Annotated in this window: 38 protein-coding genes and 1 riboswitch (1 of these 39 running past the window's edge); of the genes, 14 read left to right on the top strand and 24 right to left on the bottom strand. The window is 72.5% G+C overall.

Annotation, left to right across the window (positions count from 1 at the left end; all coding sequences use genetic code 11):
* Positions 1–123: 123 nt before the first annotated feature.
* The 7 genes from KU893_RS11570 to KU893_RS11540 all read right to left on the bottom strand — a co-directional run bounded on the left by KU893_RS11570 (position 124) and on the right by KU893_RS11540 (position 6,648).
* Positions 124–357 carry an SCO4848 family membrane protein gene (locus KU893_RS11570; RefSeq protein ID WP_218234516.1) on the bottom strand — a complete coding sequence of 78 codons (234 nt, stop codon included), beginning with the start codon at positions 355–357 and terminating at the stop codon, positions 124–126.
* The gene (locus tag KU893_RS11565; RefSeq protein ID WP_218234515.1) at positions 354–1,418 is read right to left on the bottom strand and encodes a YihY/virulence factor BrkB family protein; all 1,065 of its coding nucleotides are present in this window, start codon (positions 1,416–1,418) and stop codon (positions 354–356) included. Before KU893_RS11565 ends, KU893_RS11570 begins: the two co-directional genes overlap by 4 nt.
* Positions 1,419–1,450: 32 nt before the next feature.
* Positions 1,451–1,957, bottom strand: a complete 507-nt coding sequence (locus tag KU893_RS11560) for a 2'-5' RNA ligase family protein (protein WP_218234514.1) — start codon at positions 1,955–1,957, stop codon at positions 1,451–1,453.
* The gene (gene trpS, locus KU893_RS11555) at positions 1,957–3,045 is read right to left on the bottom strand and encodes a tryptophan--tRNA ligase (protein ID WP_218234513.1); all 1,089 of its coding nucleotides are present in this window, start codon (positions 3,043–3,045) and stop codon (positions 1,957–1,959) included. Before trpS ends, KU893_RS11560 begins: the two co-directional genes overlap by 1 nt.
* 139 nt (positions 3,046–3,184) lie before the next feature.
* On the bottom strand, positions 3,185–4,411 hold the full coding sequence (locus KU893_RS11550) for an MFS transporter (RefSeq protein WP_257441597.1): 1,227 nt from the start codon (positions 4,409–4,411) through the stop codon (positions 3,185–3,187).
* A 29-nt stretch (positions 4,412–4,440) separates the two neighbouring features.
* Positions 4,441–5,289 carry an SDR family oxidoreductase gene (locus KU893_RS11545; protein WP_218234512.1) on the bottom strand — a complete coding sequence of 283 codons (849 nt, stop codon included), beginning with the start codon at positions 5,287–5,289 and terminating at the stop codon, positions 4,441–4,443.
* Between the two features lie 18 nt (positions 5,290–5,307).
* Positions 5,308–6,648, bottom strand: coding sequence for a cytochrome P450 (locus KU893_RS11540; RefSeq protein WP_257441596.1), 1,341 nt, complete (start codon positions 6,646–6,648; stop codon positions 5,308–5,310).
* Positions 6,649–6,723: 75 nt separating this feature from the next.
* On the opposite strand from KU893_RS11540, the gene KU893_RS11535 reads away from it, so the two are divergent.
* Positions 6,724–7,332, top strand: a complete 609-nt coding sequence (locus KU893_RS11535; protein WP_218234510.1) for a TetR/AcrR family transcriptional regulator — start codon at positions 6,724–6,726, stop codon at positions 7,330–7,332.
* Positions 7,333–7,347: 15 nt separating this feature from the next.
* Here the strand turns inward: KU893_RS11535 and KU893_RS11530 are convergent, their stop codons facing one another.
* The 3 genes from KU893_RS11530 to KU893_RS11520 form a co-directional block, all read right to left on the bottom strand.
* Entirely contained in the window at positions 7,348–10,851 is a 3,504-nt protein-coding gene (locus tag KU893_RS11530) for an ATP-binding cassette domain-containing protein (protein WP_218234509.1), read from the bottom strand.
* 94 nt (positions 10,852–10,945) lie between these two features.
* Positions 10,946–11,611, bottom strand: coding sequence for a DNA alkylation repair protein (locus KU893_RS11525; protein ID WP_218234508.1), 666 nt, complete (start codon positions 11,609–11,611; stop codon positions 10,946–10,948).
* An 8-nt stretch (positions 11,612–11,619) separates the two neighbouring features.
* Positions 11,620–13,809 carry an NADP-dependent isocitrate dehydrogenase gene (locus KU893_RS11520; protein ID WP_218234507.1) on the bottom strand — a complete coding sequence of 730 codons (2,190 nt, stop codon included), beginning with the start codon at positions 13,807–13,809 and terminating at the stop codon, positions 11,620–11,622.
* A gap of 193 nt (positions 13,810–14,002) precedes the next feature.
* Between KU893_RS11520 and KU893_RS11515 the strand changes: the two genes are divergently transcribed.
* The gene (locus KU893_RS11515; protein WP_257441595.1) at positions 14,003–14,983 is read left to right on the top strand and encodes an MIP/aquaporin family protein; all 981 of its coding nucleotides are present in this window, start codon (positions 14,003–14,005) and stop codon (positions 14,981–14,983) included.
* A gap of 204 nt (positions 14,984–15,187) precedes the next feature.
* Here the strand turns inward: KU893_RS11515 and KU893_RS11510 are convergent, their stop codons facing one another.
* Positions 15,188–15,847: a hypothetical protein gene (locus KU893_RS11510; RefSeq protein WP_218234505.1), complete on the bottom strand. Its 660-nt coding sequence runs from the start codon at positions 15,845–15,847 to the stop codon at positions 15,188–15,190.
* 96 nt (positions 15,848–15,943) lie between these two features.
* Here KU893_RS11510 and KU893_RS11505 point away from each other — a divergent pair, with 96 nt between their 5' ends.
* A complete protein-coding gene (locus KU893_RS11505) occupies positions 15,944–16,930 on the top strand; it encodes a malate dehydrogenase (RefSeq protein ID WP_218234504.1) in 987 nt (328 codons plus the stop codon).
* A 76-nt stretch (positions 16,931–17,006) separates the two neighbouring features.
* On the opposite strand, the gene KU893_RS11500 is transcribed toward KU893_RS11505, so the two are convergent.
* From KU893_RS11500 to KU893_RS11480, 5 genes are all read right to left on the bottom strand, one after another.
* Positions 17,007–17,423 carry a DUF3017 domain-containing protein gene (locus KU893_RS11500; protein WP_218234503.1) on the bottom strand — a complete coding sequence of 139 codons (417 nt, stop codon included), beginning with the start codon at positions 17,421–17,423 and terminating at the stop codon, positions 17,007–17,009.
* Positions 17,312–18,181, bottom strand: coding sequence for a bifunctional methylenetetrahydrofolate dehydrogenase/methenyltetrahydrofolate cyclohydrolase (locus tag KU893_RS11495; RefSeq protein WP_218234502.1), 870 nt, complete (start codon positions 18,179–18,181; stop codon positions 17,312–17,314). Before KU893_RS11495 ends, KU893_RS11500 begins: the two co-directional genes overlap by 112 nt.
* 284 nt (positions 18,182–18,465) lie before the next feature.
* The gene (gene purH / locus KU893_RS11490) at positions 18,466–20,058 is read right to left on the bottom strand and encodes a bifunctional phosphoribosylaminoimidazolecarboxamide formyltransferase/IMP cyclohydrolase (protein ID WP_218234501.1); all 1,593 of its coding nucleotides are present in this window, start codon (positions 20,056–20,058) and stop codon (positions 18,466–18,468) included.
* Positions 20,059–20,095: 37 nt separating this feature from the next.
* Positions 20,096–20,172, bottom strand: a riboswitch (ZMP/ZTP riboswitch).
* A gap of 12 nt (positions 20,173–20,184) precedes the next feature.
* Positions 20,185–20,799 (bottom strand): phosphoribosylglycinamide formyltransferase, encoded by a 615-nt coding sequence (purN, locus tag KU893_RS11485; RefSeq protein ID WP_218234500.1) that lies wholly within the window; start codon positions 20,797–20,799, stop codon positions 20,185–20,187.
* Positions 20,800–20,825: 26 nt separating this feature from the next.
* Complete coding sequence (locus KU893_RS11480) at positions 20,826–22,145, bottom strand: cell division protein PerM (protein ID WP_218234499.1); 1,320 nt, start codon at positions 22,143–22,145, stop codon at positions 20,826–20,828.
* A gap of 137 nt (positions 22,146–22,282) precedes the next feature.
* Here KU893_RS11480 and KU893_RS11475 point away from each other — a divergent pair, with 137 nt between their 5' ends.
* The 5 genes from KU893_RS11475 to KU893_RS11455 all read left to right on the top strand — a co-directional run bounded on the left by KU893_RS11475 (position 22,283) and on the right by KU893_RS11455 (position 27,284).
* Complete coding sequence (locus tag KU893_RS11475) at positions 22,283–24,238, top strand: RNA polymerase sigma factor (RefSeq protein ID WP_218234498.1); 1,956 nt, start codon at positions 22,283–22,285, stop codon at positions 24,236–24,238.
* Between the two features lie 93 nt (positions 24,239–24,331).
* The gene (locus KU893_RS11470) at positions 24,332–24,841 is read left to right on the top strand and encodes an RNA polymerase sigma factor (protein WP_218234497.1); all 510 of its coding nucleotides are present in this window, start codon (positions 24,332–24,334) and stop codon (positions 24,839–24,841) included.
* On the top strand, positions 24,834–26,327 hold the full coding sequence (locus KU893_RS11465; protein ID WP_218234496.1) for a hypothetical protein: 1,494 nt from the start codon (positions 24,834–24,836) through the stop codon (positions 26,325–26,327). Before KU893_RS11470 ends, KU893_RS11465 begins: the two co-directional genes overlap by 8 nt.
* Positions 26,328–26,360: 33 nt before the next feature.
* Entirely contained in the window at positions 26,361–27,098 is a 738-nt protein-coding gene (locus tag KU893_RS11460; protein ID WP_218234495.1) for a hypothetical protein, read from the top strand.
* Positions 27,099–27,119: 21 nt separating this feature from the next.
* Entirely contained in the window at positions 27,120–27,284 is a 165-nt protein-coding gene (locus KU893_RS11455; RefSeq protein WP_218234494.1) for a hypothetical protein, read from the top strand.
* 104 nt (positions 27,285–27,388) lie between these two features.
* On the opposite strand, the gene sucD is transcribed toward KU893_RS11455, so the two are convergent.
* Positions 27,389–28,285, bottom strand: coding sequence for a succinate--CoA ligase subunit alpha (gene sucD / locus KU893_RS11450; RefSeq protein ID WP_218234493.1), 897 nt, complete (start codon positions 28,283–28,285; stop codon positions 27,389–27,391).
* Between the two features lie 28 nt (positions 28,286–28,313).
* Positions 28,314–29,480: an ADP-forming succinate--CoA ligase subunit beta gene (gene sucC / locus KU893_RS11445; protein WP_218234492.1), complete on the bottom strand. Its 1,167-nt coding sequence runs from the start codon at positions 29,478–29,480 to the stop codon at positions 28,314–28,316.
* A 341-nt stretch (positions 29,481–29,821) separates the two neighbouring features.
* Between sucC and KU893_RS11440 the strand changes: the two genes are divergently transcribed.
* Positions 29,822–30,949 carry a M23 family metallopeptidase gene (locus tag KU893_RS11440; RefSeq protein ID WP_218234491.1) on the top strand — a complete coding sequence of 376 codons (1,128 nt, stop codon included), beginning with the start codon at positions 29,822–29,824 and terminating at the stop codon, positions 30,947–30,949.
* 382 nt (positions 30,950–31,331) lie between these two features.
* Here the strand turns inward: KU893_RS11440 and pcrA are convergent, their stop codons facing one another.
* The 5 genes from pcrA to KU893_RS11415 all read right to left on the bottom strand — a co-directional run bounded on the left by pcrA (position 31,332) and on the right by KU893_RS11415 (position 37,155).
* Positions 31,332–33,773: a DNA helicase PcrA gene (pcrA, locus tag KU893_RS11435; RefSeq protein ID WP_218234490.1), complete on the bottom strand. Its 2,442-nt coding sequence runs from the start codon at positions 33,771–33,773 to the stop codon at positions 31,332–31,334.
* Positions 33,774–33,889: 116 nt separating this feature from the next.
* On the bottom strand, positions 33,890–34,249 hold the full coding sequence (locus KU893_RS11430) for a hypothetical protein (protein WP_218234489.1): 360 nt from the start codon (positions 34,247–34,249) through the stop codon (positions 33,890–33,892).
* Positions 34,250–34,281: 32 nt separating this feature from the next.
* Positions 34,282–35,163: a M15 family metallopeptidase gene (locus KU893_RS23595; RefSeq protein WP_218234488.1), complete on the bottom strand. Its 882-nt coding sequence runs from the start codon at positions 35,161–35,163 to the stop codon at positions 34,282–34,284.
* Complete coding sequence (locus tag KU893_RS11420) at positions 35,160–35,819, bottom strand: LuxR C-terminal-related transcriptional regulator (RefSeq protein WP_218234487.1); 660 nt, start codon at positions 35,817–35,819, stop codon at positions 35,160–35,162. Before KU893_RS11420 ends, KU893_RS23595 begins: the two co-directional genes overlap by 4 nt.
* A complete protein-coding gene (locus tag KU893_RS11415) occupies positions 35,812–37,155 on the bottom strand; it encodes an ATP-binding protein (protein WP_218234486.1) in 1,344 nt (447 codons plus the stop codon). Before KU893_RS11415 ends, KU893_RS11420 begins: the two co-directional genes overlap by 8 nt.
* A 145-nt stretch (positions 37,156–37,300) precedes the next feature.
* Between KU893_RS11415 and KU893_RS11410 the strand changes: the two genes are divergently transcribed.
* Together KU893_RS11410 and KU893_RS11405 are read left to right on the top strand one after the other, a co-directional pair.
* A complete protein-coding gene (locus KU893_RS11410; protein ID WP_218234485.1) occupies positions 37,301–38,485 on the top strand; it encodes a PspC domain-containing protein in 1,185 nt (394 codons plus the stop codon).
* Entirely contained in the window at positions 38,482–38,790 is a 309-nt protein-coding gene (locus KU893_RS11405; protein ID WP_218234484.1) for a hypothetical protein, read from the top strand. The genes KU893_RS11410 and KU893_RS11405 overlap by 4 nt, the downstream gene beginning before the upstream one ends.
* A gap of 244 nt (positions 38,791–39,034) precedes the next feature.
* On the opposite strand, the gene npdG is transcribed toward KU893_RS11405, so the two are convergent.
* Complete coding sequence (npdG, locus tag KU893_RS11400) at positions 39,035–39,739, bottom strand: NADPH-dependent F420 reductase (protein WP_218234483.1); 705 nt, start codon at positions 39,737–39,739, stop codon at positions 39,035–39,037.
* Between the two features lie 152 nt (positions 39,740–39,891).
* Here npdG and KU893_RS11395 point away from each other — a divergent pair, with 152 nt between their 5' ends.
* The 3 genes from KU893_RS11395 to KU893_RS11385 form a co-directional block, all read left to right on the top strand.
* On the top strand, positions 39,892–40,929 hold the full coding sequence (locus tag KU893_RS11395) for an LLM class F420-dependent oxidoreductase (RefSeq protein WP_218234482.1): 1,038 nt from the start codon (positions 39,892–39,894) through the stop codon (positions 40,927–40,929).
* Positions 40,929–42,077, top strand: coding sequence for an acyl-CoA dehydrogenase family protein (locus tag KU893_RS11390; RefSeq protein ID WP_218234481.1), 1,149 nt, complete (start codon positions 40,929–40,931; stop codon positions 42,075–42,077). Before KU893_RS11395 ends, KU893_RS11390 begins: the two co-directional genes overlap by 1 nt.
* A 199-nt stretch (positions 42,078–42,276) precedes the next feature.
* Positions 42,277–42,665, top strand: the beginning of a protein-coding gene (locus tag KU893_RS11385; protein ID WP_218234480.1) for an MMPL family transporter. 1,747 nt of this gene lie beyond the right edge of the window; only the first 389 of its 2,136 coding nucleotides appear in the window; its start codon is at positions 42,277–42,279; its stop codon lies beyond the right edge, outside the window.

Here is a 42,665-nt window from a genome sequence, read left to right as displayed (position 1 = left end):
CCCCGGCCCCCGGCGCTCACCCCCGGCCCCTCCCCGCCCCCCGCCCCCCCCCGGCCCGGCTCGACACGTTCGAGCCGGGCCGGTCGCGATTTTCCAGACGCGCTCGGCGCGACCGCCTGACGATCAGCCGTCGGCGGAACGAGAAGCCCGCAGCGCCTTCCACCCCAGCGAGCCGAGCAGGCCGGCGATCACGAAGTTCACGACGATCAACAGGGTGTGGGCGACCCAGTAGCCGGTCGCGCGGTCCTCACCGGCGTCGTAGGCGCTGTAGAGGTTCTTGGCGAAGTTGCCGAAGGAGAAGACGTTCCAGGCGGCGACGGCCAGGAGCAGGATCGCGTGCTTGCGCTCGAACTTCACCTCTCCAGTCTCCCAGAGCGTTGCGAACGCCGGCCGACCCGGGTCACCAGCGCCCCGGCCACGCTCCCGGCCACGAAGGAGAGCACGCTCGCTGCGGGAGCCGAGGACGGGGCGTGCTGCCCGTCGGCCGGCCGCGCCGCGACGGCGGCGGCGATCGCGTCGGCCGCCGGGACCGGAGCCGGCGGGCGCGCGGCCAGGGGGCTGGTCTGCGCCCACGCGGCGGCGTACAGGATCACGCGGGAGAAGTAGTTGATCCACACCAGCAGGATCAGGGCGATGCCGAACGCCTGGAACGCCGGCTGCCCGCGGGTGCTGGTCAGCAGCAGCCCCGAGAGCTGCTTGAGGATCTCGAAGCCGATCGCGCCGAGCGCCGCTCCCGACCACAGGGCGCGCTGCGGGAGCGCCGGGCGCACCAGCAACCGGAACATGAGGAAGAACAGCAGCGCCGAGGCGGCGAGGCCCACCAGCACGGCGAGGATCGCGACCAGCCAGCCGAGCTGGGCGCCGATGCCCACCAGGTCGAGGAACCCGCGGGAGGTGCGGGTGAGCACCGCGGAGGCGATCACGCTCGCGAACAGCACGGCGCCGAGGACCGTCAGGGTGACCAGATCGCGGAGCTTGCCCACGACGAAGCCCGGGCGCAGCCGGGCCGGCATCTCGAACAGCACGACGAGCGCGGACTGGACCGACGAGAGCCAGCCGAGGCCGGCGTAGAGCACACCGACCAGGCCGATGATCCCGACCGTCCGGGCGGCGTCCTGGATCTCGGTGAGGTCGACCTGTCCGTCATCGTGGCCGACCAGACCGGGCAGCACCTCGTTGATCGCCTTCACGAGCGTGTCCTGGGCGTCGGGGAAGACCTGGGAGACCCAGCCGACGACGAAGAACGCCAGCGCCAGGATCGGGAAGACCGAGAGGAACCCGAAGTAGGTCACCCCACCGGCCTGCTGGCTGCCCTCCACCGCGGCGTAGTGCTCCTGGGTCCGCACCGCGTGGTCGACCAGCGGCCACCGCTCACGCAGGTCGGCGAGCTTCGCCTTCGCGCGTTCGACCAGCTTCACGTCTACCTCCGATCCGGCTCACGGCGGGGAGATCAGCCCAGGGGGAAGGTGCGGGTGGACCGCCATCCCTCCTGATCGTGGTGGACGTAGAGGTGGAAGTCGACGACGTCGAAGGCGCACTCGAAGCCCGCCAGGTCGTCGAACGCGCGGTCCAGCGTCGGGTCGTCGAGGTGGTGGGCGACGGTGACGTGCGGGTGGTACGGGTAGTCGAGGGCGACGGCGAGCGGCCCCCGGCGTACGACGGCGGCGAGCTGCTCGCACTGCGAGATCCCCTCGGCGAGGCTGACGAAGACCACCGGCGACACGGGCCGGAAGGTACCCGTTCCGCGCAGGTGCACCCGGAACGGCGCGACCTCGGTCGCGGCCGCGGCGAGGTGCGCCTCGATCTCGGTGAGCCCGTCGGCCACCTCCGTGGGTGGGATCAGGGTGATGTGGCTCGGGACCCCCTCGGCGGTGGGGTCGCCGATCCCGAGCCGGTAGTCGACCAGATCGGTGGCCCACGGCTCCGGGATGGCGACGGCGACGCCGATCACCGGCATCAGCCGGCCTCCGTACGACGCTCCACCGGTGCCACGAACCCGATCCGCTGGTAGACGTCGCGCAGGGTGCCCTCCGCGACCGCCCCGGCGGTCTCGGCGCCCTGCGCGAGCACCTGCATCAGGTGGTCCTGGTTGTCGAGGAGCTCGAGGGTGCGGTCCCGGAACGGGGTGACGAAGTCGACCACCACCTCGGCGAGCTCCTTCTTCAGGTCGCCGTACATCCGCCCGGCGAACTGCTCCTCGAGGGACTGGATGCTCTCCCCCGTCAGCGCGGAGTAGATGGTCAGCAGGTTGCTGACACCCGGCTTCGCCTCGACGTCGAAGCGGACCTCGCTGCCGGAGTCGGTGACCGCCGAGCGGATCTTCTTCGCCGTCACCCGCGGGTCGTCGAGCATCTCGATGATGCCACCGGGCGCGGAGCTCGACTTCGACATCTTCCGGGTCGGCTCCTGCAGGTCGTAGAGCTTCGCGGTCGCCTTGAGGATGTAGGGCTCGGGCAGCCGGAAGGTCTTCTTGAAGCGGCCGTTGAAGCGCTGCGCGAGGTCGCGGGTCAGCTCCAGGTGCTGGCGCTGGTCCTCGCCCACCGGGACGTAGTGGGGCCGGTAGAGCAGGATGTCGGCGGCCATCAGCACCGGGTAGGCGAACAGGCCGACGCTGGCCGCGCCCTCGCCGCCCTTGGCCGACTTGTCCTTGAACTGGGTCATCCGCCGGGCCTCGCCGAAGCCGGTCAGGCCGTTGAGCACCCAGGCCAGCTGCGCGTGCTCCGGCACGTGGCTCTGCACGAAGATCGCCGACTTCGCGGGGTCGACCCCGGCCGCGATGAGCTGGGCGGCGCTGCGCAGGGTGCGCTCACGCAGCAGCTTGGGGTCCCAGTCCACCGTGAGCGCGTGCATGTCGGCGATGAAGAAGAACGGCTGGTGGTCGTGCTGCAGGTCCACCCACTGCCGCACCGCGCCGACGTAGTTGCCGAGGTGGAAGGAGTCCGAGGTCGGCTGGATCCCGGACAGCACGCGCGGGCGCGCGGCTGCCTGGGGCGCAGCCGGCTGCGCGGTCTCCGGCACGGGCGGGTGCTCGGTGGTGGCGGACATGGCAGCGATTCTCTCAGGCGCGCGGACCCGGGGCGAAAGGCCCCCGCGTCCGGCGGACGGTGTCGACCGCGCCCCATGCGGTCTGGTTGCGGATCGGCGCGATCACCAGCCCATTCGCATGGGGTGCGGTACGTCGACCTCAGGCGGCGGCGAGCACGAGCTGGCGGCGGTGCGCGAGGGCGGAGACCAGCAGGATCGCCGTACCGACGGCGGCGAGACCGGCGCCGACCAGTGCGGGCGCGCGGTAGCCGTGCCCCCCGGCGATGACGAGGCCGCCGAGCCAGGCGCCGAGCGCGTTGGCGATGTTGAGGGCGGCGTGGTTCATGGCGGCGCCGAGGGTGACGGCGTCGCCCGCGACGTCCATCAGCCGCAGCTGGAGGTTCACGACCAGCACCGAGCCGGTGGCGGTGACGAGGAAGGCGACGGGCAGCAGCAGCCAGCCGTGGGGCGCGGCTGCGTAGTAGACGAGCATCAGCACGATGCCGGTGATGCCGGAGAGCAGCAGGCTGCGGAACACCGACCAGGCGGCGAGCTCGCCGGCCAGCCAGGTGCCGACGACCATGCCGAGGCCGAGGGCGAGCACGAAGAACGGGACCGTGCCGCGTTCGAGGCCGCCGACGACGGTGACGGTCTTGGCGATGTAGGAGTAGACGGCGAACATGCCGCCGAAGCCGACGGCGCCGACCGCCATGGTCAGCCACACCTGCAGGCTGCCGAAGAACTCGCGGGCCTCCTTGCGCCCGCTCGCCTCGGGGTCGCCCGGCATCGACGGCACCGCGAGGAGCACCATCGCGACGGTGGCGAGGGCGAGCAGGCCGCCGAGGAGGTACGTCGAGCGCCAGCCGACCTGCTGGCCGAGGAAGGTCGCCAGAGGCACGCCCACGACGTTGGCCACGGACAGCCCGAGCATCACGCTGGCGACCGCCCGCCCGCGCCGCTCGCGCACGACCAGGCTGGCGGCGACCAGGCTGGCGACGCCGAAGTACGCACCGTGCGGCAGGCCGTCGAGGAAGCGGGCCACCGCCAGCACGCGGTAGCCGGGAGCGGCGGCGCTGAGCAGGTTGAAGACGGCGTACGCGGCCATCAGGCCGACGAGCATCGCGCGCCGCGGCACGGCCGCACCGAAGAACGCGAGGATCGGTACGCCGACCACGACCCCCAGCGCGTAGGCCGAGATGACATGCCCCGCGTCCGGCACCGAGACGCCGACGCCGTGGGCGATCTCGGGCAGCACGCCCATCGTCATGAACTCGGTGGTGCCGATGGTGAACCCGCCGACCGCGAGCGCCAGGATCGCCAGCGCGGGTCGGTGGTGGGACACCTCCGGGCGCCCCTCGGTCGAGGTCGTCGTCGGCGAGGAGGTCACGAGGGAGGCTAACCGCCGGGGGTGCGGTCCTATTCCACGACGTCGGACGTCTGCGCCCCCCGCCGCGCGCGCTCCTCGTAGGCCGCTCGCGCCCGGGGGTCCGCCGAGCTCAGCACGTCACCGGCGCGGATCATCCTGGTCATCGCGTCCTGGACGACGCGCGGCAGGGCCAGGGTGGTCTTGCTCAGGCCCTGGCTCCAGCGGGGCACCCACAGCTCGGGCTGCGGCTTGCGCACCGCCGACTCGATGACCGCGGCGACGTCCTCGGGCAGGACGGCCTTCACGCCGCGCGCCGCCGGGACGCCGGCGGCGAGCTCGGTGCGGACCACGGTCGGCAGCACCATGCTCACCTCGATCCCCTGGGGGGCGAGCTCCTGGCGCAGCGCCTCACTGAACCCGACGACGGCGAACTTCGACGCCGAGTAGGTCGCGCCGTGGGCCAGCGCGACCCGGCCGACGGCGGAGGCCACGTTGATGATGTGGCCGTGGCCGCGCGCGGCCATCGACGGCGCGACGGCCTTGGTGCCGAAGATGACGCCGTGCAGGTTGACGTCGACGATCGCCTTCGCGGTCGCGTGCGACTCCTCCAGCACCGACCCGAGGGGCATGATGCCGGCGTTGTTGACCAGCACGTCGAACGGGCCGAGGTGGGCGACCTCGCCGAGGAAGGCCGACCACGACTCGGGGTCGGTGACGTCGAGCCGCGCGCCGGCGACGCGCTCGCCGTACTCGTCGGCGACCTGGGCGACGAGGTCGGCGTCGAGGTCGCCGAGCGCCACCCGGGCGCCCTGCCGGGCGAAGCGGTCGACGGTGGCCCGGCCGATGCCGCGGGCACCTCCGGTGACGATGACGGACAGATGGGCGAGGGAGCTGGTCATGACGATGGGTCCTTCGGTTCAGATTCGGGCGAGGTCGATGGGCTGGCCGTCGGTCGGGAACGGCAGCGAGTGGTTGTCGAGCGGAGCGACGTACGACGGGTCGACGCTCCAGCGGCGCGAGCGCAGCAGGTGGTGCAGGATCGCCTTGACCTCGGCGCCGCCGAAGTAGAGGCCGATGCACTTGTGCACGCCGCCGCCGAAAGGCGCCCAGGCGTAGCGGTGGCGACGGTCCTCGGCACGCTCCGGGGCGAAGCGCTCGGGGTCGAAGCGCTCGGGGTCGGTCCACAGCTCGTCCATGAGGTGGGAGAACTGCACCCCCACGGCGACCCGGGTACCGGCCGGGATCCGGACGCCCTCGACCACGGTGTCCTTGACCGTGCGCCGGGCGAGGACGGGCACCGGGGCGCGCAGCCGCAGGGCCTCGCGCATCACCAGGTCGAGGGAGACCAGGCCGTCGAGCTCCGCGAGGGACGGCCGCGGGCCCAGGGCCAGCGACTCGGCCCGGCAGCGCTCCTGCCACTCGGGATGCTGGCCGAGGAGCTGCAGGATCGTGGAGGTGGTGATGGTGGAGGTGTCGTGTGCCGCCATCATCAAGAAGACCATGTGGTTGACCACGTCGTCGTCGCTGAACCGCTCGCCGTCGGAGGTCTCGATGTGGCACAGCACCGAGAAGAGGTCGTCGGTGCGGGTGCGCCGCTTGGCCGGGAGGTAGCTGCGCAGGAAGTCCTCGAGCACCGCCCGGCTGCGGTAGGCCCGTCCCCAGCGGGTGAAGGGGACGTTGGCCCGCACCACGCCGGAGGCGGCCTGCACGCAGTCGATGAACGCGGCGTTGACGCGGGCCATCTCCTGCGCGGAGGTCTGCTCGGCGCCGCCCATGAAGATGTCGGCGGCGATGTCGAGGGTGAGCTCCTTGAGCGCCGGATAGCAGCGGAAGTCGGCCCGGTCGGCCCACTCGGCGATCCCGCGCTCGATGGCGGGGTGCATCAGCTCGACGTAGCCAGAGAGCCGGTCGCGGGTGAACGCCTCCTGCATGATCCGGCGGTGGAGGTGGTGCTCGGTGCCGTCGAGCAGCATCAGTCCCCGCTGGAAGAAGGGGCCGACGAGCTCGCCCCAGGCGGGTCCGTTGACGAAGGCCTTGTCGGCGTTGCGCAGCGCGGTCTCGACCGCGCTGGGGCCGAGCAGGAACACCCAGGTGCTGCCGAGGAACGGGAAGGGCGCGACGGGGCCGTAGTGCTCCCACTGGTGTCGCATCAGGGCCGCGGGATCCCGGGCGTACTCGAAGGCGCGCCCCAGGAGCGGCCAGCCGCGGTCGCCGCGGCGCACTGCCGGCAGCTGCCGGACCTGTCGTTGGGTGCTCACGGGGGCAAGCCTCATTCAGGAAGGACGCCCTGTCAACCTTTGCGGGAGCCATTGCCCCCGTGCCAGAGTGAGACCATGGCGGTGCAGTCGGGGACCTACAAGGGGGTCAGCGCCGAGGAGCGCACCGCCGAGCGCCGACGCCGGCTGCTCGACGCCACGCTGTCGGTGTGGGCCGACCCGGCGTCGCGGACGACGATGACCGCCGTGTGCGCGGCCGCCGGGCTGACCGAGCGCTACTTCTACGAGAGCTTCGCGAACCTCGACGCCGCGCAGAGCGCCGTGCTGGAGATGGTCGCGGTCCAGATCGAGAACGTCAGTCTGGCCGCCGCCGAGCAGGCCGGGCCCGACCCCGCCGCCCGGATCCGCAGCGCCGTGCGGGCCTTGATGGACCTGCTCGTCGAGGACCCCCGCAAGGGCCGGGTCGCCATCATCGAGGCCGGCACGATGCCCTCGCTGCGCGGGCGGCGCACCGAGCTGCTGCGCCACTTCGCCCACCTCGCCGCCGCCGAGGCGCACGAGCTGGAGGGCCTGCGCCGCCGCGACCGCGAGGACGACCTGGCCGGCCTGCTGTTCATCGGCGGCATGGCCGAGGTGGTCACCGCATGGCTCGACGGGGCGCTCGACGTGACGGTCGAGGAGCTCGTCGAGACGGCCACCCGCAGCTTCCTGGGCCTCTACGGCTGAGCGGCCGCTCCCGGCTCAGCCGGCGAGGTGCCCCCACTCCCCCTGCAACGACGACCACGGCCCGACCGCGGCGATCTCACCGTCGACGAGGACGACGACCCGGTCAGCCTGCGCCAGGGCCGCGCGCTTCGAGGTCGCCCCGATCACCGTGGTGTGCCGCTCGCGCAGGGCCGCCCACAGCTCGATCTCGGTGGCGGCGTCGAGCGCGCTGGACACGTCGTCGGCGAGCAGCAGCTCGGCGTCGGCAGCCAGGGCCCGGGCCAGGGCGAGACGCTGGACCTGCCCGCCCGACAGCCGGACACCACGGTGTCCGATCACGGCGTCCGGGCCACCCGCGTCGGCGAGGTCCTCGGCCATCCGGGCAGTCTCGACCGGCTGGGCGATGGCGCGGTCGTGGCCGAGCAGGATGTTGTCGGCGAAGGTCCCCGACAGCACCCGCGGCACCTGGGCGACGTGAGCGACCTGGCTGGGCCGCAGGAAGGTCTCCGGGTCGGCGACGTCCTGCCCGTTCCAGCGCAGGGCACCGCGGTGGTCGATCAGGCCGGCCACCGAGGACAGCAGGCTGGACTTGCCCGAGCCGACCTGCCCGACCAGCAGCACCAGCTCGCCGCGCTCGACGGCCAGGTCGACGCCGGTGGCGCCGATCGTGCCGTCGTCGTGGACGGCGGCGTAGCCGGCCAGCTCGAGGCGCTGCAGCGGGACCCTGGTCGGCGCGGGCGGATCGGGGGCCGTGCCGGCGACGAGGTCGATCCCCTCGGCCATCGCCATCAGGTCGCGTCCGCCCGCGAACCGCGCGGTCGCCCGCTGCCAGGCCCGCACGCCGGGTGCCTCGGTGACGACGGCGCCGGCGACCCGGCCGAACCAGTCGAAGCCGTTGACGGCCGTCGCGACGAGCAGCGCCGTGGCCAGGCCCCAGACGTCCCCCAGGTAGAGCGCCCAGGCGGCGACCACCCCGACCTGCACCATCACGATCGGCACGCCGTCGAGGAAGGCCTGCACCCGGTGCTCGAACACCGCCGCCTCGACCCGGCCGTCGTCGACCTTGCGGAGGTGGGCGTGGACCTGCGGGGTGCGGCCGGCGAGCTTGACGGTGCGAGCCGACTCGACGGCGGAGACGACGGCGCGGCCGAAGCGGGCCCGAGCGGCCGAGGAGCGTGCGGCCGAGCGTCCGGCGATCGGGCGGCCGATCGAGGAGGCCAGGGCGCTGGTGGTCATCACCACCAGCAGCACGCCGCCCGCCAGCCAGGTGCCGGCGGCGAGCATCGTGATCGCGGCGATGAGGAGACCGTTGGTGAAGTCGACCCAGCGGTCGGCGTACCGGGCGTAGCGGTCGGCGTCCATGGACCGGGCGACCACCTCGCCGGGGGGCGTGCGCGGCAGCCGGTGGGTGCGGATCTGCCCGAGCAGCACCGACATCCGCACCCGGAGCATGACCTCGATCCACCAGCGCGGGTAGCGGCGGAAGGCGTCGGCGAGCAGGATCGGCGCGACCAGCAGGCTGACCACGAGGACGGCGACCAGCGCGACCGCCGACTCCCCCGCCTCCAGCCGCTCGACCACCCGGCCCCAGAGGAAGCCGGTGATCGCGCCGAGCGGGGCGAAGACCGTGCCGCCGAGGAAGAGCACCACCGACCAGGCCCCCCACCACGGACGCACCCAGAAGGCGTTCCAGGTGCCCCGCGCCAGGGAGGAGCCGGTGCCGACCTCGGGCCGCTGCGGCGGTTCTCCGGTACGCCGCCGGCCGCCGACCGCGCCCTCGACCTCGATCGCCTCGGCGTCGTCGAAGCCCTCGGTGTCACTGGCCGCGAGCAGCCGGCGAAACGGCCCGTCGACGACGGCGAGCTCGTCGCGCGGTCCGTGCTGGATGACCCGGCCGTGGTCGAGCACGGCGACGGCCTCGGCCCGCTCGATCGTGCTGAGCCGGTGGGCGACCAGGATGCCGGTGCGACCGCTGATCAGCCGGTCGGCGGCCGCGACGACCCGGGCCTCGGTGACCGGGTCCATCCGCGCCGTGGCCTCGTCGAGGACGACGACCTGGACGTGGCGCACCAGCAGCCGCGCGAAGGCGACCAGCTGCTCCTCCCCCGCCGACAGCGTGGTGCCGCCGGGGCCGAGCAACGTGTCGAGGCCGTCGGGCAGGCCGGCCACCCAGTCGGTGAGGCCGAGCTCGTCGACGGCCGCCTCGACCTCCTCGCGGGGCACCGCGGCGAACAGGGTGATGTTGTCGGCGAGCGTGCCGGCGAGGATCTCGGTGCGCTGGGTGACGACGCCGACCCGGCGGCGCAGCTCGTGGAGGTCGAGGGTCGTGATGTCGGCCCCGCCGAGGAAGATCGTCCCGGGCGGGGGCTCCGCGGCGCGCGAGAGCAGCGAGGCGAGGGTCGACTTGCCCGAGCCGGTGCGCCCGACGAGCGCGAGGGTGTGGCCCTCCTCGACGTACAAGGTCACGTCCTGCAGCGCGAACGAGCCCTCGGTGTAGGCGAAGTCGAGGTGCCGGATGCGCAGGTCGAGCGCGCCCGACGGCACCGCTGCGCCCCCCTCAGGCTCGGCCTCGACCGCGAGCAGCTGGCGCAGCCGCAGCACCGCCCCCAGCCCGGCCTGGATGTCGGGCAGCTGGTGGGCGAGGTTGTTGATCTGGCCGACGAAGATCGTCGTCACCAAGAACAGCGTGACCAGCTGCGCCACACCGAGGTGGTCGCCGCTGACCAGCACGACGCCACAGATCGCGATCGCGGCGAGCAGGCCGTGGAGCAGCAGGCCGACCTTGATCGCCAGCCGCGCCTCGATCATGAGGACGCGGCGGAACTTCTCGTGGACGTCGGCCGAGAGCTGCGCGAGACGGCGTACGGCGAACGCCTGGCCCAGGCTGGTGCGCAGGTCGTCGCGCCCGGCGACGCCCTCCTCCAGGGCCGCAGCGTGGTCGGTCCAGGCGGCCTCCTCGATCACCTTGCGGCGGGCGATCTCGACCAGCGCGGGACGCATCACCCAGACCGTCACGGTGCCGACGAGCGGGAACAGCAGGAAGGCGGGCCACCAGGTGAAGCCGGCGACCAGCCACATCGGCACCGAGGCGAACCCGGTGCGCATCGCCAGCCAGATCTGCTGGCGCAGCAGGGTGCCGACCTCGTGGGTGTCGTCGTCGACCCGGTCGAGGACCTCGCCGACGGCCTGCTCGGTCAGGTGGGCCAGCGGCTGCTGGAGCGCGGCGCTGAGCAGGTCACCGCGCAGTCGGCCCTCGGCGCGGTCGACGACCCCGGCCCAGACCACGCGACCGGCGGTGTCGATGGTGGCGGCACCGACGACGAAGAAGGCGAGCCAGGCGACCAGGTTCCCCGTGGGGTGGTCGGCGATCCGCCCGGCCACGACGGTGCCGAGCGCCTGCCCGAGGGCGGCGACCGCGACCGCGGCCACGGCGAAGCCCGCGGCAGGCGTGCGCAGGCGGCGCCAGTCGACGCTGCGCGCCGGGTCGCCACCGACAGCGGGCCGCTCAGGAGCATCGGGGCGGGTCAGCGTCGTGGTCATCGCGACCAGCGTAGGTTCCGGCGCCGACACTTCGCCTCCGAATAAATTCCGGCGAAGGCGGCGTCCGGCAGGCGATTGCGGACTCGTCTGCGGCCTACAGGTGCTTGCTGGCCTCACGGCGGCTCAGCGGGCTGAGGTCGTGGGTGGCGGCGTAGTCGCGGACCCAGTCCGGGTACTGCCGTGCCACCTCGCGCAACGACCACCCGACCGCCTTGCGGATGAAGAACTCGCGGTCGGCGAGGTTGGGCTCGAGCACCGCAGCCAGCAGCTCGAGGTCGACCCGCTCCTTGCGCCCCAGCTGGGAGATGATCGCGAGACGGCGTACCCACAAGGACGTCGGGTCGGTGGACCAGCGCACGACGACGGTCGCGGTCTCGGACGGGTGGGCGTCGTGCAGGTCGGCGATCCGGTGGGCGGCCTCGTCGACGTGGTCCCACCAGGCGCCGGTGCGCGCGACGTGCTCGTGGAAGGGCACCAGCGACAGGTCGCCCTTGAGCGGCCGCAGGCCGAGCAGCGCGGCCGCGGCGTACCTCTCCTCGCGGTGGGTGGCGTCGTCCCACAGCTCGCGGGCGGAGAGCGCCAGGACGCCCGGGTCGTCGATCCCGAGCTCGCGCACCAGCGCGCGGACCAGGCGGCGCACCTCGGGGACGCGCACCCCGAGGAAGGGCATCGCGGACTTCATGTAGGCCTGCTGGCCCGGCGCCAGGGACGCGTCGGCCGCGGCCCGCAACGAGGTGCGGACCGCGGCCGGCAGCGACACGGTCGTGCTCAGAACGACGCGAGGGCCTCGTTGAGGGTCGCGCTCGGGCGCATCACGGCCGCGGCCTTCGCCGCGTCCGGCCGGTAGTAGCCGCCGATGTCGGCGGGCTTGCCCTGGACGGCGATCAGCTCCGCGGCGATCTTGTCCTCGTTGGCGCGCAGCGTCTCGGCCAGCGGCTTGAACGCGGCCGCGAGGGCGGCGTCCTCGGACTGGTTGGCCAGCTCCTCGGCCCAGTAGAGCGCGAGGTAGAAGTGCGAGCCGCGGTTGTCGGTGGTGCCGAGCTTGCGGCCGGGCGAGCGGTCCTCGTTGAGGAAGGTGCCGGTGGCCCGGTCGAGCGTGTCGGCGAGGACCTGCGCCGCGGGGGCGCCGGCCTGCTCGGCGTACTTCTCCAGCGACGGGACGAGCGCGAAGAACTCTCCCAGGCTGTCCCAGCGCAGGTAGTTCTCCTCGACCAGCTGCTGCACGTGCTTCGGCGCCGAGCCGCCCGCGCCGGTCTCGAACAGGCCGCCACCGGCGATCAGCGGGACGACGGAGAGCATCTTGGCCGACGTGCCGAGCTCGAGGATCGGGAACAGGTCGGTGTTGTAGTCGCGCAGCACGTTGCCGGTCACCGAGATGGTGTCCTCGCCCTTGCGCATCCGCTCGAGGGTGTACGCCGTCGCGAGGGCCGGCGCCAGGATCTTGATCTCGAGGCCGGCGATGTCGTGCTCGGGCAGGTAGGCGTTGACCTTCTTGATCAGCTCGGCGTCGTGCGCGCGCGTCTCGTCGAGCCAGAAGATGGCCGGGGTCTGCGAGGCGCGGGCGCGGGTCACGGCGAGCTTGACCCAGTCCCGGACGGGGATGTCCTTGGCCTGGCAGGCACGCCAGATGTCGCCGGCCTCGACGTCGTGCTCGATCAGCACGTCGCCGTTGGCGGACAGGACGCGGACCGTGCCGGCGGCCGGGATCTCGAAGGTCTTGTCGTGCGAGCCGTACTCCTCGGCCGCCTGCGCCATCAGACCGACGTTGGGGACCGTGCCGATGGTCGCGGGGTCGAGCGGGCCGTTCTTCTTCACGTCGTCGATGACGGCCTGGTAGACGCCGGCGTAGGAGGAGTCCGGGATCACCGCGAGGGTGTCGTCCTCGCCGCCGTCGACGCCCCACAGCCGGCCGCCGTTGCGGACCAGGGCGGGCATCGACGCGTCGACGATGACGTCGGAGGGGACGTGCAGGTTGGTGATGCCCTTGTCGGAGTTGACGTAGGACAGGCGCGGGCCGGCAGCGAGGGCGGCCTCGAAGGCGGCCTTGATCTCGGCCCCGTCGGCAAGGGCGTCGAGGCCGGACAGGATGGCGCCGAGACCGTCGTTGGCCGAGAGGCCCGCGGCGGCCAGCTGGTCGCCGTACTGGGCGAAGACGTCGGCGAAGTAGGCCTTCACCACGTGGCCGAAGATGATCGGGTCGGAGACCTTCATCATCGTCGCCTTGAGGTGGACCGAGAACAGCACGTCCTGGGCCTTGGCCTCGGCCAGCGCGTTGCGCAGGAACGCGTGGAGGTGCGCGACCTCGAGCTTGGTCCCGTCGACGATCTCTCCGGCGAGGACCTCGAGCCCGTCCTTGAGGACGACCGTCTCGCCGGCTGCCGTCTCCAGCACGATCGAGAGGGTGTCGTCCTGGGCGAGGGTCACGGACCGCTCGTTGCTGAAGAAGTCGTGGGCGCCCATGGTCGCCACGTTGGTCTTCGAGCCCTCGGCGAAGGGCTTGTTGGTGTGCGGGTGGGCCTTCGCGTAGTTCTTGACCGACGCCGGCGCGCGGCGGTCGGAGTTGCCCTCGCGCAGGACCGGGTTGACGGCGGAGCCCTTGACCTTGTCGTACTTGGCGCGGATCTCCTTCTCCTCGGGCGTCGCGGGCGCCTCGGGGTAGTCGGGGACGGCGAAGCCCTGCTCCTGCAGCTCCTTGATCGCGGCCTTGAGCTGCGGGATGGAGGCGGAGACGTTGGGCAGCTTGACGATGTTCGCCTCGGGCGTCTTGGCGAGCGCGCCGAGCTCGCTGAGCGCGTCGTCGGCGAGGCCGAACTGGGCGAGGATGCGCGCCGCGACGGAGATGTCACGGGTCTCGATCTCGACGCCGGCCTTGGCGGCGAAGGCCTCGACGATCGGCAGGAAGGAGTACGTCGCGAGCAGCGGCGCCTCGTCGGTGTGGGTGTAGATGATGCTCGACATGTCCGGGCGTCACTCCTGGGCCGTGGGTGGGATTCTTGACGTCAAGATACCTGATGCCGGGGCGCACGTCCCCTTCGGTGGCCACAGTAATGACTAGGCTGACCTGTGTAACCCGGCGGTTTTCGGGAGCCCCACGGAGGAGAAGGTCCAGCCCATGTCAGAAGAAGCAGTGGACACGTCCACGCCCCCATCCGTGCCCCAGAAGCTCCTCGCTGAGCTCCTCGGCACCTTCGTGCTCGTCTTCGTCGGCTGCGGCGCGGCCGTCACCACCGGCGCCGACGTCGTGGCCACCGGCCTCGCCTTCGGCATCGCGATCGTGATCATGGCCTACTCCTTCGGACGGGTCTCCGGCGGTCACTTCAACCCGGCCGTGTCGCTCGGCGCGGCACTCGCGGGACGACTCTCCTGGAGGGAGACCGGCCTGTACGCCGCGGCCCAGACCGTGGGCGCGCTGATCGGCGGCCTGGTCCTCGCGCTCACCGTCCTCGCCAGCGACGTCGGCTGGGAGTTCGGCGACCCGCTCGGCAGCAACGGCTTCGGCGAGGGCGGTCAGGTCGAGGTCGGCGGCGCGCTGCTGATCGAGATCGTGCTGACCTTCATCTTCTTGCTGGTCATCCTCGCCGTCACCGACGAGCGCAACCGCGCCGTCGCGGCCCAGGCGCCGCTCGCCATCGGCCTCGCGCTCGCCGCGATCCACTTCGTCGGCATCAACGCGACGGGCACGTCGGTCAACCCGGCCCGCTCGATCGGCGTCGCCTTCTTCTCCGGCAGCGACGCGATCCAGGACCTGTGGCTGTTCATCGTCGCGCCGCTCGTCGGTGCCGCGATCGCGGGCGCCGTGTACCCGCTCACCTTCGGTCGCGACAAGGACCCGGTCCCCGGCTCGGGCCTGAACTTCGGCGCGGGCGGCTCCTCCGACCCGGCGTTCACGCAGCAGTGGAACCAGCAGGCCTACGGCCAGCAGGCGTACGGCCAGCAGGTCCAGCAGGTCCAGCAGGTCCAGCAGCAGTCGGTGCCGCAGGCCCAGCCGATCATCCAGGACGGCTGGCAGTGGGACCCCGCCTCCCAGCAGTGGATCCCCGCGCAGCAGCAGCCCGCGGCCCCGGCCACGCCCGACCAGGGTGGCTGGGCTCCGCCGGCCAGCGACCAGACCCAGGTGCGTCCGCCGCAGTGACGCGGTGAGCAGACACGTTCCCGAGGGCGTGGAGTCGCGGCAACGCGGCCCATGCCCTCGGGCGTTCTCCGGCCCGTCGGGCGCGCTGGCCGGCGTTGCAGTAACACGCCGTCCACCCGACCACCCGCCCCTTGTCAGCAGCGGGGACGGCGTGTCGGCGGCGTTTCGTGCTGAGAGCAGCCGACCAGTGCGGTGGACGGCGTGTTACTGCTGTCCCGGCTCGTACGCGACCAGTCCCGCTTCTCCTGTCCGGACCAGTCCGGTGCCGCGGGCATAGACCTCGGTGCGTCCCCCGGCCGCGTCCTCGACCTCCAGCCGCACCGTCGTGTCGTACGACGCCAGCGGGACCGTGACCTTCTCGCCCATCGCCCGCACCGTGGCGACCTCGGCCAGACCGGGTGCGGACGCGGTGCGGAAGCCGTCCCCGACGCGGGGCGTCGCGGGCATCGCGAGGCCCGCCTCGGCGCCGTTCTCGCCGGCCTGCCACTCCCCCACGCGGCCGAACCACCACACGTTGCCGGCACGGTCCTGCGCGTACAGGTCCCGCACGACGCCGCCGTCCGCGCCGGTGCGGACCAGGGTCGTGGTCGCGATGCCGGCGACGTCGGGGCCGGTCTCCACCGTCAGGGTCAACGCGGGCTGCCCTGTCCCCAGGTCGGCGTACTCCCACCGGGAGCCGGGCTCCAGCGGGAACCACGGGTTGTCCACGGCAGCGACGAAGTCGGCCGGGCCCGGGTCGGGGGTCGGGATCACCAGGCCGTCGACACCGGTCGGCGCACTCGGCGCGGAGGCCGACCCGCAACCGGCCAGCACGGTCCCGGCGAGGGCGAGCGCCGCGAGAGCCGCGGGGACACGTGTCCGCATGGCGTCATCGTCGCAGCACCCGGACCGGCTCCCCGCGCGGGGCCGGGCGCTGCTAGCGTCGCAGGAGTCCATCGAGTTCCTTGAAGGAGTTTCCTCGTGAGCAGCACCCCGCTCAAGGTCGCCGTCACCGGCGCTGCCGGTCAGATCGGCTACAGCCTTCTCTTCCGCATCGCCAGCGGCGCCATCGCCGGTGACCGTCCCGTCGAGCTGCGCCTGCTCGAGATCGAGCCCGCGCTCAAGGCGCTCGAGGGCGTCGTCATGGAGCTGGACGACTGCGCGTTCCCGAACCTGGCCGGCGTCGAGATCGGCTCCGACCCGGAGAAGATCTTCGACGGCGTCAACCTCGCCCTCCTCGTCGGCGCGCGCCCGCGCGGCCCCGGCATGGAGCGCGGCGACCTGCTGTCCGCCAACGGCGCGATCTTCACTGCCCAGGGCAAGGCGCTCAACGCCGTCGCCGCCGACGACGTCCGCATCGGCGTCACCGGCAACCCGGCCAACACCAACGCGCTGATCGCCGCGAGCAACGCCCCCGACATCCCCAAGGAGCGGTTCTCGGCGCTGACCCGCCTCGACCACAACCGGGCGATCTCCCAGCTGGCCGCCAAGACCGGCTCGGCCGTCACCGACATCAAGAAGATCACGATCTGGGGCAACCACTCGGCCACCCAGTACCCCGACATCTTCCACGCCGAGATCGCCGGCAAGAACGCCGCCGAGGTCGTGGGCGACCAGGCCTGGATCGCCGACACCTTCATCCCGACCGTCGCCAAGCGCGGCGCCGCGATCATCGACGCCCGGGGCGCCTCCTCGGCCGCGTCGGCCGCGTCCGCGACCTGCGACGCCGCCCGCGACTGGCTCAACGGCACCCCCGCCGACGACTGGGTCTCGATGGCGGTCGTCTCCGACGGCTCCTACGGCGTGCCCGAGGGCCTGGTGTCCTCGTTCCCCGTCACCACCGCGAACGGCGACTGGACGATCGTCCAGGGCCTCGAGATCGACGACTTCTCGCGCGGCAAGATCGACGCCTCCGTCGCCGAGCTGGCCGACGAGAAGGCCGCGGTCACCGAGCTGGGCCTGATCTGACCACCCGCTGATCACAGCCGTACGACGAAGGGCCGGTGCCACGCGGCACCGGCCCTTCGTCGTACCTGCGAGGCTCTCAACCCTGCTCGGGGATGCTCCCGGCGAGCAGGACCAACCCGACCGCGACGGCGACCAGGATGCCGACGTCGAGGAACCGGTTGCGGACGGCGAGCATGCCGGCCTCCCTCTCCGGCAGCCCCAGGCGCAGCACGGCAGCGGTCACCAGGCCCGCGGACATGATCCGCAGGCCCAGGCGCCAGTCCGAGACGGCCGCGAGGACCAGGCCGGTGCCGACGACGACCAGGACGGCGATGTAGCAGGCGCCGCCGATCGTCGAGGGGTACCGGCGCGGCTCCTCGGCCGGCTCGGGGTGCTCGTCGTTCAGTGCGCTGCCTTCCCGTTCGCGGCCTGCTTCTCCGCCATCGAGACCACGTTGGCCAGCAGCATGGCGCGGGTCATCGGGCCGACGCCCCCCGGGTTGGGCGAGACCCATCCGGCGACGTCCCAGACATCGTCGGCGACGTCGCCGGCGATCTTGCCGTCGACCCGGCTCACGCCCACGTCGAGGACAGCGGCCCCCGGCTTGACCATGTCGCCGGTGACGATGCCGGGCACGCCGGCCGCGGCGACCACGATGTCGGCCTTGCGCACGTGGGCGGCGAGGTCGACCGTGCCGGTGTGGCACAGGGTCACGGTGGCGTTCTCCGAGCGCCGGGTGAGCAGCAGCCCGAGCGGACGGCCGACGGTGATGCCGCGACCGACCACGACCACCTCGGCGCCCGCGATCGGGACGTCGTGGCGGCGGAGCAGCTCGACGATGCCGTACGGCGTGCACGGCAGCGGGGCCTCGTTGCCGAGGACCAGCCAGCCGAGGTTGGTCGGGTGCAGGCCGTCGGCGTCCTTGGCCGGGTCGATCAGGCCGAGCACCCGGTTCTCGTCGCGCCCGCGCGGGAGCGGGAGCTGGACGATGTAGCCGGTGCAGGCGGGGTCGGCGTTGAGGCCGGCGACGGCCTCCTCTATCTCCTCCTGGGTGGCGACCTCGGGCAGGTCGACGCGGATCGAGGCGATCCCGACCTCCGCACAGTCCTTGTGCTTGCCGTTGACGTACCACCGCGAGCCGGGGTCGTCGCCGACCAGCACCGTGCCGAGCCCGGGAGTGATCCCCTGCTCGCGCAGCTTCTCGATGCGGACCCGCAGCTCGTCCTTGATGGCGGCCGCGGTCGCGTTGCCGTCGAGCTTGTGTGCACTCACGGGTCGATCCTTCCAGATAGGGGTTCAGCGGTCATGGCGGGAAGCCGGCCCGACAGAGCGGGCCGGCTGTCGTGGGGAACGCCGTGCGACGGAGCGGGCCGGCTGTCGTGGGGAACGCCGTGCGACGGAGCGGAGAGAGCGAGGAACGAGCGACCGGAGCGAAGGAGACGGCGTTCCCCACGTGCCGGGGTCGTGCCGCCAGACCAACGCCACCACGCTGCCGAGCCGACCGCGCGGCCGGCAGCGTGGCGCGAGGAACGAGCGACAGGCTCGGCCCATCGGGCTCAGTGGAAGAAGTGGCGGGTGCCGGTGAAGTACATCGTCACGCCCGCCGCCTGGCAGGCCGCGATGGTCTCCTCGTCGCGCACCGAGCCACCCGGCTGCACGATCGCCTTCACCCCGGCGTCGAGCAGGATCTGCGGGCCGTCGGCGAACGGGAAGAACGCGTCGGACGCCGCGACCGAGCCGCGGGCCCGCTCCTCGCCCTCGACGAGCGTGTTGGCGCGCTCGACGGCGAGCTTGCAGGAGTCGACGCGGTTGACCTGACCCATGCCGATGCCGACCGCGCCGCCGTCCTTGGCCAGCAGGATCGCGTTGGACTTCGCCGCCCGCACCGCGCGCCAGGCGAAGGCCAGGTCGGCGAGGGTCTGCTCGTCGGCGGCCTCGCCGGTGGCCAGCGTCCAGCGCGCCGGGTCGTCGCCCTTGGCCTGGAACCGGTCGGCGTGCTGCACGAGCAGGCCACCGCTGATCGGACGGGTCTCGACGCCGCCCTGCGCGAGCGGCTCGGCGAGGAGGATCCGGATGTTCTTCTTGCCCTGGAGCACCTCGACCGCGCCCTCGTCGTACCCGGGGGCGACGATGACCTCGGTGAAGATCTCGGCGACCTGCCGGGCCATCTCGACCGAGACGGGGACGTTGGTGGCGATCACGCCACCGAACGCGGAGACCGGGTCGCACCCGTGGGCGCGGCGGTGGGCCTCGGCCACGTCGGCGCCGACGGCGATGCCGCACGGGTTGGCGTGCTTGATGATCGCGACGGTCGGCGCTGCGCCGTGGTCGTACGCCGCGCGGCGGGCCGCGTCGGTGTCGACGTAGTTGTTGTAGGACATCTCCTTGCCGTGCAGCTGCTCGGCCGCGGCGAGGCCACCGGGGCCGAGGCCGGAGCGGTAGAGCGCGGCGGGCTGGTGCGGGTTCTCGCCGTACCGCAGGACGGCCTGCTTGTCCCAGGTGCCGCCGATCCAGGCCGGGAAGCCGGTGCTCACGCCGTCCTCGACGCTGGAGTCGGTGAGCACCGAGCCCATCCACGAGGCGACCTGCACGTCGTAGGTCGCCGTGTGGACGAACGCCTTCGCGGCCAGCGCCTTGCGCTCCTCGTAGGTGAAGCCCTCGCCCCGCGCGGCCTCGAGGGCCGACGCGTAGTCGGCGCCGTCGGTGACGATCGCGACGGAGGGGTGGTTCTTCGCGGCGGCGCGCACCATGGACGGCCCGCCGATGTCGATCTTCTCGATGCAGTCGTCGACGCCCGCGCCGGAGGCGACGGTCGCGGCGAACGGGTAGAGGTTGACCACGACCAGGTCGAACGGCGCGACCTCGAGCTCCTCGAGCTGCCGGACGTGGTCGGGCAGGCGGCGGTCGGCCAGGATGCCGGCGTGCACGCGCGGGTGCAGCGTCTTCACGCGGCCGTCGAGGCACTCGGGGAACCCGGTCAGGTCCTCGACCTTGGTGACCGGCAGACCGAGGCCCTCGATGAGGGCGGCCGAGCCGCCGGTCGAGACCAGCTCGACGCCGGCCTCGTGGAGCCCGCGGACCAGGTCCTCGAGGCCGGTCTTGTCGAAGACGGAGACCAGCGCACGCTTGATCTGGATCCGGTCGGTCATGGTTCTCTCCTCATGGGATCGGTCGGTCGATCTCGATGAGGGGCACCCAGGCGGTCGATGCCGGCTCGTTCACTCCCCGGTGGTTGCCCACCCGCGCCAGTCGTGTGACGCGATTCTACGGCGGCCTCAGCCTCCGAGGCGAACTCGCCGGCCCTCGACGGTGAACCCCTCACGGGCCATGCGGCCGACCGACTCGACGAGCATCGCACGCTCGGCGACCTTGATCCGCTCGTGGAGGCTCTCGACGGTGTCGTCGTCCTCGACGGGCACCACGGTCTGGGCCACGATCGCACCGGTGTCGACACCGGCGTCGACGACGAACAAGGTGGCGCCGGTGACCTTCACGCCGTAGGCGAGGGCGTCCGCCGGCCCGTGCATGCCGGGGAACGACGGCGACAGGGCGGGGTGCGTGTTGACCGTCATCCCGCCGAACCGGTCGAGGAACTTCTCCCCCACCAGCTTCATGAACCCGGCGAGCACGACCAGGTCGGGCTCGAACGCGGCCACCTTGTCGGCGAGCGCCCGGTCCCAGTAGCCGCGGCTGCTGTGGTCGCTCACCCTCGCCACGAAGGTGGGGATGCCGGCCCGCTCCGCCCGGGCCAGGCCCTCGATGCCGTCGCGGTCGGCGCCGACGGCGACGACGCGGGCGCCGTACGCCGGGTCGGCGCAGGCGTCGAGCAGTGCTTGGAGGTTGGTGCCGGAGCCCGACACGAGGACGACGAGGCGAGGACGAGCGGGCACGCCCGGAGTCTAGGGCGTGGCCCGGGTCAGGACCGACGCGGCAGCCGCACGCGGACCGCGCGCAGGGCGGAGCGGACCCGGCCGTCGGCGTCGCGCTGCCACCAGCACACCACCAGCGCGCCGACGACGCCCCCGATGCCGAAGGAGGTGATCGCGTGGAGGAGGACGTCGAAGGTGTAGGGCCCGACGTCCTGCATCCGGCCCGGACCGACCGCGCCGCCGGCGAAGACCGAGAGCAGCGCGAGGACGACCCCGGCGCCGATCCCGCCGGCACAGCCACGGATCGCCGCACGGTCCCAGGCGAGGACCGGGCGGTCGCGCTGGAGCCGGCCGGCGACCAGCGCGGCGAGCAGGACGGGGGTGAGCATCAGCCAGTCGGTCCACCACGGCTGGCTGCCCTGGTCGGGCAGCGCGGCCAGCAACGGGAACATCGGCAACGGGCCGAGCACGACGGCGGTCGTGGAGACCGTGGTGCCGGTGCCGACGGTGAAGCCCGGGCCGAGCAGGTAGGCGCTGGAGAAGAGCAGCGCGTTCGGCAGCAGGAGCAGGGTGAGCGCCGTCATCAGGAGCACCGCACCGGCGTCGGCGTGCAGCTGCGAGACCACGTTGGCGGCGGTCGCGAAGTCGAGCACGAGGGCCGCGACCAGCGCGACCAGGCTGACCAGGGCCCAGCAGGCGAGGATCCGGCGGGCGACGAGGGCGGCATCGCGCACCGCCGTGGGTACGGCGGGCAGCCAGATCGCCGCGCGCCCGGAGCCGAAGGCGATGGCCGGGCCCCCGACGCCCAGGCCCAGCAGCACCGACCAGAGCACGACCCGGGCCGGGGCGGGCGAGGAGGCCGCGGTGGCGGCGATCGAGGTGGTGAGGACGCCGACGACGGCGTACCCGACGGCGAAGAGCCCGGCGGCGTAGGGGACGGTGAGGTCGCGGGCGCCGTCGGCGATCCGGTCGGCGTCGGGGCCGTGGCCCGAGATCGACTCGCCGACGCGGTGACCGATCCGCCAGACCACCCACGCGCAGAGCAGGGTGAGGCCGAGCGGCATCGCGGTGATCCGGACGCCCTCGACCGCGACGGTCGAGCCGTGGGCCAGCAGCCAGCCGTGGGCGCCGACGCGCAACGCACCGCTGGGCGCGCCCTCGCCGCCGGCGTCGGTGAGGAACCAGCCCACGACGGCGGCGGCCATGCAGACCAGCAACGGCGCCCCCGCGGCGATGATGCCGCCGAGGGTGGCGGTGGGCACCAGCGGGCGGTTGGTGGCCAGCCGGCGGCGCAGGTCGGCGTCGGAGGCTGCCCCGGAGCGCCCGGGTCCACTGCGGCGTGCCGGCGGCGACTGGAGGGACGTCATGGTCCGTCCATCTTCACGCGCCGCACGGGCCGCTTCGGCCCGCCACGCCGGGGAGCCCCGAGACACACCGGCGAGACGACGGACACGCAGGGACGGGTTGGGGGCGGTGACCGCCTTCGGCGTAGGTTGGTGCGGCCATGACCGCGGACGACCAGGTGACCCCGAGCACCGAGCAGCCCCGGTCCGCCTACGTGAGCAGCGCGGACCTGACGGAGAGCTTCGACACCTTCTACAAGGACGCCCGCGACCGGCTCCTGCTGCAGACCTTCGCGCTCACCGGTGACCTCGCGCTCGCGCGTGCCGCCGTCCGTGAGGCCTTCGTGGTGTCGTGGCACCACTGGCGCAAGACGGCGCGCCTGTCCGACCCGGAGTCCGTCGTGCGGCCCGACGCCTGGCGCAAGGCGCTACGTCGCGCCAGCACCCGGCCGTGGCACCGCAAGAAGGACCTCGGCGACGAGACCCGCCGCATCCTCGAGGCCCTCGGCGCGCTGTCGGTCCCCGAGCGCAAGGCGCTGCTGCTGACCCAGCTCGCCGCCGTGTCGATGGAGGAGATGGCCCAGGAGCTCGGGCTGCCCACCGAGTCGGCGGAGCGCGAGCTCCAGCAGGGCGCCGCCCAGTTCGCCACCGCGCTCGCGATCCCGACCTCCGCGATCCCGCTCTCGCTCAGCGCCCTCGCCGACGCCACCCGGACGGTGACCTGGCCGCGGGTGACGATCATCCGCCGCGCCGGCGCGGCCCGCCGCCGTGCCCACACCGTCGTCGGCGGCGCCGTGGCCGTGATCGCGCTGGTCGCCGGGGGCGCGGTCGCCACCGACACCACCGGCGTCCGGCCGACCCTCGACCGTGAGGGCGTGCCCGCGGCCGACGGCCCCCCGCCGGCCGGTCCCGCCATCACGACCCTGCCCGACACCTCGCTGGTGCCGGTCGACGCCCTCCAGCGGACCCTCACCGGCCGCGGCTGGCAGCAGGGCACGACGACCGACAACTCCACCGGCAACGGCCTGGTCCTCCCCTGCCAGCCCGCCCGGTACGCCGACCCGCAGGGCACCGCCGCCTGGGTCCGCACCTTCCGCGACAGCTCCAAGCCGACCGCGGTGCGCAACGCGGTCCAGGTGGCCGAGGCGTCCTCCTCCGAGCAGCGGGCGATGCGCACCTACCGCCACGCGCGCCGCTGGTTCGCGACCTGCCCCTCCCCCGTCGAGGACACCGAGACCATGCCGCGGATGCAGCTGGTCAGCACCTCCGACCTGCCCGGGGTGGGCGACCAGTCGACGCTGTTCGTGCTGCGCTCGCGGACCGAGGCGACGACGTACGTGGTGGGGCTGGCCCGTACCGGCCTGTTCACGACGGTCACCTCGATGTCCACCACCGTCGCGCCGGCGCAGGCCAACCGTGCCGGTGTGGCCCGGCTGCTGGCGACCGCCGTCGGCCGGATCTGCGCGCTGCCCGACGCCGGCAGCTGCGCCACCCCGGACCCGGTGCCGACCCCACGGGCACCGTTCCCCGCCGGCGGCAAGACGCCGTGGATGCTCTCCGAGATCGACCTGCCGCCGATCACACCCGACCCGGGCCCGTGGGTCGGCACACCGGCCGCCAAGCTCGCCGAGGACCGGATCGACGCCGGCGCCATCGGGTGCGACACCGTCCACCTCTTCGGCAGGTTCCGCGACCAGCCGATCCAGGGCAACGAGTTCCGCACCTTCGTCTTCAGCGGTGCCCAGCTGCCGCCGCAGGTCGGGCTCACCCAGACGGTCGGCAGCCTGCCCGGCGGCGCCGCCGGCGCGTTCGTGACCCGCTTCCGCGAGCAGATGACCGCCTGCCCCGACCTGGACGCGACCGCCGGCACCGAGGTCGAGGAGCTGCTCACCACCGGCAAGGGGCCGCAGGCGCTGTCCGCGTGGCACCTCAGCACCGCGCTGCCCGGCGACCGCACCATCGAGTACGACGTCGCCGTGCTGCGCCAGGGCAGCGCCGTCTCGGTCCTCGCCTACGTCGCCGCCCCCAAGGCGCAGATGGCCAACGAGGACTTCGTGGCCCTCGCCCAGCGCGCCCTCGAGCGACTGGCCCGCACCGCTCCCTACGATCCGAGCTGACCCGAACTTTTCCGGGAGGTCGTGCAACCTCCTCCCGGCGTGGGGCGTATCCACCTCGACAGTCCGCACCGCGGAGCACGAGAGGAGGTCGGCGTGGACGAAGCTGAGTTCGACGAGTTCTACGCGACCTCGTTGCGCCGCGTGACCGGGCAGGTCTACGCCATGATCGGCGACCTCGACGAGGCCACCGAGTGCACGCAGGAGGCCTTCGCCCGGGCCTGGGCGCACCGCCGCAAGCTGGACCGCGCGGAGTACCCCGAGGCCTGGGTACGGACCACCGCCTACCGGCTCGCCGTGAGCCGCTGGCGGCGCCGCAAGCGCGGGGAGCGGGCGCCCGACCGGGCCCTGCAGCCCGCCGGCACGGCGGCCGCCGTCGACGAGTCGCACGTCGCGCTCGTCGCCGCGCTGCGGCAGCTGCCCGAGGCCCAGCGTCAGGCGCTGGTCCTCCACCACATCGCCGACCTCCCGGTCCAGCAGGTCGCGGCCGAGGTCGGCGTACCCGAGGGAACCGTCAAGGCCCGGCTCAGCCGGGGGCGCGCGGCGCTCGCCGCGTTGCTGGCCGACGAGCCCGGCCTGGCGGGAGGAGGGGCGTCCCATGTCTGAGCACGACCCGATCGACGAGCTCACCCGCTTCGCAGCGGGGCTCGGCCGCGCAGGAGGAGACATGCCGCTCTCTGCTGCCGACGTGCGTCGCCGCGGCGACCGGATCCGCCGGCGTCGTACGGCGCTCGCGGTGGGCGGCGCCGTCCTCGCCGTCGCCGGCGTCACCACCCCCGTCCTGGTGCTGTCCGGCCACGGCGGCGCGGACCGCGACCTGGTCACCCGGGACCCCGCGCGCAGCGCTCCCCTCGGCCAGCAGGACCTGCTGACCGACGACGACACCGTCTACAGCGACGGTGCGGACTGGTTCGCCACCGCCACCGTCGAGGGGGACGGCCCGGCCGCCTTCCACCTGTGTGCCCGGGAGAGCCTCACCGGCCTCGGCGCCACCGCCGTCCTCCAGCGCACCTTCGAGCTGCGCAACACCGCCGACCCGACCGTGGAGGTCAGCGGCGAGCACTTCGTGGAGGCGATCGCGCAGTTCCCCGACGCCGCCCGCGCGGCCGCCGCCTACGACACGATCGCCGGCTGGGTGCAGGACTGCACGCAGCAGGCCGCCGCGACCGACACCCCCGACTACCGCGCGTTCGAGCCCCGGCCGCTCGACGCCGGCCTGGCCGACAGCGACGCCGAGGTCATCAGCGCCCAGTACGGCCCGGCGCCGAAGGAGATCGACCCCTACGGCGACGCGGCGTACCTCGCCGAGACCGGCCTGGTCCGGGTCGGCTCGCGGATCGCGGTGCTCGACTCGGCGATCGTCGGCCAGGACTACGACTTCACCGACCAGACCCCGGTCGAGCGGATGGTCCCGGTCGCCGCGCAGCGGCTGCAGCCCGGCACCGCGAGCCCGGGCGAGGCCAGGACGACCAGTGACCCGTCGGGCGCGCCGTCCGGTGACCGGTCCGGGGACGCCGGGCCGGCCACCACCGCGATCCCCGACGACTTCCCCCTCGCCACCGGCTGGCCCGAGCCCAGCGGGGACGGGTCCGCGCAGGGCCCCTCCCGAGACCTCCCGGCCCTGACCTTCACCGTCTGCGGCCAGGACGCCCCCGACCGGCCCGCACCCGCCGACAGGATGGGCGCCACCTGGAGCCAGCCCGAGGACGGGCGCCGCCGCCAGCTGTCGACGTACTCCACCGAGGCGGACGCGACCGCGGCCGCCGGCGCCCTCGTCGCCGCCTACCGCGACTGCGCCGACGAGCAGCCCGACGGGAACGGGTTCACCGCGCACCACGCGGTGCTGCCTGGCGAGCTCGGCGACGAGTCGTGGGTGCTGGGCTCCTGGAGCACCAGCGACGGCGCACCGGCGGTCGGCATCGACGCCACCTACGTCGTCCGGGTCGGTACCGCGCTGCTCGTGATCACCGGCAGCAACGAGGGTGGCGCCTCGGACCCCCAGGGCGACATCGCCACCACCGCGTCGGGCATGGCCGACGACGCAGCCGCGGCCCTCGCCGCGATGTGCGTGTTCACCGACGCCGGCTGCTGAACCCCCTCCACCCCTCTCCCGAAAGGCACGTCCGTGCACCAGCGCTCCACCCTGCCCGCGATCGCCCTCCTGGCCGTCGCCGCCCTGTCCGCGCTCACCGGCTGCAGCGACGACACCCCCGTCGCCTCCGACCCGGGCCCGGCCACCAGCCCGACCGCCCCGGCCACCACCCCGGCCGCCCTCACCGACGCCGTCCTGCTCACCGACGACGACACCGTCTACAGCGACGGCGCCGACTGGTTCCGGCTCGGGACCGGCGACGAGGACCTCGACGGCAACGGTGACCTCGCCCACCCGTGCGTTCCCGACGGCCTCACCGGCACCGGCGCGACGTCCGTGGTCCGCGCGGACTTCGAGCTGCGCAACACGAGCGACCCGTCGGTCGAGGTCACCAGCGACCTGATGGTCGAGCTGGTGGCGCAGTACGCCGACGAGGCGGCCGCCGAGGCCGCCTGGTCCACCGTCAACGGCCTGCTCGAGGAGTGCGCCGACCGGCCGGAGGCGATCACGGACTACCGGGCGCTGCAGACCCGCAAGGTCGACGTCCCCGGGGCCGACGCGGTCATCACCGACTCCCACTTCGGGCCGGTGCCGCGGGAGGTCGACCCGAACGGCGACGCGGCGTACATCATGGAGACCGGCGTCCTGCGCCGCGGCGACCGGCTGGTGCTGCTCACGTCGGTAGTCGTGGGCCAGGACTACGACTTCGTCGGCGGGACTCCGGTCGAGCGGATGTTGCCGAAGGCTTCGAGAAGGCTTGCCAACAGCTGACCGCGGGCGGATCATCGACCTATGTTCTGGTTCCTCGTGATCGCCGTCGTCCTCGCCGCCGCCCTGTGGACCTGGGCCAACCGGCACGGCCGGCAGGCCGCCGCGATCGAGCGGGCCCACGAGGCCAGCAAGGCCGAGGCCTCCACCTGGCGGGCGCCGCACTCCGGCGGGGGCCCGGTCCCCTGAGGCCGCCCACGACGCAGCACGAAGGCCCGCCGCCCCCTGACGGGGCGGCGGGCCTTCGTGCGTGCGGTGGTCGAGGAGGTCGCGCAGCGACCGTCTCGGGACCGTCAGAGCGCCTGCAGGAGCTCCCGAGCCAGCGCGGCGGTCTCGGACGGCGTCTTGCCGACCTTGACGCCGACGGCCTCGAGCGCGTCCTTCTTCGCCTGGGCGGTGCCCGCGGAGCCCGACACGATGGCGCCGGCGTGGCCCATGGTCTTGCCCTCGGGGGCGGTGAAGCCCGCGACGTAGCCGACGACCGGCTTGGTGATGTTGGCCTTGATGTAGTCCGCGGCCCGCTCCTCGGCGTCGCCGCCGATCTCGCCGATCATCACGATCACCTTGGTCTCCGGGTCCTCCTCGAAGGCCTGGAGCGCGTCGATGTGCGTGGTACCGACGATCGGGTCGCCGCCGATGCCGATGGCGGTCGAGAAGCCGAAGTCACGCAGCTCGTACATCATCTGGTAGGTCAGCGTGCCCGACTTCGACACGAGACCGACCGGGCCCTTGCCCGCGATGGTGTGCGGCGTGATGCCGGCGAGCGACTCGCCCGGCGTGATGATGCCGGGGCAGTTCGGGCCGATCATCCGGGTGGACTTGCCCTGCAGGTACGACCAGACCTCGGCCGTGTCCTGGACCGGGACGCCCTCGGTGATGACCACGATCAGCGGCATCTCGGCGTCGATGGCCTCGATCGCCGCGTCCTTGGTGAACGCCGGCGGGACGAAGAGGACCGACACGTTGGCGCCGGTCTCCTTCATCGCCTCCGCGACCGTGCCGAACACGGGGAGCTCGACGTCGTTGCCGTCGTGGTCCTTGTGCGTGACCGTGGTCCCGGCCTTGCGGGAGTTCACGCCACCGACGATCGTCGCGCCCGAGTCGAGCATGAGGGCGGTGTGCTTGGCACCCATGCCGCCCGTGATGCCCTGGACGATGATCTTGCTGTCCTTGTTGAGGTAGATGCTCATGTTCTCTGCTCTCTATCTCTGCCGGGGCTCAGGCGTTCGCCAGCTCGGCGGCCTTGTCGGCCGCGCCGTCCATGGTGTCGACCTGCGTCACGAGCGGGTGGTTCAGCTCGTTGAGGATCGCGCGACCCTGCTCGACGTTGTTGCCGTCGAGGCGGACGACCAGCGGCTTGGTGGCCTTGTCACCGAGGAGCTCGAGAGCGCCCTTGATGCCGTTGGCGACCTCGTCGCACGCCGTGATGCCGCCGAAGACGTTCACGAAGACCGACTTGACCTGCTCGTCGTTGAGGATGACGTCGAGGCCGTTGGCCATGACCTGCGCGTTGGCGCCGCCACCGATGTCGAGGAAGTTGGCCGGCTTGACGCCGCCGTGGTTCTCGCCGGCGTACGCGACGACGTCGAGGGTGCTCATGACCAGACCCGCGCCGTTGCCGATGATGCCGACCTGGCCGTCGAGCTTGACGTAGTTGAGGCCGAGGTCCTTGGCCTTCGCCTCGAGCGGGTCGGCCTCCTCACGGATCTCGAACGCCGCGTGGTCGGGGTGCCGGACCTCGGAGGCGTTGTCGTCGAGCGACACCTTGCCGTCGAGGGCCTCGAGCTTGTCGCCGGCCAGGCGGGCCAGCGGGTTGACCTCGACGAGGGTGGCGTCCTCCTCGACGAAGACCTTGTAGAGGTCCTCGATCATCTTCACGGCCTGCTCGAAGACGGGCTCGGGGAACTTCGCCTCGGTCGCGATCTCGCGAGCCTTGGCCGCGTCGACGCCCTTGCCGGGGTCGATGCCGATCTTCTTGACGGCGTCGGGGTTGGTCTTCGCGACCTCCTCGATCTCGACACCACCCTCGACGGACGCGATGCACAGGTACTGGCGGTTGGAGCGGTCCAGCAGGAAGGAGAAGTAGTACTCCTCCTCCGGCGGGGTCGCCGGCGTCACCAGGACGCGGTTGACCGTGAGGCCCTTGATCTCCATGCCGAGGATGTTGGACGCGTGCTCGAAGGCCTCGTCCGCCGTCTTCGCGAGCTTGACGCCACCGGCCTTGCCACGGCCACCGGCCTTGACCTGCGCCTTGATGACGGTCACGCCGCCGATCTGCTCGGCCGCGGCCCGCGCGTCCTCGGCGGTCTCGACGACCGTGCCGAGGGTGGTGGCCACACCGTGCTTCGCGAAGAGCTCCTTCGCTTGGTACTCCATCAGGTCCACTGATACGTCCTCACGTCTTGGTCAGAGGTTCGGTGCGCACAGCGGCACACCCCCGGGCACGATAGTCCTGACCCACGCGTAGGACGAGTCCGGGAACCGCTGGCTGGACCCGACGTGACCGGGCTCACGCCCCCGGGCCGTTTCGGAGTCCGCTCGGGTATCCCCAGCCGCCGGACAAGCGATTTCGGCGCCGTGCCGGCATCGGCTAAGGTCGGCACGCACGCTTCACCCGGCTGTCACCAGGCGGCCACCACGGCTGGGGCCGTCACTCGGGGCGCCAGTAGCTGGGTACACGGGGAGATGCGCGCCTGCACGATCGCCCCCCAAGGAGTCAGCAGTCGATGGGTAACCACCGAGCGGACCACACCGCGCCGCGCCCGGAATCGACTCTCGTCCCCTCCTCCCCGTCCCGCGCGGGCTCGACCACCTACGTCGGCAAGCGCGTGGCCAACCGGGTCGCGACCGAGGCCCCCTCGACGTACGTCGGCAAGCGGGTCGCCCGGCCGGCCGCGCCGGCGAGCGCACCTGCCGTCGGCCCCAAGGCTCCGGTCGAGGTCGTCGAGCCGACCCTCGCCGCCGAGGCCGTGACGCCGGTGCGCACCCTCGACCGGATGCCCACCGTCGAGCTCCCCGCGCTGCGGGACATCGCGCTCGCCGACTCCCTGTCGGACTCCTCGACCACGCTGCGCGCGGTCCAGCCGGCCGGCAAGCGCCGCGCCGTCAAGCACGCCGGCGCTCCCGGCCCGCTCCTGCGCGGCCTGCCCACGCTGCCCGTCGCCGTCGGTGTGGCCACGATCGCGATCGCGGTCGGTGGCGTCGTCACCTCGACCGACCCGCAGCTGGCCGCCGCCGGTGACCGGGTCACCTCCCCCAACGCCCTGACCGGCTCCTTCGGCAGCGCCGCGGTCGGCACCCGCTCCGAGACCGTGAGCCGCGACTCCGACCGCGACGCGCTCGCCCAGGGCGCCAGCGCCGCGCTCGTCAAGGAGGCCGAGCGCTCGGCCGCCGAGCGCACCACCGCGCTCAGCGACCTGACCGCCAAGGCACAGAAGGAAGCCTCCGAGATCGCGCTCAACAAGTGGGTGCTGCCGCTCGACAGCTACCGCCTGACCGCGACCTTCGGCGAGTACGGCCTATGGTCCAGCTACCACACCGGCCTCGACTTCGCCGCCCCTCCCGGCACCCCGATCCGCGCCGTGGCCAACGGCACGGTCAGCTCCGCCTCGTTCGACGGCGCCTACGGCAACAAGACCGTGGTCACCCTCGAGGACGGCACCGAGCTCTGGTTCTGCCACCAGACCTCATTCAACGTCTCCGCCGGCGACACCGTCCGCGCCGGCGAGATCATCGGCTACGTCGGCAGCACCGGCCACGTCACCGGCCCGCACCTCCACCTCGAGGTCCGCCCCGGCGGTGGCGACCCGGTCGACCCGGACGCGGCGCTGCGCCAGCACGGCGTCACGCCGTAGCGCGGAATCGCCCGAGCTTGCGAGGGCGAACCGCGATCCGGCGTGACATCGGTCGTCACGCCGTAGCGCGGAATCGCCCGAGCTTGCGAGGGCGAACCGCGATCCGGCGTGACATCGGTCGTCGAGTAGCCCGGCGCGACTGAGGAACGAAGTCGCGGCGGGCGTATCGAGACGCCCGCAACCGCCACACCCCCTGAGCTCGTCGAGTAGCCCGAGCCCCCAGGCGAGGGCGTATCGAGACGCCGGGAACCGCCACGCCCCTTGCCCGGGCACAGTCCCGGCAGCGGCTCACCGCATCTCGATACGCTCACCGCGGGTTCGCAAGCTCACCCGCGATCGCTACTCGATGACCGATGAAGCTGTAGCTCTCACTTCGTTCGAGCTACAGCTTCTCCACCGGGGCGTAGCGCAGCAGCAGCCGCTTCACGCCGTCCGAGCCGAAGTCGATCGACGCGACCGACTTCTCGGCCGCGCCCTCCACCGACACCACGGTGCCGAGGCCGAACGAGTCGTGGGTGACCTTGTCGCCGGGGGCCAGCACCGGGATGGGACGGGCGGGCTTGGACTTGGCCGCGGCGTCGGCGCGGGCGGCGGCGGAGCTGAAGTTGCGTCGGCCGGCAGCGGTGGGGGTGCCGAAGCGGTTGCCGGCGTAGTCGTCGGAGCGGGTCGAGCGCCCGGCGTCGTACGACGGCCGCGACCAGCGGGTCTGGTCCGCCTCGGTGCGGCGCCAGTCGACGAGGTCGATGGGGAGCTCACCGAGGAAGCGGGAGCCGGGGTTCATGGCGGGCGCACCCCAGGCGGAGCGGACCATCGCCCGGGAGACGTAGAGGCGCTGGCGGGCGCGGGTGATGCCGACGTACGCCAGGCGCCGCTCCTCCTCGAGCTCGGGGCGGTCGCCGAGGGCGCGTGAGTGCGGGAAGACCCCGTCCTCCATGCCGGTGAGGAAGACGACGGGGAACTCCAGGCCCTTCGCGGTGTGCAGGGTCATCAGGGTCACCACCCCCTGGTCCTCCGGGGCGTCCGGGTCGTTGTCGGGGGCATCGGGGATCTGGTCGGCGTCGGCGACGAGCGCGACCCGCTCCAGGAAGTCGCCCAACCCGGGCTCGAGGATGCCGGCGTCGACGTCGGCAGGGTCGGCGGAGGGGCCGGCGACCGGGTCCTCGGCGAACTCGCGGGCGACGGCGACCAGCTCGGCGAGGTACTCCAGGCGGGTCTCGTCCTGCATGTCGTCGGAGTTCTCGAGGCTGGCCAGGTAGCCGGAGCGGTCGAGGACGGTCTCGAGGACCACGTCGGGCCGCTCGCGGGCCTCGACCATCTGCTGCAGCTCCTGCAGCATCTTCACGAACGACTCGATGCTGCTCTGGCTGCGGGTGGCGAGGCCGGGGGCCTGGTCGGCGCGCTGGAGCGCCTCCCAGTAGGTGATCCGCTCGCGCTCGGCGAAGGCGGCGATGGCGGCCTCGGCGCGCTGCCCGATCCCGCGGCGCGGGGTGTTGACGATGCGGCGCAGGGAGACCTGGTCGTCGGGGTTGACCAGCACCCGGAGGTACGCGAGGGCGTCGCGGATCTCCTTGCGGTCGTAGAAGCGGGTCCCGCCGACGACCTTGTAGGGCATGCCGGTGCGGACGAAGATCTCCTCGAACACACGGGACTGCGCGTTGGTGCGGTAGAACACCGCGACGTCGGAGGGGCGCAGGCCGCCGTCGGTGAGCTTGTCGATCTCGCCGGAGACGAAGCGGGCCTCGTCGTGCTCGTCGTCGGCGACGTACCCGACGATCTTCTCGCCCGCGCCGGCATCGGACCACAGCCGCTTGGGCTTGCGGCTCTCGTTGCGCTCGATGACCGCGTTGGCGGCGGTGAGGATGGTCTGGGTGGAGCGGTAGTTCTGCTCGAGCAGCACGGTCTCCGCGTCGGGGAAGTCCTTCTCGAAGTCCATGATGTTGCGGATGTCGGCGCCGCGGAAGGCGTAGATCGACTGGTCCGCGTCACCGACGACCATCAGCTCCGACGGCGGCACCCGGTGGGCGGGCAGGCCGTCGAGGGTGCTCGGATCGTGCTCCTCGAGGTCCTGGCCGCAGAGCTGGCGGATGAGGGCGTACTGCGCGTGGTTGGTGTCCTGGTACTCGTCGACCAGGATGTGCCGGAACCGGCGCCGGTAGGTCTCGCGGACCTCCGGCTTGACCTGGAACAGCCGCACCGTCTCCATGATCAGGTCGTCGAAGTCCATGGCGTTCGCCTCGCGCAGGCGCCGCTGGTACATCTGGTACGCCGCGGCGTACGTCTCGTCGCTCGTGTTGCGGGCGGCGGCCGCCACCTCGTCGGGATCGCGCAGCTCGTTCTTCTGGTTGCTGATCCAGTGCAGCACCGGACCGGGCTGGTAGCGGCGCGGGTCGAGCTCGAGGTCGCTGCAGACCAGCTGGATGAGCCGCTTCTGGTCCGCCGTGTCGTAGATCGAGAAGTTCGACTTCAGCCGCTCGTAGCCGAGGTGCTCGACCTCCTTGCGCAGGATCCGGACGCACGCCGAGTGGAAGGTGCTGACCCACATGATCCGGGCACGGTTGCCGATCAGGTCGGCGACCCGCTCCTTCATCTCGGCGGCGGCCTTGTTGGTGAAGGTGATCGCCAGGATCGAGCCCGGGTGGGCCTTGCGGACCGCGATGGTCCACGCGATCCGGCGGGTCAGCACCCGGGTCTTGCCGGAGCCCGCGCCGGCCACGACGAGCAGCGGCGAGCCCTCGTGCACGACCGCCGCGCGTTGCGGTTCGTTGAGCCCGTCGAGGAGGGACTCGGCGGTGAGGGCGGGCGGCGCGGCGGTGGTCTCAGTCATGCTCCGACCAGCCTACGGCGCCCTGCCGACGCTGCGGCGGGTGGCTCGCACCCCATGCGAATTGGCGGCGCGATCGCCTGAACGGCGACCAGAACGCATGGGGCGCGGCGACAGGATCAGCTGCTGTGGACCGGCGACCAGAGCACGGCGATGCAGACCTCGGCGACGGCCAGGACGAGCAGTCCGGCCCACAGCCCGTTGGGGATCTTCGCCTTGCGCAGGTTGGCCATCACCAGCACCAGCAGCACCAGGCCGATGGTGAGCTTGACGCCCACCTTGGCGTGGTTGACCGGGTCGTCACCGCCCTCGAGGACGCCGACGAGCAGCAGGCCGGCGAGGAACGCCGTACCGATGCCGTCGCGCATGACGCCGGTGACCTTCTTCTCGCCGGGGCCGGCCTGCGCCAGCAGCCCACCGATCAGGGCCGAGAAGCCCAGGATGTGGAGGATGAGCAGGATCAGGCGCAGGGTCTCCATGCCCCGCACCCTATCCAGCGCGGTGGCCGGTCTCAGCGACCGGTCGCCGTGAAGTGCTGGTAGTCCTTCAGCGAGCTCCACGCGCCGCCCCAGGACCAGCCGATCCGCGCGAACTCCCGCACGACCAGGTCGCCGGCGTGGATGATGCCGGGCTGCGTCCGGCTCCGGTCGAGGTACGCCGAGGCCCGCTCGGGCAGCACGACGTCTCCCAAGCTGTAGGGGTTGAGGAACGGGTTGACGTCGATCGCGAGACCGTAGGCGTGCGCCGACCAGGAGGTCTGGCCGCGGGCGGCGCGGCACACCAGCGCGGCGGTGTCGTTGCCGTCGCCGGTCGGCGGTGCGTCGAGGTCGGCGGTCGTCGGCAGCCGCATCTCCTCGATCGGGAAGCCGGCCGCGAACAGCGCCCGGAACACCGAGACGACGTCCTCGGCCTCCGCGGCGGCGAGAACCAGCTCGCCGGTGTGGGCCCGGTGGTCGAAGCCGCGGAAGGAGACGGTGACGTAGGCCAGGTCGGCCAGCGCGACCGGGCACGCGGGCGACCAGGTCTCCCCCATCCGCTCGCGGATCGCGTCGGTGACCGGTCCGACGCTGGCGTGGAACGCCCCGTCGGCCGGCGGTGGCAGCAGGTCGGTCGTCGGGTAGCGCCGGACCCGCAGCGCCTTCGGGGTCGGCCGGACCTCACCGAAGCCGGCCGGGGTTCGGGGCAGCACGTGGACGCCCAGCTCCCAGGTGGAGTACGACGGGCCGGGGATCGCACTCGCGTCCGGGTCGGCCGGGGAGGAGCCGGCCTGGCTGGACGCCGGTGGGGCCGGCGGGACCGGCGGGACCGGCGCGGCCGGCGTACGGCCGGAGCAGCCGGCGGCCAGCACGGGGAGCAGCGCGGCGACGACGAGCAGCCCCGCGCCGCGGGTCACAGCAGCCGCCGGTCCGAGGCCCAGCGGGTGAGCTCGTGGCGCGAGGACAGCTGCAGCTTGCGCAGCACCGACGACATGTGGGTCTCGACGGTCTTGATGGAGATGAACAGCTCCTTGGCGACCTCCTTGTAGGAGTAGCCGCGCGCGATCAGCCGCATCACCTCCCGCTCCCGTTCGGTGAGCCGGTCGAGGTCCTCGTCGACGCTGGCGAGGTCGGCGGAGAGGCCGGCGCCGGCGAAGGCGTCGAGCACGAAACCCGCCAGCCGCGGCGAGAACACGGCGTCACCGTCGGCGACCCGGGTGATCGCGTCGACCAGCTCGGGGCCGGTGATGGTCTTGGTGACGTAGCCGCGGGCGCCGCCGCGGACGGTGCCGATGACGTCCTCGGCCGCGTCGGAGACCGACAGCGCGAGGAACCGGACGTCGCTGTCCTTGACCCGCCGGATCACCTCGCCGCCACCGCCGCCGGGCAGGTGCACGTCGAGGAGGACGACGTCCGGCCGGTGCGCCACGACGGCGGCGACGGCCTCGTCGACGTCGGCGGCCTCGGCCACGACCTCGACCCGGCCGGCGCCGGTGGCACCGAGCTCGACGCTGACGCCGCGGCGGAACATGGCGTGGTCGTCCACGACGACCACGCGCACCGGATCACCCATGGTTCCTCTTCTCCTCAACCCTGTTGTCCTCCGGGCCACGCGCGAACCCGACGTGCAGGCGCACCTCCGTGCCCTCGCCGGGCGCCGACCGGATCTCGGCCCGGCCGCCATGGCGCTCCATGCGGTCGATGATGCTGCGCCGCACGCCGAGCCGGTCCTCCGGGGTGGCGTCCGGGTCGAAGCCGGCGCCGCGGTCGCGGACGAAGACGTCGATGCCGGCGCCGGTGATCTCGGCATACACGTCGACCCGCGAGACCCCGGCGTGCTTGGCGGCGTTGGTCGTCGCCTCCCGCGCGGCCTGGACGATCGGGCGGGTGGACTCGCCGTAGTCGCAGTCGCCGACGGCCACGACGTCGACGGTGACGCCGTACGCGTCCTCGATCTCGGCGGCGGCGGCACGCAGGGCGCTGGCGACCGTGGCCTCGTCGAGCGACTCGCCGGCGTACAGCCAGGCCCGCAGGTCGCGCTCCTGGGCGCGCGCCAGGCGGGCGGCGTCGGCGGGGTTCTTCTGGATCAGGGCGAGGGTCTGCAGCACCGAGTCGTGGAGGTGGGCGGCGACGTCGGCCCGCTCCTGGGTGCGGACCCGTTCGGCCCGCTCGTCGGTGAGGTCGGCCATCAGCCGGTAGACGAACGGCCCCAGCACGATGGCGAGGCCGAAGAAGGCGAGCACGATCGCCAGCGTCGCATCGCGGGCGACGCTCAGCGAGCCGTCGCGCAGGGCGAAGAGCACCAGGGCCACGACCACGAGCAGGACGCCCGCGCCGATCCGGGCCCAGGCGGCCCATCCGCCGCCGCCCAGCACCAGGCGGACCGGGTCGACCTTGCCGGTGGCGTCGAGCCAGCGCTCACGCTGCGCCTCGTCGGCCTGCCGCCACAGCAGGGCGACGCCGACGACGGCGATGCCGAGCGGCCAGATCCACCAGCCGGTCCCGAGCAGGGCCTCGATCGTGAAGACCGCTCCGATCCCGAGCACGGCCAGCGTGAGCACCGGCCCGACGTCGGACAGGCGGCGGCCACGGCGCCCCGGGCGGCGACCGTCGCGGGTCGCGCTGGCGAGACCGGGGGCGAGGTACTCCGCCGGCGGTCCGGCGGGGAGCAGGACCCACAGGGCGGCGTAGGCCATCACGCCGGAGCCACCGACCACCGTGGCGACCACGAAGGCGGCCCGCACCACGAGCACGGACACGCCGAGGTGGGCGGCGAGTCCGGCGGCGACGCCGCCGATCATCGGCTGGCGCAGATCGCGCCAGGCACGGCGTACGTCCCGCGGCGGCACCGACGGCACCGGCGGCGACGGGGGTGCCGGCGGTCCGGGCAGGGGCGCAGTGCTGGTCATGGTGCTCCCATCGTCACACAGGCGATCGCGCGCCAGCAGGGGGAAAGACCCTGACCCGACCCTGACGACGCCCCCCGGGGGACGCGGTGCGGATCAGGGCTGTCCCCGATGGTCCGCGCGCGGTCGTGACAGCATGCTGGACCTCATGAACGCTCCGACCGACACCGAGCAGCGCGGCCCGACTCCGGAACCCGGCGACCACGGCCCGCGGGTGACCCGCGACGAGGTCCGCGACCTCGCTCGGCTGCGCCGCAGCCGCGACGACCGGAAGGTCGCCGGCGTCGCGGCGGGCATCGCGCGCCACCTCGACATCGACCCGCTGCTGGTGCGGATCGCGTTCGTCGTCCTCACCTTCTTCGGCGGTGGCGGCCTGATCCTGTACGCCGTCTGCTGGCTCTTCGTGCCCGAGGAGGGCACCGAGGACACGGTGATCCGCCTCGACGAGGGGATTCGGACCGCCGCCCTGATCATCGGCGGCGTGGTCGCAGTCGCCGCCGTCATCGGCGACACGGTCGGCGGCTCGGACTTCCCCTGGCCGCTGCTCGTGGTCGGGCTGGTGGTGTTCGTGGTGCTCGCCGGCAAGAACGCCGTCAAGCCGGGCGGTCCGCCGCACCCGTGGCTGCAGGGCACCCCCGCCGCCCCTCCCCCGCCGCCGGCCCCGGGCGCGCCCGGTCCCGAGGTCACCTACTCGGCCTACCGGACCCCGGCGCCGGCGTACCGCCGCCCGGTCGACCCGCGCAAGCGCGGACCGCTGCTGTTCCCGTTCACCTTCGTGCTGGTCGTCCTCGGCCTCGGCACTCTCGCGACCGTCGACCTGGCCGGCGCCCACGTCGCCGCCTCGGCCTACCCCGCCACCGTCTTGGGGATCACCGGCCTGATGCTCCTCGTCGGCGCCTTCTACGGCCGCGCCGGGGGGCTGATCCTGGTGGGCCTGCTCGCCGCGGGCGCCACCGCCGCCACGACCGTGGCCGACAGCCTCGAGGCCGGCCAGGTCAACCCGCCCCTGCGGCAGGCCGCCGAGCTCGACGCCTCCTACGACCTGGGAGTCGGCGAGATCCGGATCGACCTCACTGACATCCGCGACCTCGACAAGCTCAACCACCGGACCCTGCACCTCGAGCTCGGGGTCGGCCACATCCTGGTGATCGTGCCCGAGGACGGCCTCAACGTGGTCGCCACGGGCACCATCGACGCGGGCGAGGTCGTCATGTTCGGCAAGACCACCAGTGACGACTTCCGCGGCGACAACGGCATCGTCGCCGACGAACCGACCCTGACCATCGACGCCGATCTCCACCTCGGCCAGATCGAGTTCCGGAGCGCAGCATGAGCTACCCCGACGAGACCCCCGAGCTTCCCCGCGAGGAGCGGTCCACCGCGGGCCGCCGTACCGGCTGGCACCGGGTCAACACCGGGCACCTGGTCATGGGCGTCGCCTTCACCGGGCTGCTGATCGTGTGGGCGCTGGTCGTCAGCGACACCGTGCAGGTCGAGGAGGACGGCTGGATCATGGGGCTGCCCTGGTTGGCCGCCGGCGCGGCCGGGCTGATCGCGTCGGTGCTCCGCGGTCGTCGCCCGGACGAGACCTGGGAGCAGGCCGGCTGGGAGGGCCAGCAGGCACGGGACTGGCAATGACCTTCCCGCGCGCGCTTGTAACTAAGGGTTACAGCGCACATTTGGGTGCCCCAGCACCGAGGTAGTAGCCACAGCGCCCTGGTGGACACGTCTGGCACCCCGAGGTCGCCACGCGAGCGAGGGACTCGGCCGCGCGCACCTTGAGGCGTCCGTCGAGCCGTCTACCAGGGCGTTGTAGCTACTACCCAGGCGTTGTGGCACCGAATTTCGTGCTGTAACCCTTAGTTACAAGGCGAGACACGACTCAGTGGTCGAGTCCGGTGACCCGGATGCCCGAGTGGGTCTTGTACTTCCGGTTGATCGAGATCAGCACGGCGGTGAAGGGCTCGAGGACCCGGGCGAGGCGGAGCTTGCCGCCGTCGACGCCGGGGCGGCCGGTCACGGAGGCGGCGAGGTCGATGGCGACCTGCTTGCCCTCGAGGGTGTCGCCGACGACGATCACGTCCTCGTCGAGGAACTCCTCCTCGCCCCACAGCGCGGGGGCCGCGACGTTGTGGAAGGCGCCGACCACGACGGCGCCGGGCACGATCTCAGCAGCCGACTCGGCGGCGGAGCCCTCGCCGTTGTTGATGACCCGGCCGTGCGCGCCGCGCTTGTCGAAGGCGAGCGGGTTCACGCAGGAGATGACGGTCTTGCCGTCGAGCGCGCCGCCCTCGGCGAGGGAGGCGACCAGCTCGTCGTGGCCGTCGTAGGGCACCGCGAGGAGGACGACGTCGGCGGCGGCGATCGCGTCGGCGTTGGCCGCGCCGCGGGCCGTACCCGCACCGGCCACCGATGCCAGCCGCTCGGTCACCTCGGCGGCGACGGCCTCGGCCTTCTCGGCCGCCCGCGAGCCGAGCACGATGTCGTGGCCGTGCCGCGCGAAGCGGTAGCCCAGGCCCTTGCCCTGCGGTCCGGTGCCGCCGATGACGGCGACGGTGTAGCGGGTGGGGGTGTCGGTAGAAGTCACGGTTCCTCCTATCACGCGGGCGCCGGGCCGCGACGGCCCGTCTCACCCGCAACAGCCATGGACATTGTGACAGTATTACTGTCACAGTTGTGCTGTCGGTGGCGAATCACCGGCACTCGTCACCGTGGCCGCCAGGCCGGAAGGGACTGTTCATGAAGCTGTCGATGCCCCTCGTCTACGCGGGGAACCCGCGCGAGTCGGCCGACCAGGTCGTCGCGCTGGAGAAGGCCGGACTGGACACCATCTGGGTCGCCGAGCCGTACGGGTTCGACGCGCCCACCCTGATGGGCTACCTCGCCGCGAAGACCGAGACCGTCGAGATCGGCGCGGGCATCCTCAATGTCTACTCCCGCACCCCCGGCGCCCTGCTGCAGACCGCGGCCGGGCTCGACAACGTCTCCGGCGGCCGGGCCGTGCTCGGCCTCGGCGCCTCCGGGCCGCAGGTCATCGAGGGCTTCCACGGCCTGCCGTACGACCGCCCGCTGACCCGCACCCGCGAGGTGATCGAGGTGCTCCGCGCCGGCCTGCGCGGCGAGCGCCTCGACTTCCAGGGCAAGACCGTCCAGGTCCCCCTCCCCGAGGGCCAGGGACTCGGCCTCGGCAAGCCGTTGAAGCTGCTCAACAAGCCCGAGCGGGCCGACCTGCCGATCTGGGTCGCCGCGCTCGGTGACAAGAACGTCGCGATGGCCGCCGAGGTCGCCGACGGCTGGCTGCCCTTCCTCTACTACCCGGAGAAGGCCCAGCAGGTCTGGGGCGACCCGCTGGCCCGCGGCGCCGCGAAGCGCTCCGCCGACCTCAAGCCGCTCGAGATCTGCGCCGGCGGCATGGTCGCCATCGGCGAGGGCCCCGAGACCAAGGCGCTGCTCGACTTCATGCGCCCCCTCTACGCCCTGTACGTCGGCGGCATGGGCGCGCGCGACAAGAACTTCTACAACCAGCTGGCCTGCGAGTACGGCTTCGAGAAGGAGGCCAAGGAGATCCAGGACCTCTACCTCTCCGGCAAGAAGAAGGAGGCCGAGGCCCTCGTCCCCCTCGAGTGGCTCGAGGCCGGCAACCTGGTCGGCCCGGCGTCGTACGTCCAGGAGCGGATCGCCGCCTTCCGGGAGTCCGGCGTGACCAACCTTTCCGTCTCACCGGCGTCGGACGACCCCGCCGGCACCATCGCACAGATCAAGGAGTGGGTGAGCTGATGCCCGAGCGTCCCAGCATCTACGAGACCGAGCACGAGGACTTCCGCGCCACCGCGCGGACCTTCCTGGAGAGGGAGGTCGTCCCGCACCACGACCAGTGGGAGAAGGACGGCCTGGTCGACCGCGAGGTGTGGCGCAAGGCCGGCCGCGCCGGCCTGCTCGGCTTCGAGGTCCCCGAGGAGTACGACGGTCCCGGCATCAAGGACTTCCGCTACCACATGGTGCTGACCGAGGAGATCACCCGCGCGCACGCCAGCGGGCTCGGCTTCGCCCTGCACAACGACATCACGGTCCCCTACCTGGTCTCGCTCGCCAACGACGAGCAGAAGGCGCGCTGGCTGCCGGGGACGGTGTCCGGCGACATCGTCACCGCGATCGCGATGACCGAGCCGGGCGCGGGGTCCGACCTCCAGGGCATCCGGACCACGGCCGTCGACAAGGGCGACCACTACGTCCTCAACGGGTCGAAGACCTTCATCACCAACGGCATCCACTCCGACCTGGTGATCGTGGTGGCCCGCACCAACCCCGACGCCGGCGCCCACGGGATCAGCCTGCTGGTCGTCGAGGAGGGCATGGCCGGATTCACCCGGGGCCGCAACCTCGACAAGCTCGGCCTCAAGGCGCAGGACACCGCCGAGCTGAGCTTCGACAACGTCGAGGTGCCCAAGGCGAACCTCCTGGGCGAGGAGGGGCAGGGCTTCGTCTACCTGATGCAGAACCTTCCCCAGGAGCGGGTCTCGATCGCCACCATCGCGATCGCCGCCATCGAGCACGTCCTCGACCTGACCCTCGACTACGTCAAGAGCCGCGAGGCGTTCGGCAAGCCGATCGGCAAGTTCCAAAACACCCGGTTCGTGCTCGCGGAGATGGCGACCGAGGCCTACATCGCCCGGACCTTCGTCAACCACTGCGTCGAGCTGCTCAACGCCGGACAGGTCGACACCTCCCTGGCCTCGATGGCCAAGTGGTGGACCACCGAGCTGCAGAAGAAGATCGTCGACCAGGGCCTGCAGATGCACGGCGGCTACGGCTACATGCTCGAGTACCCCATCGCCAAGGCGTACGCCGACACCCGGATCCAGACGATCTACGGCGGCACGACCGAGATCCAGAAGGAGATCATCGGGCGCTCGCTCGGCCTGTGAGCTGACCGACCGCGGCACGAGGTCGCGATGCGCGTATCGAGACCGCACCGAACGGCGGCCCCGGATGTCGAGATCCGGGGCCGCCGTTCGACGTCGGTGAGGAAGAAGTTCCGCTCGGCGATGAGTCCAGGGTGATCCCAGGGTCATCACGGAGAAATCCCCGATGCCATTGTCGGTCCTCACTGGAAGAGTTCGTCCTATGCACCGTCAGATCGCCGGCAAGCTGACCGGCCCCGTCACCAAGTGGATCGTCCTCGTCGCGGTCATTGTGATCGCCGGCGGCCTGGCGTCGTTCGCCGGGAAGCTGATCGACGTCCAGAACAACGAGACAGAGTCCTGGCTGCCCGAGAGCGCCGAGTCGACCAAGGCGTTCGAGAAGCTCGACGCCTTCCAGGACCCCTATGACGTCGGCACGACCGTCGTCTACTACCGCGCGTCGGGCCTGACCCCGGCCGACCTCGCCGACATCGAGAAGCAGGCCGGCGAGATCGGCCAGCTCGACGGCATCAGCAACGTCCTCACCCCCGAGGGCGCGAAGGCTGCCGGCGTCCCCGCGCCGTTCGTGTCCGAGGACGGCAAGGTCGCCAA

The sequence above is a fragment of the Nocardioides daeguensis genome, from assembly GCF_019192965.1.
Taxonomy (GTDB): Bacteria; Actinomycetota; Actinomycetes; order Propionibacteriales; family Nocardioidaceae; genus Nocardioides; species Nocardioides daeguensis.
The sequence above is the reverse complement of the archived record's forward strand: the minus strand, read 5'-3'. Positions and strand labels throughout refer to the sequence as shown.

Bases quoted from the DNA above. Each gene is read 5' to 3' on its own strand.
- KU893_RS11430 (WP_218234489.1), bottom strand. From the start codon at position 34,249: ATGGAGACCCTGCGCCTGATCCTGCTCATCCTCCACATCCTGGGCTTC.
- KU893_RS11455 (WP_218234494.1), top strand. From the start codon at position 27,120: ATGTTCTGGTTCCTCGTGATCGCCGTCGTCCTCGCCGCCGCCCTGTGG.
- KU893_RS11420 (WP_218234487.1), bottom strand. From the start codon at position 35,819: ATGGGTGATCCGGTGCGCGTGGTCGTCGTGGACGACCACGCCATGTTC.
- KU893_RS11390 (WP_218234481.1), top strand. From the start codon at position 40,929: ATGCCCGAGCGTCCCAGCATCTACGAGACCGAGCACGAGGACTTCCGC.
- KU893_RS11530 (WP_218234509.1), bottom strand. From the start codon at position 10,851: ATGACCACGACGCTGACCCGCCCCGATGCTCCTGAGCGGCCCGCTGTC.
- KU893_RS11440 (WP_218234491.1), top strand. From the start codon at position 29,822: ATGGGTAACCACCGAGCGGACCACACCGCGCCGCGCCCGGAATCGACT.
- KU893_RS11480 (WP_218234499.1), bottom strand. From the start codon at position 22,145: ATGACGTCCCTCCAGTCGCCGCCGGCACGCCGCAGTGGACCCGGGCGC.
- KU893_RS11415 (WP_218234486.1), bottom strand. From the start codon at position 37,155: ATGACCAGCACTGCGCCCCTGCCCGGACCGCCGGCACCCCCGTCGCCG.
- sucD (WP_218234493.1), bottom strand. From the start codon at position 28,285: ATGAGCATCTACCTCAACAAGGACAGCAAGATCATCGTCCAGGGCATC.
- pcrA (WP_218234490.1), bottom strand. From the start codon at position 33,773: ATGACTGAGACCACCGCCGCGCCGCCCGCCCTCACCGCCGAGTCCCTC.
- KU893_RS11405 (WP_218234484.1), top strand. From the start codon at position 38,482: ATGAGCTACCCCGACGAGACCCCCGAGCTTCCCCGCGAGGAGCGGTCC.
- KU893_RS11500 (WP_218234503.1), bottom strand. From the start codon at position 17,423: ATGGGTCTCGCCCAACCCGGGGGGCGTCGGCCCGATGACCCGCGCCAT.
- KU893_RS11410 (WP_218234485.1), top strand. From the start codon at position 37,301: ATGAACGCTCCGACCGACACCGAGCAGCGCGGCCCGACTCCGGAACCC.
- KU893_RS11560 (WP_218234514.1), bottom strand. From the start codon at position 1,957: ATGCCGGTGATCGGCGTCGCCGTCGCCATCCCGGAGCCGTGGGCCACC.
- KU893_RS11395 (WP_218234482.1), top strand. From the start codon at position 39,892: ATGAAGCTGTCGATGCCCCTCGTCTACGCGGGGAACCCGCGCGAGTCG.
- purH (WP_218234501.1), bottom strand. From the start codon at position 20,058: ATGACCGACCGGATCCAGATCAAGCGTGCGCTGGTCTCCGTCTTCGAC.
- KU893_RS11465 (WP_218234496.1), top strand. From the start codon at position 24,834: ATGTCTGAGCACGACCCGATCGACGAGCTCACCCGCTTCGCAGCGGGG.
- KU893_RS11510 (WP_218234505.1), bottom strand. From the start codon at position 15,847: ATGCGGACACGTGTCCCCGCGGCTCTCGCGGCGCTCGCCCTCGCCGGG.
- KU893_RS11475 (WP_218234498.1), top strand. From the start codon at position 22,283: ATGACCGCGGACGACCAGGTGACCCCGAGCACCGAGCAGCCCCGGTCC.
- KU893_RS11545 (WP_218234512.1), bottom strand. From the start codon at position 5,289: ATGACCAGCTCCCTCGCCCATCTGTCCGTCATCGTCACCGGAGGTGCC.
- KU893_RS11520 (WP_218234507.1), bottom strand. From the start codon at position 13,809: ATGTCGAGCATCATCTACACCCACACCGACGAGGCGCCGCTGCTCGCG.
- trpS (WP_218234513.1), bottom strand. From the start codon at position 3,045: ATGTCCGCCACCACCGAGCACCCGCCCGTGCCGGAGACCGCGCAGCCG.
- KU893_RS11535 (WP_218234510.1), top strand. From the start codon at position 6,724: ATGGCGGTGCAGTCGGGGACCTACAAGGGGGTCAGCGCCGAGGAGCGC.